At 67.0% G+C, this 57132-nt stretch carries 51 protein-coding genes and 1 pseudogene (1 of these 52 only partly in view); 33 read left to right on the top strand and 19 right to left on the bottom strand.

The features are described 5' to 3' along the window. A protein-coding gene (locus tag ABLE94_RS23885) for an ABC transporter ATP-binding protein (protein ID WP_348810079.1) crosses the window boundary here: on the top strand, positions 1 to 735 show its 3' portion. The gene continues 171 nt to the left of window position 1, outside the view; the window shows 735 of its 906 coding nt (coding positions 172-906); its start codon lies off the left edge, out of view; the stop codon is at positions 733 to 735. Further along, a complete protein-coding gene (locus ABLE94_RS23880; RefSeq protein ID WP_348810078.1) occupies positions 732 to 2390 on the top strand; it encodes an ABC transporter permease in 1659 nt (552 codons plus the stop codon). The genes ABLE94_RS23885 and ABLE94_RS23880 overlap by 4 nt, the downstream gene beginning before the upstream one ends. Before the next feature lie 4 nt (positions 2391 to 2394). On the opposite strand, the gene ABLE94_RS23875 is transcribed toward ABLE94_RS23880, so the two are convergent. Beyond that, positions 2395 to 2619, bottom strand: a complete 225-nt coding sequence (locus tag ABLE94_RS23875; protein WP_348810077.1) for a hypothetical protein — start codon at positions 2617 to 2619, stop codon at positions 2395 to 2397. Positions 2620 to 3139: 520 nt separating this feature from the next. Here ABLE94_RS23875 and ABLE94_RS23870 point away from each other — a divergent pair. The 7 genes from ABLE94_RS23870 (at position 3140) to ABLE94_RS23840 (ending at position 10838) form a co-directional block, all read left to right on the top strand. Then, the gene (locus tag ABLE94_RS23870) at positions 3140 to 3487 is read left to right on the top strand and encodes a hypothetical protein (protein WP_348810076.1); all 348 of its coding nucleotides are present in this window, start codon (positions 3140 to 3142) and stop codon (positions 3485 to 3487) included. A gap of 132 nt (positions 3488 to 3619) precedes the next feature. Continuing rightward, positions 3620 to 4396 (top strand): ATP-binding cassette domain-containing protein, encoded by a 777-nt coding sequence (locus tag ABLE94_RS23865; protein ID WP_425476267.1) that lies wholly within the window; start codon positions 3620 to 3622, stop codon positions 4394 to 4396. Between the two features lie 2 nt (positions 4397 to 4398). Further along, a complete protein-coding gene (locus tag ABLE94_RS23860; RefSeq protein WP_348810075.1) occupies positions 4399 to 6357 on the top strand; it encodes a YhgE/Pip family protein in 1959 nt (652 codons plus the stop codon). A gap of 90 nt (positions 6358 to 6447) precedes the next feature. Continuing rightward, positions 6448 to 7854 carry a glutamate decarboxylase gene (gad, locus tag ABLE94_RS23855; protein WP_348810074.1) on the top strand — a complete coding sequence of 469 codons (1407 nt, stop codon included), beginning with the start codon at positions 6448 to 6450 and terminating at the stop codon, positions 7852 to 7854. Between the two features lie 143 nt (positions 7855 to 7997). After that, complete coding sequence (locus tag ABLE94_RS23850) at positions 7998 to 8708, top strand: hypothetical protein (RefSeq protein ID WP_348810073.1); 711 nt, start codon at positions 7998 to 8000, stop codon at positions 8706 to 8708. 4 nt (positions 8709 to 8712) lie between these two features. Next, positions 8713 to 9744: an AraC family transcriptional regulator gene (locus tag ABLE94_RS23845; protein ID WP_348803165.1), complete on the top strand. Its 1032-nt coding sequence runs from the start codon at positions 8713 to 8715 to the stop codon at positions 9742 to 9744. After that, on the top strand, positions 9744 to 10838 hold the full coding sequence (locus ABLE94_RS23840; protein ID WP_348810072.1) for an AraC family transcriptional regulator: 1095 nt from the start codon (positions 9744 to 9746) through the stop codon (positions 10836 to 10838). Before ABLE94_RS23845 ends, ABLE94_RS23840 begins: the two co-directional genes overlap by 1 nt. 30 nt (positions 10839 to 10868) lie before the next feature. Here the strand turns inward: ABLE94_RS23840 and ABLE94_RS23835 are convergent, their stop codons facing one another. Next, the gene (locus tag ABLE94_RS23835; RefSeq protein ID WP_348803161.1) at positions 10869 to 11996 is read right to left on the bottom strand and encodes a citrate synthase 2; all 1128 of its coding nucleotides are present in this window, start codon (positions 11994 to 11996) and stop codon (positions 10869 to 10871) included. Between the two features lie 419 nt (positions 11997 to 12415). Here ABLE94_RS23835 and pdxH point away from each other — a divergent pair, with 419 nt between their 5' ends. The 3 genes from pdxH to ABLE94_RS23820 all read left to right on the top strand — a co-directional run bounded on the left by pdxH (position 12416) and on the right by ABLE94_RS23820 (position 15653). Beyond that, complete coding sequence (gene pdxH, locus ABLE94_RS23830; RefSeq protein WP_348803225.1) at positions 12416 to 13111, top strand: pyridoxamine 5'-phosphate oxidase; 696 nt, start codon at positions 12416 to 12418, stop codon at positions 13109 to 13111. 92 nt (positions 13112 to 13203) lie between these two features. Next, positions 13204 to 14472 carry an MFS transporter gene (locus ABLE94_RS23825; RefSeq protein WP_348803160.1) on the top strand — a complete coding sequence of 423 codons (1269 nt, stop codon included), beginning with the start codon at positions 13204 to 13206 and terminating at the stop codon, positions 14470 to 14472. 95 nt (positions 14473 to 14567) lie between these two features. Beyond that, a complete protein-coding gene (locus ABLE94_RS23820) occupies positions 14568 to 15653 on the top strand; it encodes an isopenicillin N synthase family dioxygenase (protein ID WP_348810071.1) in 1086 nt (361 codons plus the stop codon). Position 15654: 1 nt separating this feature from the next. Here the strand turns inward: ABLE94_RS23820 and ABLE94_RS23815 are convergent, their stop codons facing one another. Next, on the bottom strand, positions 15655 to 16719 hold the full coding sequence (locus ABLE94_RS23815) for an oxygenase MpaB family protein (protein WP_348803158.1): 1065 nt from the start codon (positions 16717 to 16719) through the stop codon (positions 15655 to 15657). Between the two features lie 176 nt (positions 16720 to 16895). Here ABLE94_RS23815 and ABLE94_RS23810 point away from each other — a divergent pair, with 176 nt between their 5' ends. Beyond that, positions 16896 to 19007, top strand: a complete 2112-nt coding sequence (locus ABLE94_RS23810) for a DUF222 domain-containing protein (RefSeq protein WP_348810070.1) — start codon at positions 16896 to 16898, stop codon at positions 19005 to 19007. Between the two features lie 40 nt (positions 19008 to 19047). On the opposite strand, the gene ABLE94_RS23805 is transcribed toward ABLE94_RS23810, so the two are convergent. Both ABLE94_RS23805 and ABLE94_RS23800 read right to left on the bottom strand, forming a co-directional pair. After that, the gene (locus ABLE94_RS23805; RefSeq protein WP_348803156.1) at positions 19048 to 19923 is read right to left on the bottom strand and encodes a 5-oxoprolinase subunit C family protein; all 876 of its coding nucleotides are present in this window, start codon (positions 19921 to 19923) and stop codon (positions 19048 to 19050) included. Continuing rightward, a complete protein-coding gene (locus tag ABLE94_RS23800) occupies positions 19920 to 20582 on the bottom strand; it encodes a 5-oxoprolinase subunit B family protein (RefSeq protein WP_348803155.1) in 663 nt (220 codons plus the stop codon). Before ABLE94_RS23800 ends, ABLE94_RS23805 begins: the two co-directional genes overlap by 4 nt. An 84-nt stretch (positions 20583 to 20666) precedes the next feature. Between ABLE94_RS23800 and ABLE94_RS23795 the strand changes: the two genes are divergently transcribed. The 4 genes from ABLE94_RS23795 to ABLE94_RS23780 all read left to right on the top strand — a co-directional run bounded on the left by ABLE94_RS23795 (position 20667) and on the right by ABLE94_RS23780 (position 24791). Further along, a complete protein-coding gene (locus ABLE94_RS23795; RefSeq protein WP_348803154.1) occupies positions 20667 to 21608 on the top strand; it encodes a carbohydrate kinase family protein in 942 nt (313 codons plus the stop codon). Between the two features lie 69 nt (positions 21609 to 21677). After that, positions 21678 to 23000 carry a citrate synthase gene (locus tag ABLE94_RS23790; RefSeq protein WP_348803153.1) on the top strand — a complete coding sequence of 441 codons (1323 nt, stop codon included), beginning with the start codon at positions 21678 to 21680 and terminating at the stop codon, positions 22998 to 23000. A 69-nt stretch (positions 23001 to 23069) separates the two neighbouring features. After that, complete coding sequence (locus ABLE94_RS23785; protein ID WP_348803151.1) at positions 23070 to 23438, top strand: FKBP-type peptidyl-prolyl cis-trans isomerase; 369 nt, start codon at positions 23070 to 23072, stop codon at positions 23436 to 23438. 54 nt (positions 23439 to 23492) lie between these two features. Next, complete coding sequence (locus ABLE94_RS23780; RefSeq protein WP_348803223.1) at positions 23493 to 24791, top strand: cryptochrome/photolyase family protein; 1299 nt, start codon at positions 23493 to 23495, stop codon at positions 24789 to 24791. Positions 24792 to 24797: 6 nt separating this feature from the next. Here the strand turns inward: ABLE94_RS23780 and ABLE94_RS23775 are convergent, their stop codons facing one another. Then, on the bottom strand, positions 24798 to 25841 hold the full coding sequence (locus tag ABLE94_RS23775; RefSeq protein WP_348803150.1) for an Lrp/AsnC family transcriptional regulator: 1044 nt from the start codon (positions 25839 to 25841) through the stop codon (positions 24798 to 24800). A gap of 126 nt (positions 25842 to 25967) precedes the next feature. Here ABLE94_RS23775 and ABLE94_RS23770 point away from each other — a divergent pair, with 126 nt between their 5' ends. Beyond that, positions 25968 to 27434, top strand: a complete 1467-nt coding sequence (locus tag ABLE94_RS23770) for an MFS transporter (RefSeq protein ID WP_348803149.1) — start codon at positions 25968 to 25970, stop codon at positions 27432 to 27434. Here the strand turns inward: ABLE94_RS23770 and ABLE94_RS23765 are convergent. The 5 genes from ABLE94_RS23765 to ABLE94_RS23745 form a co-directional block, all read right to left on the bottom strand. Beyond that, a complete protein-coding gene (locus ABLE94_RS23765) occupies positions 27400 to 28641 on the bottom strand; it encodes an ABC transporter permease (protein WP_348803148.1) in 1242 nt (413 codons plus the stop codon). The genes ABLE94_RS23770 and ABLE94_RS23765 overlap by 35 nt on opposite strands. Continuing rightward, positions 28638 to 29534: an ABC transporter ATP-binding protein gene (locus tag ABLE94_RS23760; RefSeq protein WP_348803147.1), complete on the bottom strand. Its 897-nt coding sequence runs from the start codon at positions 29532 to 29534 to the stop codon at positions 28638 to 28640. The genes ABLE94_RS23765 and ABLE94_RS23760 overlap by 4 nt, the downstream gene beginning before the upstream one ends. Further along, the gene (locus tag ABLE94_RS23755) at positions 29531 to 30178 is read right to left on the bottom strand and encodes a hypothetical protein (protein WP_348803145.1); all 648 of its coding nucleotides are present in this window, start codon (positions 30176 to 30178) and stop codon (positions 29531 to 29533) included. Before ABLE94_RS23755 ends, ABLE94_RS23760 begins: the two co-directional genes overlap by 4 nt. Before the next feature lie 32 nt (positions 30179 to 30210). Then, positions 30211 to 30492 (bottom strand): helix-turn-helix transcriptional regulator, encoded by a 282-nt coding sequence (locus tag ABLE94_RS23750; RefSeq protein ID WP_348803144.1) that lies wholly within the window; start codon positions 30490 to 30492, stop codon positions 30211 to 30213. 61 nt (positions 30493 to 30553) lie between these two features. Next, complete coding sequence (locus tag ABLE94_RS23745; RefSeq protein WP_348803143.1) at positions 30554 to 31705, bottom strand: NAD(P)-binding domain-containing protein; 1152 nt, start codon at positions 31703 to 31705, stop codon at positions 30554 to 30556. Between the two features lie 83 nt (positions 31706 to 31788). On the opposite strand from ABLE94_RS23745, the gene ABLE94_RS23740 reads away from it, so the two are divergent. The 3 genes from ABLE94_RS23740 to ABLE94_RS23730 all read left to right on the top strand — a co-directional run bounded on the left by ABLE94_RS23740 (position 31789) and on the right by ABLE94_RS23730 (position 35133). Further along, positions 31789 to 32400: a hypothetical protein gene (locus tag ABLE94_RS23740; RefSeq protein WP_348803142.1), complete on the top strand. Its 612-nt coding sequence runs from the start codon at positions 31789 to 31791 to the stop codon at positions 32398 to 32400. Between the two features lie 40 nt (positions 32401 to 32440). Next, entirely contained in the window at positions 32441 to 33172 is a 732-nt protein-coding gene (locus ABLE94_RS23735) for an enoyl-CoA hydratase (RefSeq protein ID WP_348803140.1), read from the top strand. 203 nt (positions 33173 to 33375) lie between these two features. After that, positions 33376 to 35133 carry a purine-cytosine permease family protein gene (locus tag ABLE94_RS23730; RefSeq protein WP_348803222.1) on the top strand — a complete coding sequence of 586 codons (1758 nt, stop codon included), beginning with the start codon at positions 33376 to 33378 and terminating at the stop codon, positions 35131 to 35133. Here the strand turns inward: ABLE94_RS23730 and ABLE94_RS23725 are convergent. Genes ABLE94_RS23725 through ABLE94_RS23710 form a run of 4 tightly spaced genes read right to left on the bottom strand, consistent with a single transcriptional unit; the run spans position 35086 to position 39408 of the window. Beyond that, complete coding sequence (locus tag ABLE94_RS23725) at positions 35086 to 36168, bottom strand: XdhC family protein (RefSeq protein ID WP_348803139.1); 1083 nt, start codon at positions 36166 to 36168, stop codon at positions 35086 to 35088. The genes ABLE94_RS23730 and ABLE94_RS23725 overlap by 48 nt on opposite strands. A 36-nt stretch (positions 36169 to 36204) precedes the next feature. Beyond that, positions 36205 to 37545 (bottom strand): D-arabinono-1,4-lactone oxidase, encoded by a 1341-nt coding sequence (locus ABLE94_RS23720; protein WP_348803138.1) that lies wholly within the window; start codon positions 37543 to 37545, stop codon positions 36205 to 36207. Beyond that, the gene (locus ABLE94_RS23715; RefSeq protein ID WP_348803137.1) at positions 37542 to 38810 is read right to left on the bottom strand and encodes an alanine racemase; all 1269 of its coding nucleotides are present in this window, start codon (positions 38808 to 38810) and stop codon (positions 37542 to 37544) included. Before ABLE94_RS23715 ends, ABLE94_RS23720 begins: the two co-directional genes overlap by 4 nt. After that, positions 38794 to 39408: a TetR/AcrR family transcriptional regulator gene (locus tag ABLE94_RS23710; protein ID WP_348803220.1), complete on the bottom strand. Its 615-nt coding sequence runs from the start codon at positions 39406 to 39408 to the stop codon at positions 38794 to 38796. Before ABLE94_RS23710 ends, ABLE94_RS23715 begins: the two co-directional genes overlap by 17 nt. 152 nt (positions 39409 to 39560) lie before the next feature. Between ABLE94_RS23710 and ABLE94_RS23705 the strand changes: the two genes are divergently transcribed. The 3 genes from ABLE94_RS23705 to ABLE94_RS23695 are packed head-to-tail and all read left to right on the top strand — an operon-like array spanning position 39561 to position 43517. Beyond that, complete coding sequence (locus tag ABLE94_RS23705; RefSeq protein WP_348803136.1) at positions 39561 to 40745, top strand: MBL fold metallo-hydrolase; 1185 nt, start codon at positions 39561 to 39563, stop codon at positions 40743 to 40745. Positions 40746 to 40747: 2 nt separating this feature from the next. Then, entirely contained in the window at positions 40748 to 43288 is a 2541-nt protein-coding gene (locus ABLE94_RS23700) for an HAD-IC family P-type ATPase (RefSeq protein ID WP_425476266.1), read from the top strand. Between the two features lie 4 nt (positions 43289 to 43292). Further along, positions 43293 to 43517, top strand: a complete 225-nt coding sequence (locus ABLE94_RS23695) for an antitoxin (protein ID WP_348810068.1) — start codon at positions 43293 to 43295, stop codon at positions 43515 to 43517. 2 nt (positions 43518 to 43519) lie between these two features. Here ABLE94_RS23695 and ABLE94_RS23690 read toward each other — a convergent pair whose 3' ends face one another. After that, the gene (locus ABLE94_RS23690) at positions 43520 to 44164 is read right to left on the bottom strand and encodes a DNA-3-methyladenine glycosylase (protein ID WP_348810067.1); all 645 of its coding nucleotides are present in this window, start codon (positions 44162 to 44164) and stop codon (positions 43520 to 43522) included. On the opposite strand from ABLE94_RS23690, the gene ABLE94_RS23685 reads away from it, so the two are divergent. The 5 genes from ABLE94_RS23685 to ABLE94_RS23665 all read left to right on the top strand — a co-directional run bounded on the left by ABLE94_RS23685 (position 44142) and on the right by ABLE94_RS23665 (position 49522). Then, positions 44142 to 44579 carry a type II toxin-antitoxin system Rv0910 family toxin gene (locus tag ABLE94_RS23685; protein WP_348810066.1) on the top strand — a complete coding sequence of 146 codons (438 nt, stop codon included), beginning with the start codon at positions 44142 to 44144 and terminating at the stop codon, positions 44577 to 44579. The genes ABLE94_RS23690 and ABLE94_RS23685 overlap by 23 nt on opposite strands. 53 nt (positions 44580 to 44632) lie before the next feature. Further along, a complete protein-coding gene (locus tag ABLE94_RS23680) occupies positions 44633 to 46402 on the top strand; it encodes a VWA domain-containing protein (protein ID WP_348803129.1) in 1770 nt (589 codons plus the stop codon). A gap of 99 nt (positions 46403 to 46501) precedes the next feature. Continuing rightward, complete coding sequence (locus tag ABLE94_RS23675; protein WP_348810065.1) at positions 46502 to 47014, top strand: FMN-binding protein; 513 nt, start codon at positions 46502 to 46504, stop codon at positions 47012 to 47014. Continuing rightward, positions 46977 to 47960 (top strand): FAD:protein FMN transferase, encoded by a 984-nt coding sequence (locus ABLE94_RS23670; protein WP_348803127.1) that lies wholly within the window; start codon positions 46977 to 46979, stop codon positions 47958 to 47960. The genes ABLE94_RS23675 and ABLE94_RS23670 overlap by 38 nt, the downstream gene beginning before the upstream one ends. A gap of 26 nt (positions 47961 to 47986) precedes the next feature. Next, on the top strand, positions 47987 to 49522 hold the full coding sequence (locus ABLE94_RS23665; RefSeq protein ID WP_348810082.1) for an FAD-dependent oxidoreductase: 1536 nt from the start codon (positions 47987 to 47989) through the stop codon (positions 49520 to 49522). Between the two features lie 29 nt (positions 49523 to 49551). On the opposite strand, the gene ABLE94_RS23660 is transcribed toward ABLE94_RS23665, so the two are convergent. Then, positions 49552 to 50442, bottom strand: a complete 891-nt coding sequence (locus ABLE94_RS23660; RefSeq protein WP_348803126.1) for a LysR family transcriptional regulator — start codon at positions 50440 to 50442, stop codon at positions 49552 to 49554. Between the two features lie 94 nt (positions 50443 to 50536). Here ABLE94_RS23660 and ABLE94_RS23655 point away from each other — a divergent pair, with 94 nt between their 5' ends. The 4 genes from ABLE94_RS23655 to ABLE94_RS23640 are packed head-to-tail and all read left to right on the top strand — an operon-like array spanning position 50537 to position 54073. Then, on the top strand, positions 50537 to 51760 hold the full coding sequence (locus ABLE94_RS23655) for an acetyl-CoA C-acetyltransferase (protein WP_348803124.1): 1224 nt from the start codon (positions 50537 to 50539) through the stop codon (positions 51758 to 51760). After that, positions 51757 to 52533, top strand: a complete 777-nt coding sequence (gene pcaD / locus ABLE94_RS23650) for a 3-oxoadipate enol-lactonase (protein WP_348803123.1) — start codon at positions 51757 to 51759, stop codon at positions 52531 to 52533. Before ABLE94_RS23655 ends, pcaD begins: the two co-directional genes overlap by 4 nt. Beyond that, positions 52530 to 53318: a CoA transferase subunit A gene (locus ABLE94_RS23645; RefSeq protein WP_348803121.1), complete on the top strand. Its 789-nt coding sequence runs from the start codon at positions 52530 to 52532 to the stop codon at positions 53316 to 53318. The genes pcaD and ABLE94_RS23645 overlap by 4 nt, the downstream gene beginning before the upstream one ends. A 50-nt stretch (positions 53319 to 53368) precedes the next feature. Then, entirely contained in the window at positions 53369 to 54073 is a 705-nt protein-coding gene (locus ABLE94_RS23640; RefSeq protein ID WP_348803119.1) for a CoA transferase subunit B, read from the top strand. Here ABLE94_RS23640 and ABLE94_RS23635 read toward each other — a convergent pair. After that, complete coding sequence (locus ABLE94_RS23635) at positions 54019 to 56541, bottom strand: helix-turn-helix transcriptional regulator (protein WP_348810063.1); 2523 nt, start codon at positions 56539 to 56541, stop codon at positions 54019 to 54021. The genes ABLE94_RS23640 and ABLE94_RS23635 overlap by 55 nt on opposite strands. 403 nt (positions 56542 to 56944) lie before the next feature. Next, positions 56945 to 57132 (bottom strand): annotated as a pseudogene (locus ABLE94_RS23630) (HNH endonuclease); the annotation flags it as partial.

Below are 57132 nucleotides of genomic sequence, written 5' to 3'. Positions count from 1 at the left end.
TACCGCCACGACGGTGGAACCGTGCGCGTCTTCGGCCTCGACCCGCACGCTGATGCGGTCGCCATCCATCGTCGCCTGGCGTATGTGCCCGGCGACGTCAACCTCTGGCCGCAGCTGACCGGTGGTGAGTGCATCGACGTGCTGCTCTCGTTGCGTGGTGTCCGCGTCGACAGTGGGATGCGGAAGAAGGATCTGATCGAGCGGTTCGAACTCGATCCGACGAAGAAGGCGTCCACCTACTCCAAGGGAAACCGGCAGAAGGTCGCGCTGATCGCCGCCTTGTCCGCCGACGCCGAGCTGCTCATCCTCGACGAGCCGACCTCCGGGCTCGATCCCCTGATGACCCATCAGTTCACCGAATGCGTGCGGGAATGCGCCGCCGCCGGGTCGGCCGTGCTGATGTCGAGCCACATCCTCGCCGAGGTCGAGCAACTGTGCGACACGGTGACCATCATCCGCGACGGCGCGACCGTGCAGGCGGGCACCCTGACCGAACTGCGGCATCTGCGCCGTTCCCGCGTCACCGCGGTGATCGACGGCGCCGCAACGGATCTCGCGGACGTCGCCGGTGTGCACGACTTCGCATCACGGGACGGCGAGGTCACCTTCACCGTCGACGACACCGGCCTGGCCGCGGTGACGCGGGCGCTCGCGTCGCACGACGTGCGGTCGCTGTCGGTCGCCCCACCGAGCCTGGAGGAACTGTTCCTCCACGCCTACGATGAGGAGGTGTGACGCCGATTTCCACCGCCACCTCGTCGGACGCACGCCTCCCCAACCCCCGAATCTCGTTCACCGCAAGGTATTTCAGCGGCTACCGACTGCTGCTGCGGCTCGCCGTCCGGCGTGAGCGCATCATCGCCCCGGTCACCGTGATCATCTTCGTGATCCTGGATCTCGCGACCGCGGCCTCGATCGCATCGATGTACCCGACGGCGGAGAAACGCCGCGAACTCGCCGCCGGCCCCGGCGCCAACTCCGCCTTCCGCTTCCTGCTCGGTGACACGATCCACATCGACTCGACGGCGTCGGCGGTGGTGTGGCGCGCCGGGCTGTTCATGATCGCCGCGGTCGGGGTGTGCGCCGTGTTGATGGTCGTGCGCGGCACCCGGAAGGAGGAGGAGCTCGGGCGCGTCGAGCTCATCCGCGCCGGCGTCGTCGGTCCGCTGGCGCCGCTTGCCGCCGCGGCGACGGTCGCCGCTGCGTTCAGTGTTGTTGTGGGACTGGCGATGTCGCTGGTGCTCATCCCGTTCGGCGGGGGTGGCGTGGCGGTGCTGGTGGTTTTCGCGCAGTACGCCGGCACCGGTCTGGCCGCGGTCGGGCTGGGAATGCTCACCGCGCAGGTGGCGGCGACGAGTCACATCGCCAATCTCGTCGGATCGGCGATAGTGGTCCTCGGCTACCTGCTGCGCGGTGTCCCCGACGCGACGGGAGGCTGGGCCTGGCTGCGGTGGGTGTCGCCGGTGGGCTGGGCCGAGCTGGCCGATCCCTTCGGCGCGGACAACCTCGTGCCGTTCATGGCGTCGCTGGGTCTGCTCGTTCTCGGTGCCGGATCGGCGGCCTGGGTGTCGATGCGCCGTGACCTCGGCGGCGGAATCATCGCGCCACGGGCCGGGCCCGAGGGCACCGCACGGATTCCGACGGTGGAGGCGCTCGCCGCGCGCCTCTCCGCCCCGCTCCTGCGGTCATGGGCGGCCGGTCTGGCGACCTACGCACTCGTCGTCGGGTTCATGCAGCCGTCGGTGGAACAGCTCGCCGAGGGAAATGACGTCTTCCAGCAGGTCCTCACGGCACAACCCGGTGACATCGGGCTCGGCACCGTCTTCGCGGTCACGATGTTGTCGGTGCTGGGCGTCGTCGCGAGTGCCTGGGTGGTCAATCTCGCCGAACGTCTCCGCGCCGAGGAAGCCGGCTCCCGCACCGAGGTGATCCTCGCGACGCCGACGTCACGAGGCCGGTACTTCCTGGCCTCCGCCGCGGTCGCCGCGCTGGGGCTCGTCGTCGTGATCGCCGTCGCCGCCGCGGGCATGGTGATCGGCAACGGCATCGCCGGGGGCGGCTGGGTGACACCCACCGTGCACATCGCGCAGACCGCGGCGGTGCTGCTGCCCGCGGCACTCGTCATCGGTGCGCTGGTCCTCGCCCTGTACGCGTTCCGGCCTGTGCTGGTGCACCTGGGGTGGCCGATCGTGGTCGCCGCGCTGTTCCTCGGCCCGCTGTCGGGAATGTTCGAGCTGCCCCAGTGGGTGTGCGACATCTCGCCGTTCACCCACGTGCCGCTCGTGCCGGTGGAACCGATGCGATGGCTGCCGATCGTGGTGATGGCGCTCGTATCGGCAGCCATCGTGGCCGGTGGATGGTCTCGGTTCCGGTGGCGCGACGTGGGGTGAAGCGTCAGCCGACGAGGCTGTCCTTGACCTCGAGCGCCTTGTCCTTGGCCTCGATACCCAGCCGTGCAACCACGGCGGCCCGGGCAGCCGGGTCGAGTTCGTCGATGGTGTCGGCGATCTTGTCGGTTGCCGCGTCGACGATGGTCTTCTCGCGCTTCAAGAAGACCGCCACCGCGATCACGAGGCCCAAACCGAGGACGATGAGGGCGATCTTGACGTTCTTCGACATGAGTGAAGGTCCTTCCAATCGGGGGGGGGGGGGGGTCACGGCCATCGTGTCCTGAGTTCAGCATGCCCTATCCGGCGGCGGGAGAGGTGGAGGTGCGATCTCGTGACACGCGCCGACCATTTCGGGGACGTGTTGGCATACCGGTCACTCTCCGCTGTCGGGTTGTTGCCGGCCGCATCGTCAAGATCGGGACCGGATGCCGACGAGTTTGTGACATCCGAACAATCGGGGCGTGCAGTCATGATCCACTCATAGAGGTTCGATGTATTGGTCGACAGGACCGGGAATCCTGAATTCCCGATGATTCCTGCCGCACCACGATCGAACCTTTTCTCGTGCTCACAAGGAGTGCGAGTACGGGAGAAATCCCAGGATAACTGGTCCTGGGCAATGTCGTCATCGTGGCAGTTCGATGACCCGTATTGCCGCATCATGTCTCAATTTGAGATGAGTCCGGGTATAGGGACAAAGGTCCCGAGTAAATAGACAATTTTGTGACACCGCGTCTATCATTTGGACCATGGGAGATTCGATGCCGGCCGATGCTCGGACGGTTATCCGCAACGTCAAGGTATTCGATGACATTCGTGATGGTCTCGTCGAGAATGCCGATGTCATCGTCGACGGTTCACATATCGGCGCGGTGTCGACCTCACCCGTCGGGGACGCTCCCGGTCACGGCACCGTAGAGATCGACGGAGGGGGCCGATTCCTCAATCCGGGCATGACCGATGCCCACGTCCATCTCATGGGCGATGCGAGCAACTATCTCGACTTCATCATGGGCGCAACGGGTTTGCTGTTCGTCGACGGTGCCCGATCAGTGATCTCTCCGTCTTCACCGACGCGGACAAGAACATTCCGCTGATCTTGAAAGACGTTGTCGCCGTCAAGAACTCGCTCTGAATCGACGCCACATCCCAGCAGTAGTACATCTCAGAAAATCAGCGAGCAGCGCCCGGCGCGGCCGCCATGCCGAAATGGAGACACTGACGTGACGATCTCCGAAGGGGACGATGCGGTCACCGGGCCGATCGATACCCGATCACTCGGGACCGACGTCCCCACACCCGCGGGTCAGGATGAACCCATCATCGTGGCCGAGGGCATCGGGGTGAAGGCCTCGTGGGGCCACATCTACGGCCCCGTCGACGTCACCGTCCGACCGGGAGGTGTCACCCTGCTGGTCGGTTCCGGTGGTCGTGGCCGGACCGCGTTGTTGCTCACCCTGGCCGGACGGATGAAGCCGACGTCGGGGCGCCTCACCGCGTTCGGTCGTACCAACAAGGCGCACCATCTGTTCTCGCAGGCGGCCGTCGCCGACATCGACGAGGTCGACGAGATCGAGCAGACGATTCGCGTCCACGATGTGGTGACCGAGCAGATCCGGTGGGCCGCACCGTGGTACAAGTGGGTGCCGCAATCCCGGCAGGATGATCTCGAGCGGATCTGCCGCCCGATCTTCGGGGACTACTCACTGCCGTCGATGGACGCCTACGTGGAGGAACTTCCGGAGCTGACCGCTGCACTGTTCCGGATCGCGGTGGCCAACATCCGGCGGCCACCGCTGTTGGTGGTGGGCGGGGTCGATCGACTGACCCGCGTCGACAGTGCCCACAAATTATTGCAGCGACTCGTCGAAGTGGGTCGCGACCAGACCGTGATCACCGCCGACGTCAACGGCGGATTCGCCGACCTACCACTGCGTGACGTGATCACCGTCGACAACCTCACCGACGACGAATTCGTCCGTATCGACCCCGCAGAACGGATCTGACCATGCTTGCCGCATTTTCGCCGGGCAGCGATTTCAAACGGTACTACCGGGGCCGTATGCCCCGACTCGCCCTCCTCGTCATCATCCTCATGCCCCTGATGTACGGCGCGCTGTACCTGTGGGCGTTCTGGAATCCCTTTGACGCGGTGAACAAGTTGCCGGTCGCACTGGTCAACTCCGATCAGGGTGCCACCGTCGAGGGGCAACCGCTCAAGGCGGGCGATCAGGTGGTCTCGGGGCTGATCGACTCCAAACAGCTCGATCTGCACGTCGTCTCCGAGGAGGAGGCCGCCCAGGGCGTCGCCGACGGCAAGTACTACTTCTCGATCACACTGCCGGAGAACTTCAGCTCGTCGCTCGCATCGCCGACGAGTGGGGATGCGCATTCCGCGCAGCTGATCTTCACCTACAACGATGCGACCAACTATCTGGCGACGGTGATGGGTCAGGACGCCGCACTGCAGGTCGTCGAACAGGTCGGCGCGCAGGTGGGGCAGCAGACCTTCGACATCGTCCTCAACGACGTCACCAAATTGCTGCCCAAACTCCACCAGGTGCAGAGCGGCGTCAACCAACTCAACATCGGTATGAAGCAGGCCAACACCGGCGCCCATGAGCTCGCGACCAATCTGGTGACGGCGAAGAACGGTGCCGCCGAACTCGCCGGCGGCCTCGACGAACTCAACACGGCCGTCGATTCGGCGACCACCCCGTTGCTCAATGCCCTCAACGGACAGGGTGGGCTCAGTCCCGCCGAACTGGGTGCGCTCACCAACCGGCTGGCATCCAACACCTCTGCGGCAACCGATGCCCTCAACAGTGCGGCCTCGACCCAGTCGCAGGCCTCGACCGCGCTCACCTCGGTGATCAACCAGTTGCGCCAGAGCGGCGACCCCAACGCGGCGGCCCTGGCGAATGCGCTGGCACCCGTGCAGAGCTTCGTCAGTACCCAGGGGCTCGGACCCGACGCGACGACACAACTGTCGCAGGTGCGGACCGACGCCAACACGCTCAACGCGCAGTTGTCCAACCCGCAGAGCACGCTGCGTACCGCACTCGATCTGTTCCAGAGCGGTCAGTTGCGCAGTGACGTGCAGGCGGCTCAGGCCGCTGCCGGGGAACTCAGTTCCGGTGCAAACCAACTCAGCACCGGACTGGTGGAGCTGAGCGACGGTGCCAACCAACTCGCCGACGGCACCACGCAATTGGCCGCCGGTACACAACAACTCGCGACCGGTGTCGACGAGGGGGTCAAGGCGGTGCCGTCCTGGTCGCAGGAGCAGAAGGATGCTCTGGCGAAGACCCTGGGACAACCGGTGGCGCTCAAGGAGGTCACCCTCAACGAGGCCAAGACCTTCGGCACCGGGTTCACGCCGTTCTTCTTCGGCCTGGCCCTGTTCGTCGGATCGATCATCGTGTGGATGCTGTTCAAGCCACTGCAACCGCGCCCGATCGCCCAGGGACTCAACTCGTTCCGAGTGGTGCTGGCCTCCTACGCGCCGGCCTTCTTCGTCGGATTCCTGCAGGCGAGCATCCTTTACCTGGTCGTCGTGTTCGCCATCGGTCTGCGGCCGACCCACCCGATAGCGACGTTCGGGTTCATGTTGCTGATGGTCGCGATGTTCCAGGCGATGATCCAGATGTTCAACGCCGTCTTCGACGTCGCGGTGGGACGTGTGGTGACGCTTGCTTTCCTGATGATCATGTTGACCTCGGCGGGTGGAATCTATCCGGTGCCCACCACCACCAAACCGTTCCAATACATCCACTGGGTGGATCCGATGACCTACACCGTGACCGGTTTGAGACAGCTGACGGTGGGTGGGGTCGATGACAGATTCTGGTGGGCGCTGCTCGTCGTGATCTCGATGACCGTCGTCTTCCTCGCGATCTCCACGCTGGCCGCGCGAAGAAACAGGCAATACAACATGGATCGCCTCTATCCGCCGGTCGAGGTGTAGGAGGTTCGCGACGACACGACCGATCATTGTCCGACATCCGATCATCGACCCGCTCGACACGTCTGATCCCATCTCTGGAAGGAAAGAGCAATGACCGCACAGCACACCAATGCGCGGACCACCACCAACGAGACCGAATCCCTGACCCTGAATCCGGTGTTCGTTCGTCCGGGTGAGTCGACGGAATACCCGAAGTTCACCATTCCGGACGGAATGAGTCTGCCGGAGACGGCGTATCAGATCGTTCATGACGAGGCGATGCTCGACGGCAACGCGCGGCTGAATCTGGCGACGTTCGTGTCGACGTGGATGGACCCCGAGGCGCGTCAGCTGTACTCGGAAACCTACGACAAGAACATGATCGACAAGGACGAGTACCCCCAGACCGCCGCCATCGAGGATCGGTGCTGGAAGATCATCGCCGACCTCTGGCATGTGCCGGATGTGGACAACTCCATCGGCACGTCGACGATCGGGTCGTCGGAGGCGGCAATGCTGGGTGGGCTTGCGCTCAAGCGGCATTGGCAGGCGCGCCGCAAGGCCGAGGGCAAGCCGATCGACAAGCCGAACCTGGTGCTCTCCACCGCCGTCCAGGTGTGCTGGGAGAAGTTCCTCAACTACTTCGAGGTCGAACCCCGCTGGGTACCGGTGTCGGAGGATCATTTCGTGTTCGACGGACACGAACTCGAGAAGTATGTGGACGAGAACACCATTGGTGTTGTCGCCATCCTCGGTGTCACCTTCAACGGCCTGTACGAGCCGGTGAAGCAGATCGCCGAGAAGCTCGACGAGATCCAGGAGAAGACCGGACTCGACGTCAAGATCCACGTCGACGGGGCGTCGGGCGCGATGGTGGCACCGTTCTGCCAGCCCGACCTGGAATGGGATTTCCGGGTCGATCGGGTCGTGTCGATCAACACCTCCGGACACAAGTACGGCCTCGTCTATCCCGGCCTGGGATGGATCGTGTGGCGCAACACCGACGCGCTGCCGGAGAGCATGGTGTTCCACTGCAGCTACCTGGGTGGCAACATGCCGACCCTGGCGTTGAACTTCTCGCGCCCCGGTGCGCAGGTGCTGTTGCAGTACTACAACTTCCTGCGGTTGGGACGTGACGGATACCGGGCGATCCAGCAGGGGTCGATCGACGTGGCGACGTTCCTGTCGTCGGAGATCGCCAAGCTCGGGCCGTTCGAACTGGTCAGCCACGGCGACACGATCCCAGTGTTCGCCTGGAAGCTGAAGGACGGCTACACCGACAAGTGGAATCTGTACGACCTGTCGGATCGCTTGCGGCTCAAGGGCTGGCTGGTGCCGGCGTATCCGATGGCCGACGGTCTGGCCGACTGGACCCTGCAGCGCATCGTCGTGCGTGCAGGCCTCAGCCACGATCTGGCCGTCGCGTTGCTGCGCGACCTGGAGGGTGAGGTCGCCTTCCTCGACAAGCTCGAGTCGCCGATGCCGCGCGAGGGCACCGGGTCGCACTTCCACCACTGAGTTCGGTACCCCGGAGTTCTCCATCACGGAGCTCTCCACCACGGAGTTCTCCACCACGGAGTTCCCGCCGGTTCCCCGGACACTTGTCCGGGGGACCGGCACCGAAACGGCACAAGCACCAACACGAAGGAGTGCGGGGCGACATGACCACGACGACGGAGATTGCCCGCTGGCGGCGAGCCGTCCTGGTGCCGACACTGACCAAGCAGTGTTGGGGATTCATGATCGGGTCCAGCCTGTTCGCGCTCGGATCGGCGCCGTGGATCGGTCTGTGGATGGGCGCGGCCAACGCGAACATCTGCTTCTTCATCGGCGCATGGTTCTTCACCACCGCCGGTCTCATCCAGTTGTTGCTCAGCGGTGCGGTGACGGTTCCGGTCTCCTACGCGCCGGGCACCATGGTCCGGGCCGAGTGGTTGGCCGCATCCACCCAATTCTTCGGAACCCTGATGTTCAACGTGAGTACCTCCGCCGCGCTCACCGCACACACCCTCGCCTCCCAGAAGCACCTCGTGTGGTCCCCGGACGCCGGCGGGTCGGTGGCCTTCCTCATCAGCGGAGTGTTCGCCATCGTGGCCTACACCCGGGTCAACACCTTCTGGAATCCGTCCGATGTCGGATGGTGGTCGTCGCAGATCAACTTCATCGGTTGCGTGGCCTTCGGTGTGTCGGCGGTCGGTGCCTACATCACCCCGGGCGGCGCCACCGTCGACACCGTGCTCGCCAACTGGGGAACCTTCATCGGCGCGGTGTGCTTCCTGGTCGCATCCCTGATCGTGTTGCCGCAGTGGTCTTCTGGCGACGGACGCGGTGCGGGTCCGGCCCAGGGCCTCGTCTCATCGAGTGGGAAGTGACACCATGTCTGCCGGTGATGACCACCCCGGATTGACCGCCGACTTCGTCCGGTCGTGGCAGTCGCGCATCGGTGCCTTCGATCCGCTCGGGAACAACCCGACCCGGCACATCTACCGGGCCGGACGCGATGGTCTCGCCAATTACATTCCGGCCCTGGAGATCACGCCGATCGGAGATCCGGACGACTTCGAGGAGATCGCCTACTGGCGTCCACTCTCGCAGATCCTGGTCTTCGTGATCCTGACGACTCCGCGAACCACCGCACGCACTGCCGCGACCAACCGGGACTTCCCATCGCCGTATGTCATGGCGGGAACCCAGACCCTGCCGGGCACCGGTGTGGTCCGGCAGGGGGGTCACACCTACACCTATGACGACCCGCAGGGCCTGGTCATGGTGAACAACGAGGACATCTACGCCCACACCTGCCTGGACGTCGCCGACATCGTCGGCGTCTGGATTCCGGTGGAGTTGCTGTACCCGGATCGTGGTCCGACCGTGCAGATGCCGATCATCTCCGCGACGCCTCTCGCTCGTGCGACGGCCCAATTCCTGCGGACCTTCGCCTATGATGTGGCGGTGCGTGGCGCCGACGTCGACCTCAAGGCCGAGATGGCCGCCGTCGACCTGGTGCGTTCCACCATGCTCGATCAGAGTTGCAGCGGCGGCGACGAGGTCGACCGCACCGAGCAGGTGCTGGCGAGCGCTCGCGAGATCGTCGACCGGCATTACCGCGACCCCGCGTTCTCCACCGAGACCCTGGCCAATCTCCTCCATCTGAGTCGTCGTCACCTGTATCGCTACTTCGCCGACACCGACGAATCGCCGTCGGATCTGATCGTGGAACGACGGCTGGCCAGGGCACGTGAACTCCTCGAACGCACCGAGGGGCTCGGTCTGGCCAGCGTTGCGGCCTCGTCGGGGTTCACCTCGGTGGCCACGCTGCGCAACAGGTTTCGGACCACCTACGGCGTCACCCCGGATGAGTATCGGCGAGCGAAGACGGGTCACTCCTCCGCCGATCAGACCTCGTGATGGGCGGACCCCTCCGCGGGGTCGACGGTGTCGGGCGGGAGGGCGAGAAGACGGCCCTGAACGGGCTTGCGCTGCGCAGCGGTGGGCGGGGGTTCACATTGCGCGGGCGGCAGGGACTGGCGGCCTTCCTGCCCGACCTCCGGGTCACCGCGGAGCCGGCCGATCAGTGGGCCGCGGTCATGCACTACCGCAGGTTGAGCGCCCTCGACACGTTCTCGGCGTCGTTCACGCCAAATGTGACCTCACGAACCGATGCGATGATCCGCGACTCCGCTGATCGGCGACTGCTGTTCGCGGTGTGCTCGACGGGGCCCATGGAGTTCACGATCGACGGTCTGGTGACCACCTTCATGCCGGGACAGTTGATCTCGCTCAGCGGGTCGACGCCGTTCCACTGCGAGGTGCGGGCGCGCACGGATCCGGCGGGCCTACTCATCCCGAGTCAGACCATCGGCTCGTCGTTCGATCACATCCGTCAGCCGCTCGTCCCACCCGATCGGCATCAACTGCTGACCCGTGCGACCGCGCAGTTCATCCGTCGCTTCGCCATCGACTTGTCCACCGGATCGCGGACGGTCGACCCACGCACCGAGTGGGCGGTGATCGATCTGGTCCGGTCGATGCTGGATGAGTGTGGCGGCTCCGGCCGCACGCTTGCCGATGATGCCATCCTGGTCCGGGAGGCGACGTGTCAGCTCGTCGAACGGCACTTCGCCGACCCGGAGTTCACCTCGGATGTGATCGCTGCCGACCTCTACATGAGTCGCCGACAGCTGTACCGCCATTTCGACGGCGCCGAGGCGACGCCCGCCGCGTTGATCGCCGCCCGACGCCTGCAGGAGGCGCGGCGGCTCCTGTCGGGTCCCGGGCCGATCAGTATCGACGACGTCGTGGTCCGCTGCGGCTTCACCTCGGCGGCGACGCTCCGCAACCGGTTCCGAGCCGAATTCGGTTTGACGCCAAGCGCTTTCCATGCGGCGCAGAATGCCGGGGACGCGTCCGCCGACAACCCGTCGACGCGGCGGATCGATCGCCCGGGCCGCCCGGTACTCGACGCCCACGACGAGCCGCGGAACCCCTTCGAGCGTGGCTGAGCGTTCGGCACGAATCGCGTCGTGCGGCGGTCACAATCCCGGCTTGACCAGGTCGCCCCACCCTGCCACGTCCTCGGGCCGTCGAGGCGCTGCACCGGTGTAGAGCGCGGCCGGGCGCACCAGCTTGCCGAGTCGCTTCTGTTCCAGGATGTGGGCACACCATCCGGCGGTGCGGCCGCAGGTGAACATGGCGGGCATCATGTGGGTGGGCACCTCGGCGTAGTCGAGGATGACCGCCGCCCAGAATTCGACGTTGGTCTCGATCGCCCGGTCCGGTCGCCGTTCCCGCAACTCGGTGAGCGCGGCCTGCTCGAGGGCCGCGGCGACCTCATATCGTGGAACTCCGAGATCGGCTGCGGTGCGGCGTAATACACGGGCCCGCGGGTCCTCGGCCCGATACACCCGATGGCCGAATCCCATCAACTTCTCCTTGCGATCGAGGATGCCCTTCACCAATGCCCGCGCATCCCCGGTCCGCTCCACCTCCTCGATCATCGGGAGGACGCGCGCCGGAGCGCCGCCGTGCAACGGACCCGACATCGCGCCGATGGCACCGGACAGGGCCGCCGCGACATCCGCACCGGTGGACGCGATGACGCGGGCGGTGAACGTCGACGCATTCAGGCCGTGCTCGGCCGCACCGACCCAATAGGCGTCGATGGCCGCGATGTGTTTGGGATCCGGATCGCCCTTCCATCGCGTCATGAAACGTGCTGTCACGGTGTCACATTCGTCTATGACACGTTGGGACACCGCGGGCTGGTGGATACCCCGGGCCGACTGCGCCACATAGGACAGCGCCATCACCGAGGCGCGGGCGAGATTCGCGCGGGCGGTGGCGTCGTCGATGTCGAGCAGTGGGCGGTAACCCCAGATCGGGGCGAGCATCGCCAGGGCCGCCTGCACGTCCACCCGGACGTCGCCGGTGTGGATCGGCAACGGGAACGGTTCGGCGGGCGGCAGTCCGTCGCCGAATTGTCCGTCGACGAGCAATGCCCACACGTCGGCGAAGGTGACCTTGTTCTCCACCAGGTCCTCGATGTCGACGCCGCGGTAGCGCAGGTTGCCGCCGTTCTTGTCGGGTTCGGCGATCTCGGTGGTGAAGGCCACCACGCCCTCGAGGCCGGGGACGAAGTCATCCGGAACGGTGTTGGCCATGCTGCGCGCACCTTTCTGGCACTGTCGCTGTGCCGAATCGTGCGATGCCGGGCTGGGGCATCGGTCATTCAGGCCATCGGTCATTCAGGCCATCGGTCATTCAAGCCGTCGGTCATTCAAGCCGTCGGTCATTCAGCACTGTAGGACAGCCCATCGGCCGCGGCATACCGGGGAGCGGCGGGGGTCACCGACCGCCGCTCATGCCCGGTGACGAACTCGTCCCGGGCGTCCGCTGGACCCGGCGGTGGTCACAGACGGAGGAACTCGGCGCATCGTCGCCGTGATCCTGGAGTAGCGTTCTCCGCGTGAGCGACGCTGACGGTTTTTCGGCTGAGGGTTTTCCGGCGGAAGGTTTTCCGACGGCGAGTGTTCCGACGGGGGGTATCGGGGCCGGTCGGGCGCCGATCGACCTACCCAACATGCGTGTGGGCTACGGCGGCGGAATCCCGCCCAATGTCGGCGACGGCGATCGTGCCGCCGGTGCCGACGGCGTCCGGGAGAATCTCGATCCGAGTTGGCTGCGCGGCGACCCGCCCTGGCTGGATCTGTTCCACGTCTGGCTCACCGAGGCCGTCGACGCCCGGATTCCGGAGCCGAATGCGATGGTCGTGGGCACCGTCGACGCCGAGGGTCGGCCCGCCACCCGGACAGTGCTGTGCAAGGGGGCCGACGCGGCAGGCGTGGTCTTCTTCACCGGTTACGACTCCGACAAGGGTCGCGACCTGGAGGCCAATCCCTTTGCGTCGGTGACCTTTCCGTGGATCGCACTGGAACGTCAGGTGCATTTCCGTGGTCCGGTGGTCAAGGTGTCGCAACAGGAGACCGAGGCCTACTGGCGGATGCGGCCGCGGGGCTCGCAACTGTCGGGGCTGGCCTCGGCGCAGTCCCGGCCGATCGGCAGCCGGCATGAGTTGGAGGCGCACGCCGCGCAGGTGGCCGCGGAGTTCGGCGGTGCCGACGGGAATGTGGCGGTGCCGGTGCCGCCCGCGTGGGGCGGGTACCGCGTCGAGCCGGTCAGCGTGGAGTTCTGGCAGGGCCGCGCGAACCGGCTGCACAACAGGGTTCGGCTGGATCTGATCGACGGGGTCTGGGAGGCGTCGCGGCTCCAGCCGTGACCGGGTTGCGCGTCGAGATCGCCGATTCCGTCATATCGGACGACCGGCCGTCGGCGACCGAACCCGATCGTGAGCCCGGCTAAAATACCTCGGTGCGTAGCCTTCTCGCCGACACCACCTCGCTGCAGAACCCGTATTTCCGGCGGCTGTGGCTGGCCAACATCGTCACCGTCATCGGTGCCCAACTCACCATCGTCGCGGTGCCCGCACAGATCTACCAGATCACCGGCAGCTCCTGGTATGTCGGTCTGACCGGTGTGTTCGGGCTCGTCCCGCTGGTGGTCTTCGGCCTGTGGGGTGGTGCCCTCGCCGACGTCCTGGACCGTCGTCTGATCCTGGTGTGCACCACGGTGGGTCTCATCGCGTGCTCCGCGCTGTTCTGGCTGCAGGCCGCCCTCGGCGTCGAGAACGTGTGGATCATCCTGGTGCTCTTCGCAGTTCAGCAGGGGTTCTTCGCTGTCAATCAGCCGACGCGCACCGCGGTGCTGCCGCGTCTGCTGCCCAGCGGGCAACTGCCCGCGGCACTCTCGCTGAACATGACGGTGATGCAGGCCGGTGCCATCGCCGGACCGCTCGTCGGCGGGGCGCTGATCCCGGTGCTCGGATACCCGGTCCTCTATCTGCTCGACACCCTCTTCCTGATCCCGACGCTGTGGGCGGTGATCCGGCTGCCGAAACTGCCGCCGGAGAGCGACCAGGCGCCCAAGGTCGCCGGTCTGCGGTCGGTCCTCGAGGGCCTGCGCTACCTGGCCGGACACCGCGTGCTGATGGCCTCGTTCCTCGTCGACCTGATCGCGATGATCTTCGGCATGCCACGCGCACTGTTCCCGCAGATGGCCCACGAGAACTTCGGCGGACCGTCCGGCGGCGGATGGGCGTTCGCGTTGCTGTTCATCGCGATCTCCGCGGGCGCCGTGGTCGGCGGTGTCTTCTCCGGGTGGGTGAGTCGGGTGCAGCGGCAAGGCCTGGCAGTGATCGTCTGCATCCTCATCTGGGGTGCGGCGATCGCAGCGGCCGGCGTGGCGGTCGGCTTCGCGGGCGGTGCGGCGCTGCCGATGCTGCCGATCGTGCTGGTGCTGCTGATGGTCGGCGGCGCCGCCGACATGGCCTCGGCCGCCTTCCGTCAATCGATCCTGCTCGCCGCCGCCAACGACGAGGTCCGCGGCCGGCTGCAGGGTGTCTTCATCGTCGTCGTCGCCGGCGGCCCCCGGATCGCCGACGTGCTGCACGGTGCGGCCGCGGCCACCGCGGGTGTGGCATTGACGACCGCGCTCGGCGGCGTCGGCGTGATCATCGCGACGCTGATCGCCGCGATCGCGATCCCGTCCTTCGTCCGCTATCGCGTCGGCCAGCACGCCTGAGGCTCTCAGACCGCACTGACAGCGCTCTCACCCTCACTGACAGCGCTCAACACACCGTTCACGGCGCTCAGCGAGGCCCTCGGTTCGGTGCGACCATGGGAGCCATGACTGCGACCGTCGAGTCCTCGGTGGATTCCTTCCATGTGCCCGTCATCGACATCACGGCGTACACGGCCAATGGTGATCCGGCCGATCGTGCGGTGGTGGCCGCGCAGATCGACGACGCGGCCAGTTCGGTGGGCTTCATGCAGATCGTCGGCCACCAGGTCCCGGCGGTGGTGCTCGACGAGTTCACCGCGGTGATGGACGATTTCTTCGCGCTGCCGCTCGAGGAGAAGAAGGCCTACCGGACACCGCCGGAGATCAACCGTGGCTATGCCCCGCCCAAGTCGGAGTCACTGTCGTTGAGTCTCGGAGTGGAGTCCGCGGGACGGATGAACGACTTCTTCGAGGCATTCAACGTCGGGGTGGAGGCCCGCGAGTACCCCGCCCTGGCACTGCCCGATGATCACTACGCCGACAACACCTGGCCGTCGGTCGATCATTTTCAGGCGGCGGTGTCCGCGTACTTCGCCGAGGCGCGACGGGTCGCGCGCACCCTGACGCGCATCTTCGCCGATGCCCTGGACCTGCCGCCGGAGTTCTTCGACGCCTACACCGACCACTCACTCGACGTGCTGCGGATGAACAACTACGCACTGCCACCCGGCGAGGTGGACATCGACGGAGAGCTCACCGGCATGGGGGAGCACACCGACTACGGGATCGCCACCGTGCTGTGGGCCGATCAGGTCAAGGGGCTGCAGGTCCTTGATCACCACGGAAACTGGCACGACGTGGCACCGGCCGACGGCGCGCTCCTGATCAATCTCGGCGATCTCATGGCGCGCTGGACCAACGAGCGGTGGATGTCCACGCTGCATCGGGTGAAGCCGCCGATCGTCGACGGCACCATCGAACGGCGACGGTCGGCCGCGTACTTCCACGACGGCAACATCGACGCCACCATCTCGACGCTGCCGAGTTGTGTCGGCGCCGGCAGTCGATACTCACCGATCACCGTCGGTGAGCACATCGGCGCCAAACTTGCCGGATCTCGTGCCGGACAATCCAATCCGTATGCGCAACGTGACGCCGCCCGAGTGCGACAGGCGATGGTGCGCGGCCGCGGGCAACAGTAGGTCAGTCGCCGGTGACCATACCCGGGTACGTTGCCCGACGTGCGGCGTGCACCGGGCAATAGTGAATCGGGTTGTCGCGCTCGGATTCTGAAGGAAGATTGCGCGCCGGGGTCTGCACGAGTGGTGCGTCCTTCGGGACGCGGCCGTTGACACGGTCCCACGCATCGCGTGGACGCGGGTGGCGCAGATACCGTTTCGGGGTGAGCCGGTTCATGACGAGGTTGATCGCCCTGCCCAGCAACCGGAACAGCTTCTCGTCACGTTCGGTCCACGGCAGATTCATCATCTCGCGGATCGGCTCGTCGTAGAACCCGGTGGTCAGCCAGAGGAACGCCTTCGCGTTCCGCGGCGCGATGTGCCGGTGCCAGAGCCCTTTCGGGATGAACGACAAGAACGGCGGCGGGGGCAGCGTGGAGATGTCGAGGACCGTCCGGACCGACTCGTGATCGCGAAGAACATTGCGGCACATGTGGTCCCAGTACTCGAGGAAGTCCTCGTAGGTGTCCGGTACCGGACGCATCGAGACGCCGTACTGTGCGTACCACGCCTTGGATTCCTCGAACAGTTGCCGCTTGTCATCCTCGGTCAGCCACGGCCCGAAACGTTCACACAGACGGACATTGCCGTACCAGAAGGTGGCATGCGCCCAGTAGAAGACGTCCGGGTCGAGTGCGTGGTAGCGCGACCCGTCGGGCATGGTGCCCTTGATCGTGCGGTGATAGTCGCGGACCTCGTGGCCGGTCTCCGCGACGCCGTCGGTGGCGACGGGATCGAAGATGACACCGCTGATCGGATACAACGAGCGCATCAGACGTTCCCAGCGTTCACCGAAGAAATCCGAGTGATCCCAGACGGCCTGGCCGAGTTTCGGATGCATGTTCTGCATCGATCCCGCCCACAGCCCCTGGAACATGCCGGTCCAGGTTCCCCAGGTCTCCCACGTCTTGGATCCCGGTCCCAGCGGGGCGTACTCGTCGCGCGCGGCGTCGGAGGCGGTGGCGTCGGCGACCTCCGAGGCGGTGGTGTCACTCGCGTCGGTGGCGGGGGCGGGCGAAACCTGAGTCATGAGACGAAAGTTTAGAAGCGTCTCATTGGGGTGTCAATGTGGGCGCGCACCGCCCACGGGTGTCCACAGATTCCGGGGTGGGCGTCCTCGTCAGAAGTTTTTGTCGGTGGCCGTCTCTACAATGATGGTCAGATCGAAGAGAGCTTCGACGGTCATCTTGTTCGAGGGGGCGAGGAGTGAGCACCATTCCGTGGAGCGCGCGGATTCGTGGGGATGTGCGTGATGCGTTGCTGAAGCAGGGCCCGTCGCCGTGGCCGGGGTTGCCGCCGGAGTTTCTGTTCGGGGTGGATCCGGATCGGCTGGATCAGCATTCGATCAACGAGGTGCTGGTCGCGATGACCGAACTGGACCGGTGCCGCTCCTATATGGCGTGGCTGGACTCGTACTTCACCGCCTATGTGGTGAGGTGTCTGACCGACCGGCCGTTGGATGAGTCGGCGGAGTACGCGCAGATCGCGGCCGAACACATGTCCCGGACTCGGAATCTCGCGATGGTGACCACCCGGCGGATGCTGGATGAGGCGATCGTGATGGCCACCCGCCTGCCGAAGACCGGGCGGGCATTACGTGAGGGGCGGATCAGTCACAGTCAGTTCCGCACCTTGATCGACCGCACCAACCTGCTCGATCCGGGACCGGCCTTGCATCCGAACACCGCCCTGGTGGATGCGGCGATCGCGGAGCGGTTGTTCAGCAGGCAGGGGCAGTGGCCGGCGACGAGTTTGCGGGACATGGTCGACAAGATCGTCTTCCAGCACGCACCGGACGCGGTGCGGGAACCGCGGAAGCGGAACCTGGACAAGCGGGGTGTGTTCACTCATTTCGAGGGGGATGGGACCGGGGAGATCACCGGCACCATGTCCGCGGAGAACATCACGATCGCGGAGAAGACGATCGCGGCCCTGGCCGACTGCGCCTGCCGGAAGGATCCGCGGACGCGGCGGCAACGTCAGGCCGATGCCATGTACTCGTTGTTGTCGGGGACGCAGTTCGCGTGTGAGTGCGGGCGTGAGGACTGTCCGTCGGTGATCCCGGAGCCGGGGTGTATTCCGGATGTGCAGATCGTGTTGCACGTCATTGCCGATGAGACCACCGCCGCGGCGATCGAGGAACGCCAACGACAACAAGAACAGCAGGAACAGGAGCAGCGGGAGCAGCAGGCGCAGGAACAGCGGAGTTCTGCCGCCGACCGCGAATCCGGAGGTGGTGCAGCCGAATCGGTGGTGCAGGTCCGGCGGCCGGAACCGAAGCCAGAACCGGCTCTTGAGCCCGAGTCGACTGCGGATGCCGCCACCGATGCGGGTGTGGCGCAGATGTCCTTGCTCGAGGAGAGCGGCTCTGACGCGGAGAATGGAACTGCCGAAACGGAACTCGCACGCGGACCCGACACTGAGCGGGAGCCGCCCGCGGATACCCGCGCGGGTGTGGCGCGGATGTCGATGCCCAAGGAGAGCGCTGCTGCCGATGACCGGTGTCCTGATGCGGCGACCGACACCGACCAATCCGACACCGCGCCAACCGGCAGCGAATCATCCTCTGCCGACACCGAATCGGCCGCCGAGACGCCGATCGACGGCAACCTCGGCTACCTCGTCGGGCAGGGCGCGGTCATCCCCGAACAGATCCTCGACCTGATCAGCCGATACCCCACCACGATCCGACGGCTGGTGCCCAGGGGTGTGAGTCCCGAGGACGTCGAACTCCCGTCGGCGTTGCCGTCGGATCCGTACCGGTTGTCGACGGCGTTGGATGAGTTCATCCGGATGCGTCACGGTGAGTGCGTGATCCCAGCGTGCCGAGGTAGTGCGTTCGACGGGGATTGCGATCACGTGCACGAGTACGACCACGAGCATCCCGACCTCGGTGGGCAGACCACTCCCGACGGGCTGAACGCGAAGTGCCGTGGACATCACCTGCAGAAAACGCACTCTCGCTGGCTCGATGATCAGTACCGGGATGAGAACGGCCGACTGGTCACGATTTTCACCACCCCGGAAGGGCTGAACATTCCGGGACCGGCGGAAACCCTCGAAGATTTCTTCGGCGGGCTACGGCGCTACCGGTTCGCCGACCCACCCGCCGCACCACCGACACCACGGGAACCGGGCGTCATCTCGACCAGTAAGCGGGATCGGCTCGCCGCCAAATATGAACGGCGACGCCGCGAACGGGAACGCAACCGCGCCCGCATCGCCGACGGCGTCGACCCGTTGAACCCGCCACGCCCACGACGACGCAAGAAGCGATACCCCGTCGTGCCCGATGACGGCGCGCCACCACCCTTCTGAGGTGTCGGCGTTGACGGTGTCAGCGTTGACGCCCGCGGTATCAGCGCGCCCGGAAACGAAGGAGGTCTCCGGCCACAAGCTGGGCTGCCTGCGACAGCGCCGCCGCCGTCAGCACGGCGACGACCGGATAGCCGCCGGTGACGGGATGGTCGGCGAGAAAGATCACCGGCCGCCCTCCGGGCGGGATCTGGATCGAGCCGTGCGCAACGCCTTCCGACAGCAGTTCCGGCAGTTCGGTTCGATGCTCCAGAAGTGGTGCGGCACTGGACTCCGGCCGAACCAATCGCACCCCGACGCGGTCGGCCTCGGCGCTCGCCTCCCACACCCCGGTGAAGAGGATCTCGTGGCTCACCACATGCGCATGCCGTGGCCCGGTGACCGCATCGAGTTCCACCACCTGGTGATGATGGTCGGTGCGGACCGGCGCGAAGGTGGCCGCCGGCCACGCCGACGCGGCGTTCCCGACGGGCAGGGTGTCACCGGCGGCGATGGCGGGTGGGCCCAGTCCGGACAACGTGTCGGTCGACCGGGACCCGAGGACCGCCGGTACATCGATTCCGCCCCGCACCGCGAGATAGTTCCGGCATCCCCAGGTCGGTGCAGAAATACTCAGTATCGCACCGGGTTTCACGGTGGCCATCACGCCGAGGCCGATGGGAGCATCATCGATCATGACCCGTGTGGCGGCGCCGGTGACCGCGATGATCGTCTCCCGGTCGGCCCGAATCCGCAACCCGCCCAGCGTTGTCTCGATGACCGCGGCCGACTCATGGTTTCCCACAAGGCGATTGGACAGACGTAGTGACACCAGGTCGGCGGCGCCGGACACGGGGACCCCGAGATGGGCGTACCCCGAGCGCCCGAGATCCTGGATCGTGGCCAGCGGACCGGGGGTGATGACCTCGAGTGTGCTCATCGCCGGATCTCGTCCGCCTCGAACCGGACCAGCGTGCCCGGCGCGAGGAGCGACGGTGGTGTCGCGCTCTCGTCCCACACGGTGATACCGGTGTGCCCCAGCAGGTTCCAGCCGCCCGGACTCGACCGCGGATACACCGCGCTGTAACCGGCCGCGATGGCGACGGCCCCGGAGGGGACCCGGGTGCGTGGCTCGCTGCGGCGGCGCACCCGGGTGAGGGGATTGTCGGCATCGTCGTCGGGAACCAGATAGGCGAAACCCGGGGCGAATCCCATGAACTGCACCCGCCAACGGGTGCGCGTGTGCAATGCGATCACCCCGGCAACCGTCGTGCCCACCTGTTGCGCCACGTCGTCGAGGTCGGCGCCGTCATAGCGGACCACGATCCGTACCTCGTCGACCGGATCGCCGGAGCCCACCTCATCGCGGCCCGCGCCCCGTAGTACGCGGGCGATGCCCAGCGAATCCGCGCCGGAACCCCCCTCGAACTGCACCAGGACGGTCGTCGCACTGGGCACGATCTCGGTGAGGGTCGACAGGGCTCCGGCCGAATGTGCTTGCCGGAGAACGCTCTCGGCGTGCCGTACCGCGAGGGTGGGGTCATCGTCGGCGGAGAAGTCGAGCAGCACCGCATCGGGACCCGCGGGCAACTCGTTCATGTCAGCCGAATCTAGCACCCCGGGATGGCACACTGGGTCTGCAGTGAACGGGATGGCGGGCGAGGTGAACGCGGGAGTGGCTGGATGAGAGAGATCGTCGTCTGCGGCGAGGCGCTCGTCGATGTGGTCGCCACCGGCGCCCCGGCACCGAGTGGTAGGCTGCCCGCGCTGCAACCCGCGCTCGGCGGCGGCCCGTTCAACGTCGCCGTCACGCTCGGCCGCCTCGGGAGCGCGGTGTCGTTCTGCTCGGCGGTGTCCACCGACGACTACGGCGAGGCGATCGTCTCGGCGTTGGGACGCAGCGGTGTCGGCACCACCCTCGTGCAGCGTCGCGCCGAGCCGACGTCGCTCGCGCTGGCGACGATCGGCACCGACGGGGCGGCGCACTACTCCTTCTACGTCGACGGCACCGCCGACCGCCTCGTCGCCGACCCCGGCCCGTTCGCGCCGACGGTGTCGGCGGTCTGCTTCGGCACCCTCTCGCTGGTCCTCGAGCCCGGTGCGTCCGTCTACGAGCAGGTGATGCGACGCAGCCGCGGCGAGGGTCGTCTCGTCGTGCTCGATCCGAACATCCGTGCCGCGGTCATCGACGATCCGGACGCCTATCGGCGTCGGTTCGCGTCGTGGGTGGAGGCCGTCGACATCCTCAAACTCTCCGACGAGGATGCGCGGTGGCTGGCGCAGGGTCCGCACGGCACCGGTCCGCAGGATTGGTTTCGCGCGGGGGTGAGCGTGGTCTTCGTGACGGCGGGTTCGGCGGGCATCGACGTCGTCACCGCCGCCGGGCAGTCGCGCGTCCCGGCCCGGGCGGTGACCGTCGTCGACACCATCGGTGCAGGTGACAGCATCATGGGTGCGGTATTGCATCAACTCGACCGGTGGGGTGCGTTGGCGCCGACGGCGGTCGCCGAACTCTCGCCGCAGCAGTGGGAGGACGTCGCGCGGTTCGCCGTGGAGGTGGCGGGAATCACGGTGTCGAGGCCGGGGGCAGACCCTCCGTGGGCGAGCGAGCTGCGAAGCGACTAGGTTAGGTTACCGAGAGTCCTGAAATGGACGAGTTCTAGAGATCTCGCATCTGAGCGAAGGGGTCCACGAGTGTCCGCTGAAACAGTCCCGGCCGATAAGCAAAGCGAATCGGACTCGGCAACATTCACCTATCCCGGTGGGCAACTTGAGCTCCCGATCCTGAAAGCCACCGAGGGCAGTGACTCGGTGGCATTGGGCAAGTTCCTCTCCGAGACCGGTCTGACCACCTTCGACGGTGGTTTCGTCAACACCGCGTCGACGAAGTCGGCCATCACCTACATCGACGGCGATGCGGGCATCCTGCGCTACCGCGGCATCCCGATCGATCAGCTGGCCGAGAAGTCCACCTTCATCGAGGTGAGCTACCTGCTCATCTACGGTGAGCTGCCGACCCCGTCGCAGCTCGAGGAGTTCACCACCAAGATCCAGCGGCACACCCTGCTGCACGAGGATCTCAAGCGGTTCTTCGACGGCTTCCCGCGGAACGCACACCCGATGCCGGTGCTCTCCAGCGCCGTCAACGCATTGAGCGCCTACTACCAGGATTCGCTGGATCCGAAGGACCCCGAGCAGGTCGAACTGTCGACGATCCGCCTGCTGGCCAAGCTGCCGACGATCGCGGCCTACGCCTACAAGAAGTCGGCCGGTCAGCCGTTCCTGTACCCGGACAACTCGCTGAGTCTCGTCGAGAACTTCCTCCGGATGACCTTCGGCTTCCCGGCCGAGCCCTACGAGGTCAATCCCGAGGTCACCAAGGCCCTCGACATGCTGTTCATCCTGCATGCCGATCACGAGCAGAACTGCTCCACCTCGACGGTGCGTCTCGTCGGATCGTCGCAGGCCAACCTGTTCACCTCGATCTCCGGTGGCATCAACGCGCTGTGGGGTCCGCTGCACGGTGGCGCCAACCAGGCGGTGCTCGAGATGCTCGAGGACATCAAGAACTCCGGCGGCGACACCAAGGAGTTCATGACCAAGGTCAAGAACAAGGAAGCCGGCGTGAAGCTGATGGGCTTCGGACACCGCGTCTACAAGAACTACGATCCGCGCGCGGCGATCGTGAAGAAGACCGCCGACCAGATCCTCACCGATCTCGGTGTGCACGACGATCTGCTCGACATCGCCAAGGGCCTCGAAGAGGTGGCGCTGTCCGACGACTACTTCATCGAGCGCAAGCTGTACCCGAACGTCGACTTCTACACCGGCGTCATCTACCGGGCGATGGGCTTCCCGACGCGCATGTTCACCGTGCTGTTCGCGCTCGGCCGTCTGCCGGGCTGGATCGCGCACTGGCGTGAGATGAACTCCGACCCGAGCGGCAAGATCGGCCGTCCGCGTCAGCTCTACACCGGCTACACCGAACGCGATTACGTCGGCCTCTCCGATCGCTGAACGATCTCCGATCGCGTAACGATCTCTCTGACCGACACCCACCAGACCGACGACTCAAAGGAGAGTCCCGTGACCAGTGCCGAGAAGCCCGAAGTCGAATTCCCCGAGGGTGAGGCCCCGGCCGAACTCGAGGTCGTCGATCTGATCGTCGGAGACGGTGCGCAGGCGGGGCGCGGCGACGTCGTCGACGTGCACTACGTGGGTGTCGATTTCGAGTCCGGTGAGGAGTTCGACTCGTCGTGGGATCGTGGGCAGTCGGCGCGATTCCCGCTCGAACGGCTCATTCCGGGCTGGCAGGAAGGGATTCCGGGGATGGCGGTCGGCGGTCGTCGTCGCCTGACGGTGCCCCCGAACCTCGCCTACGGACCGGCCGGGGCGGGCCACCGGTTGTCGGGGCGCACCCTGGTGTTCGTCATCGACCTGCTGGGCGTGGGATAGATCGCGACGCACACGCGGAATCGCGGCGGGTCGGAGACGGCCACGTCGGCGATTCTGTGGCTTCGACGAGATCTCCGTCTGAACGACCTTCCCCCGCTCGGCGCCGCCTTCGACGGTGCCGAGCGGGTTCTCGTCTGTTTCGTCCTCGATCCGCGGCTGGAAAGCTCGTCCGGGCAACGGCGATTGGCGTTCCTCTACGACTCGCTCCGCGAGATCGATGACAAACTCGACGGCCGGCTGTTGGTGGTGCGTGGACGGTCCGACGAGCAGATCCCCCGGCTGGCCGACGCGATCGGTGCCTCGTCTGTACATGTGAGCGAGGACTTTTCGCCGTTCGGGCGGCGCCGCGACCGCTCCGTCGAGACGGCCCTCGGTGGCATCGGCGACGGCGTCTCGTTCGAACCCCTCGGCTCCCCGTACCTGGTGTCACCGGGCCGGGTCACCAAGTCCGACGGGTCTGCCTACAAGGTCTTCACCCCGTTCTTCAAGCAGTGGCGCGATCACGGGTGGCGCAAGCCCGCCGCCACGTCGGTGCAGCACTCCCGGCTCATCGATCCCGCCGACATCACCAAGTCCGGACGAATCCGAATCCCCAAGCCGCCCACCGAGATCGATCTCCCCGCCGGAGAGGATGCGGCGCGAGAACGGTGGCAGGACTTCGTCGACGACGACCTGGCGGGTTACGACTCCGACCGCGACCGACCCGACCTCGACGTGACGAGCCGGATGTCGGCCTACCTCAAGTTCGGCAACATCCATCCCCGGACCCTGGCGGCCGACCTGGACGGCCGCAGTACCGGCGCCCGGGCGTACCTGCGCGAGTTGGCTTTTCGTGACTTCTACGCCGATGTGCTGTTCGGATGGCCGGATTCGGCGTGGCACAACTGGAATCGGCAGTTCGACGACATCGACCTGGACACCGACGCGGATGCGGAGCGTCGATTCGAGGCGTGGACGAAGGGCGAGACCGGCTTCCCGATCGTCGACGCGGGGATGCGTCAGCTGGCGCAGACCGGCTTCATGCACAACCGGGTCCGGATGGTCACCGCGTCGTTTCTGGTGAAAGACCTGCACCTGCCGTGGTGGTGGGGCGCGCGATGGTTCCTCGATCAGCTCCTCGACGGTGACATGGCGTCGAATCAGCATGGCTGGCAGTGGGCCGCGGGCACGGGAACCGATGCGGCCCCGTACTTCCGGGTGTTCAACCCGGAGGCGCAGGCCAAGAAGTTCGATCCCGACGGCCGCTACGTCGCGGCCTGGGTGCCCGAGTTCGGCACCGACGACTACCCCGACCCGATCGTCGACCACAAGGCCGAACGCGAGGAGGCGCTGCGCCGATACGGCGAGATCTGAGCGCTGTCAACGGTGACGTTTCACCGATGCCGCCGGCGGCGCGAGGCGGTCTCCGCTGACCAGCGCCCCGGCGTGCTTCACCCTGCGCAGCAGCGGTACCAGTTCATATCCGGTGATGCCGTCGATGTCCGAAAGTGTCTCGGTGACAAAGGAATAGAGATCGTCGGCATCCGATCCGATGATGTTGGCGGTCAGGTTGGCGCGTCCGGTGACCGCCGCCGCGAAGGGGATGCGGGGATCGTTGCCCAGGGCCTTGCCGACGGCGGCCAGATCGCGGGGCGCCACGGTCAGCCACAGCGCGGTACTGCGTAGCCCGATGGCCGCCGTCGCCAGATCCACGTGGAAGTAGGCGACGCCCGTCGCGATGAGGTGCTCGACGCGGCGGGTCACCTTTCCGTGGGTGCTGCCGATCGTCCGGGCCAACGAGGAATACGGCGTCCGGCCGTCGCGGCTGAGTTCGTCGATCAGGACGCGATCGGTGCGATCCGGTATCCGCGGTGACGCGGCCGAACCATCGGATCGGATCGACGTCGTCAGCAAGGCCTCGCTCTGCTCCGCGGTGAGGACGTCGCTCCACGTGTCCTGATGCTCACCCGCGCCACCGATGAAGGTGTGCAGGATCTCCGCCGACATCACGTCGAGCACCGGCGCGGTCTTGGGCAGTGTCCGGGTCAGCAGTTCGTGGGCGTGCGCGTCGGGGTCGGTCCGCAGGTTGAACGCGACCTCCCAGCCGGCGCCGTAGATCGATACCCAGGACACGTCGTCCCGTTCGGCGACGGCGTGCGCGATGGTGTCGGCACCCTCGGGGCGGCATCGCACGCGGACCAGCCACATCGGACCGGCATGTCCGCCCAGTGAGGCATTCAGTGTGACGCGCAGCAACCCGTCGCGGCGCATCCGCCGATATCGTCGCGCCACCGTCTGCTCGGCCACCCCGAGGATCTCCCCGAGTTCGCGGAACGAGACACGCGGAGAGATCTGCAGCGAACGAGCGATCTTCGCGTCGAGGTCGTCCAGGGTGGAGGAATTCAGCGCCACGCGAGAGCTCATGATCAACAATCTACATCGCGAACCTCTCGCCGTGACCGCGGGCGAACTCCTGCAGGACACTGAATCCAGCAGGCCCGCATGGCTTTTGACGTCAGGAACGGGCAATCGACGCGAAAGGTGCATTTCATGCAGAGAAAATGGTGGACGCTGGTCGTCGTCTGCGCCGCGACATTCATGTTGCTGCTCGACGTGACCATCGTCGTCGTCGCGCTTCCCGACATCCAACGCGCCCTCGGTGCGAGCTTCAGTCAATTGCAGTGGGTCACCGACGCCTATGCGCTGGCCCTCGCATCGCTGCTGCTCACGTCCGGGTCGATCTCCGACAAGTTCGGCCGACGCCGGATCTTCTCGATCGGGCTGGTGATCTTCACGATGGGTTCGCTGCTGTGCGGCGTGGCGCAGGACCCGACGATGCTGATCGTCTCCCGGGCCCTGCAGGGGATCGGCGGTGCGATGCTGTTCTCCACCTCGCTCGCCCTGCTCGCGGCGACCTTCCACGGTCGGGAGCGCGGCGTCGCGTTCGGCGCGTGGGGGGCGGTCACCGGGGTGTCGACCGCGCTCGGTCCGATCCTCGGCGGTGTCCTCACCACCGGACTCACCTGGCGGGCCATCTTTCTGGTGAACCTGCCGATCGGGATCATCGCGCTGCTGATCACCCTGCGCATGGTCGACGAGTCACGTTCGCCGCATGCGCGTCGCATCGACCGGGCGGGCGTGCTCACCTTCACCGCCGGGCTCGTCGCCCTGATCTACGGCCTCACCGAGGCCGGGCAGCGGTCGTGGACCGATGGCCTCGTCGTCGGCTGCTTCATCGTGGCCGCGCTCCTGCTGGTGGCGTTCGTCGTCGTCGAGATGCGGGTGGCCCAACCTATGTTCGATCTCTCGCTGGTGCGGACCCCCACCTTCACCGGGGGACTCATCGCGGCCTTCACGATGAACGGGTCGCTGTTCGCGATGCTGCTCTACATCGTGCTGTATCTGCAGAATTCGTTGGGCTACTCCGCTTTCCAGACCGGCCTCCGTCTGCTGGTGATGTCGGGGTGCACGATGGTCGTGGCCACCATCGCCGGTCGTGCCTCCGACGCCGTGCCGGTGCGCTGGCTGATCGGTCCGGGATTGCTGATCGTCGGGGTGGGACTGTTCGTGATGGCCGGCCTCGACGCCGACTCCTCGTGGACGCATCTGATCCCCGGCTTGATCGTCGCCGGCATCGGCAGCGGTCTGGTGAATCCGCCGCTGGCCGCGACGGCGGTCGGCGTGGTGGGAGTGCACCAGTCCGGCATGGCCTCCGGTATCAACACGACCTTCCGGCAGATCGGGATCGCCGTCGGTATCGCGGTCTACGGATCGATCTTCAGTACCCGGATCGCCTCGTCCCTGCACGACAACCCCGCGGGCGGTGTTCACGCCGCATATGCCAGTGGCCTCGACCTGCTGTTCCTCGTCAGCGGGGCCGTCGCCGTCGTCGGTGGGGTGTGTGCGCTCATCCTGATCCGGGGCAGGGATTTCGTTCCCCACGGGCCGTCGGCACCCGCCGCCGCGGGTGCCGACGCGGCCGTCACCGGGTCATCGACAGCATCTCCGACCACGTGACCCGGCTGCCGGTGCGCAGGATGGATCGTTGATAGATGCGCGCCGCACCCCAGGTGGCGATCGCGCACGCGGCCACCATCAGCAGCAACGACACGATGATCTGGACGGTGTCGGTGTCGCCGGTGGCGATCCGGATCGGGATCAGCACCGCGGAGAAGGGCGGAATCCAGGTGAGCACACTGATGAAGGTGGAGTCGAGCGCCTGGATGCCGAAGATCCCCGCGTACATCACCGCCAGCGACAGCACCGTGAGCGGCATGATGGTGGAGCCGAGTTCCTCCTGCCGCGACACCAGCGCACCGGCCGCGGCGTACAGCGTGGCGAAGAACATGAATCCGAGGACGAACCAGATCAGTGTCGCCGCGAACATCCCGATCGCGGTTCCGGCGATGGTCAGCATGCCGGTGGCGATCCCGGCGATGAGCGCGGTGGCCCCGAGGATGACCACCTGACCGAGTGCGACGATCCCGATGCCCAGGATCTTGCCCCACATGAGGTGCAGCGGTTTGACGGTCGCGAGCAGCAACTCGACGATGCGGGAGGTCTTCTCCTCGACGACGCCGACCGCGATCATGTTGCCGCCCAACATGATCGCCATGATGAGCAGCATCGAACCGACCAGTGCCACGACGATGCGTTGCGCGGTGTCGGGTGTCTGGGGTTCGGTGTCGACGGTCTGGATCACCGCGCGTGGCAGATCCGCGGCGTCGACGCCGCGCTGCGCCAGCCCGTCGGCGAGGGTGGCCTGCTCGATCGAGGACCGGAGCACGCTCGAGAGGTCTTCGGACAGACCGGTTTTGCTGATCAGCGTGTAGGAGTTGTACGGGCCGACGACGACGGCGGCGTCGACGTCCCCGGCCGCCACCTGATCACGGGCCTGCGCATCGGAATCGAGTGTCACCACCGACATCGGGGTGCCGACGGCCTCGCCGATCTCGGTGACGGTCACCGACAGTGAGCGATCCGCGCCCACCATGCCGATGCGTTCGCTGTCCTCGCCGCCGCCGCTGAACGCCTTCCAGACGATCAGCCCGACGACGATCACGAGCATCAGGGCCACCGTGCTCAGCACGAAGGACTTCGTGCGGGCGCGGGTGGAGATCTCGCGCTGGGCGATCAGCCAGACCGACGTCATGGCGCCGGCACCGGCACCGGCGCCGGCGTCTGCGGACGTGGGCGTGGGACGCGTGGGTGTGGGGGTGTTCATGCCGATACCACCTCTCGGAACATGTCGGTCAATGATGGTGTGGACGTGGCGAATCGGTGCACCGGTCCGGTGCGCAACGCGGCGGCCAGGACGGCCTGGTCGTCGATCGTCGCGGGATCGACGCGCAGCAGCGTGGTCTGTCCGTAGGCCGCCTCGAGCACCCCCGGAATCCCGTCCGCCCAGGGCGTGTCGATACCGGGTCCGGCGACCTCGAGGGTCATCCCGCCCCGTGCGCGCAGATCGTCGACGGTGCCCAGGGCACGCATCTCGCCGCTCGCCACGATGCCGACCCGATCACACAGGCGTTGCACCAGGTCGAGCTGATGGGAGGAGAAGATCACCGGGATGCCCTCGGCTGCTTTCTCTTTCAGGACGTCACTCATCACGTCGACGGCCACCGGGTCGAGACCGGAGAACGGTTCGTCGAGAACCAGGACCGCCGGATCGGCGATGAGCGCGGCGGCGAGCTGTACGCGCTGCTGATTGCCGAGCGACAGGTCGGACACGTTGTCGTCGAATCGTGCGGCCACACCGAGACGTTCGGTCCAACGTCGGGCCGAGTCCGCGGCGTCGGCCGCGGTCAATCCGTGCAGCCGGGCGAGGAATCGGAGCTGCTCGCCGACCTTCATCTTCGGGTACAGGCCGCGTTCCTCGGGCATGTAGCCGATGCGGCGCCGGGTCGCCAGGTCGATCGGACGATCACCGAGTGTGACGGTTCCGGAATCGGCGGCGAGCACACCGAGGATGATGCGCATCGTGGTGGATTTTCCCGCACCGTTGCTGCCGACGAATCCGAAGATCTCGCCGGGCCGGACGGTGAAGGTCATGTCGCGCAACGCGATCACGTCGCCGTAGCGTTTGTGTAGGCCATCGATGATCAATGAGTCGGTCATCGCAGCCCTCCCTCCTGGTTGATGGTGGACGAACCGTGCGTGGACGAATTCGGTGTGGGTGGTTCGGCGGTGGGTGGTTCGGCGTAGTCCTCGGGATCGGGGTCGGCCATCCACCAGGCGGTCAGCATCGACGGCAGGACCGCGGCGGCCAGCATCAGCGAGATCAGCAGTATCGCAACGCCATAGATCGCCTGCGGGTCGACGTTGTCGAGATTGGACAGGCCGATGAGGACGAAGTAGGGGATGAACATCAGGCTGAACAGGACGATGAAGGCGATCGAGCGGGCCGAATTGCGTTGGGCCAGCTGGATCTCGTCGAGTGCGGTGATCGGGGCGTCGCCGATCGACCCGGTGATGATGCGCAGGATGCGCTGACATGCCAGGGTCGTCGCCGCGCCGATGAAGAACGGGATGAGGAACCAGTCCGAGCTGAAGAACGCGATGACGGATCCGACGATCATCACGACCACCGCCGCCGCCTGGGCCGCGACGACCCGGCGATAGCTCTTCCGGTTACGCCAGCGGGGCAGTTGGTGGGCGGTGCGGGCGGCGAAGCGACGGTGCCGCCGGCCGCGCCACGCGTCGTAGCGCCGCCACACCGCGGGTTTCGCCGTTTCGGGAATCGCCGAATTCGGGTCGTACATCGTGCACCTCCGGGGTCGGTGGTAGCTCGTGTTCAGCGGATCGGGTCGGTCGACCGCCGTGCGTAGAGTTCGGCCGACATCGCGCCGAACTCGGTGCGGCTGAACACGGCCTCGACCGGGAGATCGAAGACGTCGCAGATGCGAAACGCCAGGTCGAGGCTGGGGTAGTGGTCGCCGCGTTCGAGTGCGCCGACCGTCTGGACGTTGATGTCGACCAGTTCGGCCAGCTGAGCCCGCGACATCCGCCGCTCGGCGCGGAGCACGCCGATGCGGTTGAAGATCGGGAGCTTGTCACCCCGTCGAACCGGACTCATAGAACCAAGTGTTGGGAAAACCCAACAGAATGTCAACCCTGTATTCCGGATCGTTGCCGAGTCAGCCGCGTCCGAGAATCTCGACGACGTTGCGCGCGGCCTCGCGGCCGGCCCGATTGGCGCCGATCGTCGACGCCGACGGTCCGTATCCGAGCAACTGGATACGAGGATCGGCGGCCACCGTGGTGGCCAGCCGTCCGGTCATGGTGATGCCGCCACCGGGCGCACGCAGATGCAGGGGTGCGAGGTGGTCCAGGGCGCTGCGGAATCCGGTGTTCCAGAAGATGACGTCGACGTCGAGATGCTCACCGGCCGGCTTGGTGGGTGAGGCAGTGGTGGCCGAGCCGCAGTCCCAGCACACCCCCGTCTCGGTGATCCGGGTGAACATCGGACGCCACGCCAGGATGCCGTCGGCTCGGGCCGCCTCAATCGCCGGGGTCGACGACAACCCGGTCACCGACACCACCGAGGTGGGTGGCAGCCCGGCGCGCACCCGGCGTTCGACGCGGGCGACGGCCTCCCGTCCCTCGTCGGCGGTGAACGGTCCCGGACGAAACCGTGGTTCGGTGCGCGAACACCAGAAGGTCTGTGCGCCAGGGGCATTGCGGGCGATCTCGATGAGTAGCTGGATGGCGGAGATCCCGGCGCCGACGACGAGTACGCGTTTCCCGGCGAACTCGTCCGGTCCGGTGTAGTCGTGGGTGTGCAGTTGCCGCCCCGCGAAGTCGGCGATCCCCGGGATGAACGGGATGAACGGCCGATCCCAGGTGCCGGTGGCATTGATCAGCGTCCGCGAATGAACCGCGCGCCCGTCGCCCAGCGTGGACACGAAGCCATCGTCGTCGCGCCCGACGCTTTGGACGTGGACGGGACGCCGAACCCGAAGGTCAAACTTCTCCTCGTAGCGGCCGAAGTACTCCGGTACCGCAGTCGCCGCCGGGTACTCGTCGCAGTCGACGCCGAGCGCCTCGGTCAGACCGTATCCGGGCAGGTCGTGGACGTGATTGGCGCCGGCCAGGGTCAACGTCGGCCACCGGAACTGCCACGCTCCGCCGGGGCCGGGTGCGTGGTCGAGGACCACATATCGCCCCGACAGACCGAAGCGTTCCAGGAAGTACGCGGCGGACAACCCGGCCTGGCCGCCACCGATGATGACAACGTCGACGTCCAGGCTGTTACGGCCGGTATCCGGGGCCAGGTCTGTCACAGGCACGACGTCATTCTGCGCCTGTCGGCATTGTTAGGATGCGGGGCGTGCTGAGAACGCATTCCCGCTGGTACGCGACAGCTGTGATCATGGCAGTTCTCGCCGTCGCCGGATGCGGGCTCTTCGATGATGGCATCGAAGATGTCTCTGATGTGTCGTTGCCGCGGCCACCCGCGGGTTTTGCGCTCACGCCACCGGGAGCAACGCTCACGTTGGGCGAGACGGCTCACGTCGCCACAAAGCAGGTCGCATCAGAACTGTTCAACAAGACCGGACCCACCACGTACTGGGCAATCGTCACGCGCCGTCCGAAGGTGGTGGACCCGTCCTTGGTGAGCTCCGGTGACGATGTCGCCCGCCAGGCCACCAAGATTGTCTGTTTCGTCTACGACGTGACTTTCTTGGGGTCCGGTGACGACGGGCCCGGCGACGGGGTCGTCATTGTTCCGCATCTGTACCCGGTAGGTGACGACGGCGGTCTCGCCAATTCGGCGGTGGTGTCGAACAATGTGTGCGATGTCGCGATCGACGATGAGGCGTCCTCGGATCTCGGCCGGCTCGAGGTCGGGAAAACCTATCCGGATGCGTGCATCGGTTTCATCGGCAAGCCGGGCCACGAGGGCGTCGAACCGACGGGGGTCGCGTTCCGCTACGGCGGCTTTGCCGGTCTCTCGAACAAGCCGGTGTGGTGGCAGTCGTAGCAGGCGGCTGTCGGGTCTCGGTTGGGTAGGCTCTGGGGTCATGATTGCAACCAGTGCAGACGGTGCGGTGACCACCATCGAGCTCGATCGGCCCGACAAGCGCAACGCGCTCAACGACGACCTTCTCGATGCGCTCGCCTCGGCGTTCGAGGCGGCGGTGGACTCCGGAGCCCGCGCCATCGTGCTCACCGGTCGTGGCAGTGTGTTCTCCGCCGGCGCGGACCTCTCGGGCCCGGTCTACGATCCGGGCTTCCTCGATCATCTGGTGGCCACCCTGCAGAAGATCGAATCGACGCCGGTGCCGGTCATCGCCGCGGTCAACGGGCCCGCCCTCGGCGGGGGGCTGCAGCTGGCGATGGCCGCCGACCTTCGGGTGATGGCGCCGGACGCCATCGCCGGGATCCCGGCGGCGAAAATCGGTGTGGCGGTGGACGAGTGGACCATCCGTCGACTGGTGTCGCTGGTCGGTGCCGGGCAGGCGGGCGGGATGCTGATCGGCTGCGATCCGCTCTCAGCCGACCGCGCCCACGCCCTCGGATTCGCCAACCGCATCGGTGATCTCACCGACGCGCAGCACTGGGCGGCGATGATCGCCGAACTCGCGCCACTGACGCTGCAGCACTACAAGCTCGTGCTCAACGGCGACGGTGCGCGTGCGGCCGCACCCGCCGAACGCCACGAGGCGATGCTACGGGCCTGGAACAGTGCCGACATGGCCGAGGGGCGCGCGGCCCGATCCGAGAAGCGCAAGCCGATCTTCACCGGAAAGTAATTCGGACACAGAGGTATTCGGGTTTCCCCACGACCGGGCGCGTGTAACGTGACCGATACCTGAGTGATCGCTGGGAGAAACACGGCCACCCTACGTTGGCGGAATCCATGTCCGATTGGGAGTCCGTCCACCAAGGAGTCAGTGTGTCCCCAGAACCCCACCATCACCACGGCGTCGAGGAGTTCACCGCCGAGATCGGTGAGATCGAGAATGCCGAGCACGGCATCATCGCCACCGGTGCCGCCGCCGCGGCCGCTCGCGAGTCCCTCGAGGACTACACGCTGCGTTTCGCGCCCCGCAGCTACCGCAAGTGGGGTCCGGGCGTGGTCGCGATCTCCGCACTCGGCGGCATCGCCTACCTCGCCGACTTCGCCATCGGCGCCAACATCGGTATCGCCAACGGCACCGGAAATGCGTTGTGGGGCATCCTGTTCTTCGCCGTGGTGATCGTGCTCACCGGCTATCCGCTGGCCTACTACGCCGCGCGCTACAACATCGATCTCGACCTGATCACGCGCGGCAGCGGCTTCGGCTACTACGGTTCGGTCCTGACCAACGTGATCTTCGCGTCGTTCACGTTCATCTTCTTCGCGCTCGAGGGTTCGATCATGGCCCAGGGCCTCAAGCTCGGCCTGCACATCCCGTTGTGGCTGGGCTATCTCGCCTCCTCGGTGCTGATCATCCCGCTGGTCATCTACGGCATGAACACCCTGGCCAAGCTGCAGGTGTGGACCACCCCACTGTGGCTGATCATGATGGTCGCGCCGTTCCTGTACCTGGTGATCAGCCACCCCGAGGCCATCGGGCAGTTCCTGGCCTTCAGCGGTGGTACCGATGCGAACAATCAAGCCGGACACGGTGTCTCGTTCGCCGGCACCATGCTGGCCGCCGGTGTGTGTCTGTCGCTGATCGCGCAGATCGCCGAGCAGATCGACTACCTGCGATTCATGCCGCCGAAGACCCCGGAGAACAAGCGCAAGTGGTGGACCGCGGTGCTGACCGCCGGCCCGGGTTGGGTGTTCTTCGGTGCCATCAAGCAGGTCGTGGGTCTGTTCCTGGCCGTCTACATCATCATGCATTTCGCCGAGCAGGCCGGCGTCGCCAACGAGCCGGTGCATCAGTTCCTGGCGATCTACGACGACTTCATGCCCTACTGGCTGGCACTGACCCTGGCCGTCATCCTGGTGGTCATCAGTCAGGTCAAGATCAACGTGACCAACGCCTACTCCGGCTCGCTGGCCTGGACCAACAGCTTCACCCGTGTCACCAAGACCTACCCGGGCCGCCTGGTCTTCCTGATCTTCAACGTCGCCATCGCGATCGTGCTGATGGAGGCCGACATGTTCAGCTTCCTCAACGAGCTGCTGAACTTCTACGCCAACTGCGGTATCGCCTGGATCGTGGCCGTCGCCTCCGACATCGCCATCAACAAGTACCTGCTGAAGATCTCGCCGAAGGAGCCGGAGTTCCGCCGCGGCATGCTCTACAACATCAACCCGGTCGGTTTCGTGTCGGTCATCGTGGCGGCCGGAGCGTCGATCCTGGTGTACTTCCACGCCTTCGGTGACAGCATCCAGCCGTACTCACCGCTGGTCGCGTTGATCCTCGCGCTGGTGCTCCCGCCGATCCTGGCGGTGGCCACCAAGGGCAAGTACTACCTGCGCCGCACCGACGACGGCATCGACATCCCGATGTATGACGAGCACGGCAACCCGACCGACGAGCGACTCCTGTGCTGCGTCACCGGAATCGAATTCGAGCGTCCCGACATGATCGCATCCGCGGTTCCGGGGCCGAACGGGGAGAAGCAGTACATCTCCTCGCTGGCACTGTCGTGCGACAAGAGCGGCAAACACGTTCTGCCGGCCCAGGATTCGTCGACGATGACCTCCGACATCCCCGTCGACACCGATTCATCGTCGGTGGATGGGTCCACGACGGCGGACAAGAGCGACGCCTGAGGCGTCATGCCGTGCGGCGATGAGTTGCGCGGCGATCGAGACGGCGACCTCGGTGGGCGTGTGCCCGCCGAGGTCGAGTCCGAGTGGGGACCGTAAGCGTCCCAACTGTTCTGCCGTCACACCCGCCTGCCGCAGGCGGGTGGTGCGGTCGGCGACGGTGCGGCGGGAGCCGAGCGCACCGACGAACCCGATGGTCGAACCCAGCGCCACGCGCAGCGTGGGAACGTCGAACTTCGCCTCGTGGGTCATCACGCACACGACGGTGCTCTCATCGACGCCGCCGTCGGCGATCTGAGCCGACAGATACCGGTCCGGCCACTCGATCACCACCTCGTGGGCCGCGGGAAACCGTGCGGCGGTGGCGAAGACGGCGCGCGCGTCGACGACCGTCACGCGGTAGCCGAGATCGGCACCCAACGCACTGAGTGCACGGACGAAATCGTTGGCGCCCACCAGGATCAGCCGCGCCGGCGGAGCGAAGGTCTGCACGAAGGTGCGTGGCCGGGAACCGGCCTGGCCCGGGTCATCGCAGTCGTCGACGCCGATGATGCCGCTGCGCCCGGTGGCCAACAGGTCGTCGACGTCGCGATCCAGGCGCAGCCATGGGCCCTGTCCCGGGCGAGACGCCAGATGCCAACGGGGCGTGGCGGTCAGGGTGGTGGCCCAGGCCAGTGGGGTCCCGGCGTCGGCGGCGGCACGGATCCGGCGCAGGTCGTCGAGGCGATCACCATCGAGTCGTTCGATGAACACCTCGACCTCACCACCGCAGGTCAGGCCGACGGCGATGCCGTCGGGGTCGGCGTATCCGAATCGTTCGACGACCGCACATCCGGTGCTCAGCACGTCCGCCGCCGATTCGATGACCGCGGATTCCACACACCCTCCCGACAGCGATCCGATGACCTCGCCCTCGGCGGTGACGACCATGGCCGTGCCGGCCAGGCGGGGCGCCGAACCGGTGGTCGCCACCACCCGTGCCAGCGCGACCGGCGAGTGCTCGAGGCGCTCGATCAACGGGGTCAGGACATCACGCATCCCCCCAGTGTGGGCGCCTCCGGTGGGACCCGCCAGTCAGCCGCCCAGAACCCGCTCGAGATACGGATTGGCGAACACCCGATGCGGATCGAATCGCTCTCGCACAGCGATGAATTCATCGAATCGCGGATACACCGACCGCAGGTACTCCGCGTCGCGGATATGCATCTTGCCCCAGTGCGGTCGGCCGCCGTGGGCGACCATGATGGCCTCGACGTCGGCGAAGTACGCCGCGGAGTCGGCGGCGTCGTCGCCGTGATAGCGGTGCACCGCGATGTAGCCGCTCGCCCGACCCGACGCCGTGGACAGCATCAGGTCATCGGCGGCGGCCGCGCGCACCTCGATGGGGAAGCTGACCCGATATCCGGTGCGCTCGATCATCGTCCGCACCTCCCGCAGCGCTTCCGGGACCGCCTCGAGAGGCAGGGCGTACTCCATCTCGCGGAACCGGACGGTGCGTGAGGAGATGAACACCTTGTCGCTCCGGTCGGTGAAGGTGCGCGCCGACAGCACCCGACCGGACACCTGGCTCAGGGTCGGTACCACCGCGGGCACCCGCGCACCCATCGCGCACATCACCCGAAATGCCCCATTGGACAACAGTTCGTCGTCGATGTACCGGCGCACCGACCCGGCGCCGGATCGTTCGACCCGACCGTCGAGTCGGGTGTTGCTCTTGGCCAGCGTGCAGCGGGTGTGCGGAAACCAGTAGAACTCGTGATGATCCTGGGAGGCGACGCGATCGAGGAAACCGTCGATCGCGTCGTCGACATCGAGGGGATATTCCTGCGCGCGGATGGAGAAGGCGGGGACGCACTGCAGGGTGAGTTCGACGACGATGCCCAGCGCGCCCAGGCCGAGGGCGACGGCGCCCAGATCGGGATCGCCGGCATCGACCGTGATCACCTCACCGGTTCCGGAAACCAGTGTGGCGGAGGTGATCTGAGTGCTGATGCCGCCGAAGCGGCCGCCCGTTCCGTGGGTACCGGTGGAGGTCGCCCCGGATATGGTCTGGCGGTCCACGTCGCCGAGGTTGGTCATCGCCAGTCCGCGATCGGCGAGGAGCCCGTGGAGCTCGTGCAGATGTGTTCCGGCCCGCAGGGTCACCCGGCGGGTCTCGGCGTCGACGGCGACGAGCCCACGCATCCCCGACATGTCCAGCTGCATCCCGGGGGCGAGCGCCACCGGCGAGAAACTGTGCCCGGCGCCAACGGCTTTCACCGTCGAACCCTCATCGGCGGCGCGGGCGACGAGGGCGGCGACCTCCTCGACGCCGGTCGGTCGCTGCACCGACGACGGCACGCACTCCACGGTGCCGCCCCCGTTGCGCCAGGTGGCGGGAGCGTGTGCAGACCCGCGCGTATCCGACCTCGTCACAGAAAACACTTCCCTTCTCCGCGGTAGGTGGGGACCACGGCGTCGACGGTGGCGGTGCCCGATGCGTCTCGGGTGATCATCGCGACGCGGGCCGATCGTTCGCAGATCTCGCCGGACTTGGTGTGCCGGAACCAGACCCGATCACCGATGGTCAGCGCCGAGGTGCCTGGCCCGTGCAGCGGGGTCTGCACCTCGCCGGCCGCCTCGGTGCCCACGTACTCCAGCCCGGGGGGCCACACCGGCCGGGGCAGACGATCCGGACCGGGCGGGCCCGACGCGATCCAGCCACCCCCGGCGCACGTCACGAAGCCCGGGGCGGGGACCCGCACGACGTCGAGGCCGAAGGTCATCGCCGGCGCCGGATGAAAATGCCGGTAGGTGTCGAACAGATGCCCGCCGAACACCCCACTGCCGGCGGCGATGTCGGTGATCGACTGATCGCGTGCGGTGGCCTCCAACGATCCGGTGCCGCCGGCATTGATGATCGCCAGGTCGGCGACGTCGCGCAGCGCGGCGACGACCCGGCCACGGCGACGCCGGATCTCGGCCATCGACGCCCGCTGCATCGCCTGGACGATCCGATTGGTGAGGGGTTTGCCGTCGACCGCATTGCCGACACCGGCGACCTGCGCCTCGTACGACATCACCCCGACCAGATCGAAGCCGGGCCGCTCGGCGATGTGACGGCCGAGGGCCAGTGCCTCGTCGAGGTCGTGAACAGGGGAGCGGCGCACCCCGATGTGGATGCGCCGGCCCAGCCGCAGCGAGGCGTCGAGGTCGACGGCCACCCGCACCGACGGCCGGGTGCCGGGTGCGGCGACGGCGTCGATCGCGTCGAGGTGTGACACCGAGTCGACCAGGACGGTGACCCGGGTGGTGGCGACGTCATCGGCGAGAAACTCCGCGAGGGCTCCGCGGCGCAGCGTCGGATATCCCATCAGGACGTCATCGATTCCGGATTCGGTTGCCAGCCACCGTGCTTCGTCGATGTCGTAGGCGAGGACGCCGGCGAATCCGGGGCGACCGACGATGTCGGCGATGACCGACCGGACCCGCAGCGACTTGCTCGCCAACCGGATCGGGACGCCACCGGCGCGGCGCAGCAGATCGGCCACATTGTGTTCGAGGGCCGCGACGTCGACCGCGATCACCGGGCTGTCGAGGCCGGCGGCGTCGACGGCGTCGGAGAAACCCTCCCAGTAGGCGGCCGGATCACGCCGCCACAACCCGGGCCGCTCCGGACCCATCTCAGTCGGCGACGGCATAGGCCATGGTCTGTCGCACCAGGTAGTCCATCAGGGTGCCGACGACGGCGTCGTCGGCCGTGCTCAGGTAGATCAGGGTGATCGAGATGAGCGACCCGACCATCACCGGCGCGATCTCACTGGTGGGATGGGACCAGCGGATTCCCGCCTGCCGCGCGGAATGGGCGAGTCCCTCGGCGGCGACCGCGTACAGGGTTTCGTACATCCGTTTGCCGTCGCGTTGCAGTTCGGGGTGATTGTGCGCGTAGATCCCCAGCGAGATGGTCGCCTGCAGGCGACCCGGATCGGCCTTGAGCATCGAGTAGAACGCGTCGAGCTGGGTGCGCATGGTGGTTTCCATCAACGCGAGCGTCGACCCGCTGCCGACGTCACCGGTGGCCTGGATGATCCGCAACATCTGGCCGATGTCGGTGGGGACGGCGGTCTCCATCACCGCGCACAGCAGCGCGGTGCGCGACTCGAAGGCGTAGTGGAAACTCGCCAACGGCATGTCGGCGTGGGCGCAGATCCGGCGGGTCGTCGCACCCTCGACGCCGTGGTCGGCGATCACCCGATAGGCGGCCTCGACGAGCGCTGCGCGGCGCTCGGTCACCGACATCCGTGCCAACGTGGTGTTCGCTTCCTTGCTCGCATGCGCACCGGCGGGATCGTCGGTGAGTGCAGGCGAGAATATTAGCAAGCGGAAGCCTGGGGCGCGTCGGTGTGTCGTCATGAGGGGACGACGCGAGGAGATGTCCTACGCTAGTTCTCGTGACGACGCCCATCGAATGGACTCCGGCGGACGCGCTCGGACGAGCGATGAGTTCCGCGGGTGCCCTCGGTGTCCGCGCGGTCGGTGCCGCCGTCGGCGGGCTCGCGTCGGCCGGGCTCGCCTCGGCCCGCGCCATCGGCGCCGATCCCGACAGCATCCGGCCCCTCGTGGTCGCCTCACCCAACTTCAACGGGGTCGCCTTCACCAACCTCGAGCCGCCTACCGCGGGCGTGGCCCCGGACTGGAAGACGATGGTCGACATGGCCCGCCGCCCGGGTCGCCCCGGAGCCGGGATCCGGGTCGAGCGACCGGTGTTCGCCGACGACCCGCGGGCGTTGGCCGCCACCTGGCTCGGACACGCCTCGGTCCTCGTCGAGGTCGACGGCATGCGCGTCCTCACCGACCCGGTGTTCTCCAAGCGGTGCTCGCCGAGTCAGACGGTCGGTCCGGCCCGCATGCATCCGTCCCCGGTCACCGTGGCGGATCTGCCCGCGCTCGACGTCGTCCTGATCAGTCACGACCACTACGACCATCTCGACATGGCCACCGTCGTCGGGATCGCCGCCGCGCAGCCCGACGCGGTGTTCGTCGCGCCGCTCGGGGTGGCAGCGCACCTGCACGCCTGGGGCATCTCCCACGGCCGCATCCGGCAGGCCGATCTGTGGGGCGCCGTCACGCTGACCGGCCGCACCGGAACCACCGTGCGTTTCGTCTGCGGACCGGCCCGGCATTTCTCCGGACGCATGTTCACCCGCGACCTCACCCAATGGGCGAGTTGGGCGATCGTCGGACCCACCCACCGCGTCTTCTTCTCTGGCGACACCGGCTACACCGAGCGGTTCGCCGACCTCGGCGACCGGCTCGGTCCCTTCGATCTCACCCTGATCGCCGTCGGCGCCTACGATCCGCTGTGGCCGGACGTGCACGTCGACCCCGAGGAGGCCGTCGCCATCCACCGGATGGTGTCCGGGTCCGCCGGCACCGACGCGGTGATGTTGCCGATCCACTGGGGAACCTTCTCGCTGGCCCGGCATGCGTGGGCCGACCCGATCGTGCGGCTGCTGCCCGCCGCCGGCCGCAACGCGACGACGGTGATGGTGCCGCAGCCGGGTGGCTCGATCGATCTGACCCACCGCCAGGGCACCGGGCTCACCGACCCGCAGTGGTGGGAGCGCTCCGCGTGAAGCTGACGAAAACCGCGCCCGGCGACCGGGCGCACATCGGTGGGCTGTCCGCCGACGAGGTCGCCCAGCGCGTCGCGGCCGGTCAGGTCAACACCATGCCGGACCGATCCGGCCGCAGCGTCGGCGACATCGTCCGCGCCAACGTGTTCACCCGCATCAACGCGATCCTCGGGGTGCTGTTCGCCCTCGTCGCGGCCACCGGCTCGTTCATCAACGGACTGTTCGGGCTGCTCATCGTCGCCAACAGCGGAATCGGCATCATCCAGGAGATCCGCGCCAAACGCACCCTCGATCGTCTCGCCATCGTCGGGCAGACCCACCCGAAGGTGCGCCGCGACGGGGTCGTCGCCGAACTCGTCCCCGGTGAGGTGGTGCTCGACGACATCATCGAGGTCGGCGCGGGTGATCAGATCGTCGTCGACGGTGAGGTCGTCGAATCCCTCGCCCTCGATGTCGACGAATCCCTGCTCACAGGTGAGGCCGACGCGATCGACAAATCGCCCGGCGACAAGATCCTCTCCGGCAGTTTCGTCGTCTCCGGGTCCGGTGCCTACCGGGCCACCAAGGTGGGCGCCGACGCGTATGCCTCGCAACTCGCCGCCGAGGCGTCGAAGTTCACCCTGGTGTCCTCCGAACTGCGCTCCGGCATCGACCAGATCCTCAAGGTGATCACCTGGCTGCTGATCCCGGCCGGCATCCTGACCATCATCAACCAGGTGTTCATCAGCCAGAACGGATGGCGCGCCTCGCTTCTGGGCATGGTCGCCGCGCTCGTCCCGATGGTGCCCGAGGGGCTGGTGCTGATGACCTCGATCGCCTTCGCGGTCGGCGTGGTGCGACTGGGCCGACGCCAATGCCTGGTCAACGAACTGCCCGCGATCGAAGGGCTCGCCCGCGTCAACGTGGTCTGCGCGGACAAGACCGGCACCCTCACCGAGAACGGGATGCGGCTGTCGGAGGTACGGGGCCTGCCGGATGACACCGCCGCCGACGCCGGCTCGGGCTGGGACACCTCCCGCGCCGAGCAGGTGCTCGCGGCGCTGGCCGCCACCGACCGCAGCCCCAACGCCAGCGTGGCGGCGCTCGCCGAGGCCTACCCGAGTGCACCCGACTGGCAGCTGAGTGCGATCGAACCGTTCACCTCCGCCAAGAAGTGGAGCGGGATGTCGTTCGTCGACGCCACCGGCGCCGATCGGGGCAACTGGATTCTCGGTGCCCCCGATGTACTGCTCGATCCCGACAGTGCCCCGGCCCGGCAGGCCTCCGAGATCGGTGAGTCGGGACTGCGGGTGCTGCTGCTCGGCCACACCGACGTCCCCGTCGACACCACCCCCGCCGACGGCGCGAACGTCCCGGGCACCCTGGTCCCCACGGCGCTGGTGGTCCTCGAACAGCGGGTGCGCGACGACGCCCGCGCCACCCTCGACTACTTCGCCTCCCAGCACGTCGACGTCAAGGTCATCTCCGGCGACAATGCCCGTTCGGTGGGCGCCGTCGCGCAGTCCCTCGGCCTCGGATCACCGGACGCCGCCGTCGACGCCCGGACCCTGCCCACCGACATCGACGACCTCGCCGACGTCGTCGAGAACGGGGTGATCTTCGGGCGGGTGCGCCCCGACCAGAAGCGGGCGATGGTGGCCGCGCTGCAGTCGCGCGACGACACCGTGGCGATGACCGGTGACGGCGTCAACGACGTCCTCGCGCTCAAGGACGCCGACATCGGGGTGGCGATGGGATCGGGCAGTTCGGCGGCCCGGTCGGTGGCACAGATCGTGTTGCTGGACAACAAGTTCGCCACCCTGCCCTATGTGGTCGGTGAGGGTCGCCGGGTGATCGGCAACATCGAGCGGGTCTCCAACCTGTTCCTCACCAAGACGGTGTACGCGGTGCTGCTCGCCTTGTTCGTCGGCGTCGCCGGACTGGCCGGCAAGATCTTCGGCTTCGACTCGCTCAGCTACCCGTTCCAGCCCATCCACGTCACCATCTCGGCGTGGTTCACCATCGGCATCCCCGCGTTCATCCTCTCGCTCGCCCCCAACAACGAGCGGGCCCGCACCGGTTTCGTCAAACGTGTTCTGCGGCAAGCGGTTCCGAACGGCATCATCGTCGGGCTGTGTGCCTTCATCACCTACGTGATCGTCAATCCCGGCGGTAAGGGAGTGGCGCTGGGCGGTGACGGCGTCGATCTCCCGCCGGCGCAGACCCAGGCCGCCACCGCGACGTTGATCTGCCTCATCGCGGTCGCGCTCTACGTGCTGGCCGTCGTCGCGCGTCCCTACACCTGGTGGAAGCTGGTGCTGCTGGCGGTATCGGTGGGCGCCTACGTGATCATCTTCGCCTGGCCGTGGACCCAGACCATGTTCAAACTCGACTCCTCGAACTGGCAGATGAACAGTGTGGCGTTCGTCGCCGCGGCGATCGGCATCGTCTGCGTGGAGATCGTGTCGCGGGTCATGCCCCGAATCATTGTTTCCGATGGCGGCGCACACCATCACGACCTACACTCGGTGGCCGCCGTGCACGACTCGACGATCAAGGAGTGATCTGATGGATCTCAAGGGACTGGTGGACAAGGCGAAGGCCGCACTCAAGGGAAACCCGAGCCTGATCGACAAGGGTGGCGACGCCGTCGACAAGGCGACCGGCGGAAAGTACGCGTCGCAGGTCGACAAGGCACAGGACGCCGCGCGCAAGGCCGTCGGCGCCGATACACCGGCGCCCGCCGAGCCCAAGCCGGCCGATCCGGGCCCCTCGGGCGAGCAGCCGAAGTAGCCTCACTGCGCCTGCGGGTGCCGGCGATAGGCCGACACCGTCGGATCGTCGCCGATCCAGAATCGCCACGCGACATCGGCGGCACGGCGGACCCCCACACGAGGCCCGCTGTGCAACCGCGCCGCGGAGATCGGCTGCACGGGTAACCGCAGTGCGACCGGCTCCGGGCCACCCAGATCGGTACCGAGATCGGCGGCGGTGATACCCAGTGCGCGGGCCAGATTGCCCGGCCCGCGGGCCAGGGCGGCGTCGGCGAGGGCGCCCCGACGTTTCCGCGCCACGTCGATCCCGGCGATCACCTCGCCCGCGCGCACGAGCACGGCCGACGCCTCACCGTCGGGGCCGGTCACCACATTCGCGCAGTGATGACCGTGGATGCGGTAGACATACAGCCGTCCGGCCGGCCCGTACATGATCTCCGATCGGGGAGTCCGCACGAATGCGTGCGACGCCGGATCCCGTGGTCCCGCATACGCCTCGACCTCGGTGATCCGGACGGTGACGCCGTGACCGATCAGCAGCGCATCCAGCAAGGACACCGCGACGAGGTCGACCGACGCCGTGGTGAGGACGTCCGGGTGCACGTGATCGCCTCCGACTGACTCTCCAGTAGGCTTGCGCACCATGGCCAAAACGAGTGACTCCATCGAGGTCGAGCTGTCACCGGAGGATACCTGGATCGCCGCGTCGGATCTGTCCCGGTTCGACGAGTGGCTGATCCTGCACGACGGCTGGCGCAGCGCCCTGCCCGCCCCGCACGAACTGCGCAAGGGCACCACGGTGACCTCCGTCGTCAAGGTCAAGGGCACCCGGGTGCGTTTCGACTGGGTGGTCGACCGGTTCGTCGAGGGCAAGGAGGTGCGGCTCAAGGGTTCCGGCAAGGGCGGGGTGAAGTCCACCCTCGACCTCGCGATCGCCTCGACTGCGACGGGGTCGACCATCACCTTCACCGTCGAACTCGGTGGGCTGCCGTTGCTGGGCCCGATAGGCAAGGCCACCGCGATGGCGGTGTCCGGTGATCTGCACAAGTCACTGGACCGATTCCGCGAGGTGTTCGCCTGAGCGTCCCGCTACACTCAGCGGGCGATTTCCACATCCTCAGGGGGATATGACGTATGGGCCGGCACAGTTCGGAATCCGCTGACTCCGATTCGGGTGAGAACTCGACCGGTCCTCGCCGGCGGGTCGATCCGCCTCCCGTCACCGGGCCGACCCCTGCGGCGAAGCCGGGCGACTCGTTCGGCTTCGACCATCGTGAGGTGAAGTCCTCCCATCGGGGCGCATGGCTGTGGGGGCTGGGTGCGCTCGTGGTGATCGCGGCGCTGGTGGCGGGTGTGATCATCTGGCGCACCGTCGGCTCGTCGGAATGCGATGACCGGCAACGTGTCACGGTCGCCGCGGATCCGACGATCGCCGCCTCGCTGCGGGAAGCCGCCGCCACGGTCTCGGCGCAGGGCTGCTACGACTACACCGTTAACGCGGTGTCCGGTGCCGACGCCCCGGGCGTGCTGACCAGTGGCGATCAACGCCCCGACCTGTGGGTGCCGGATTCGCAGACCCAGGCCCGCCGGGTGTCCACGCAGGTGCGCCAGGATCTGAACCTGACTTCCGAGTCGCTGGTGTCCACCCCGACGGTCGTCGTCGGCAAGAAACTCCCGGAACTGACCGGCTGGCAGCAGGTGATGACGCTGCCGGATCTGCGCACCGGCAGCCCGATCGTCACCAGCACGGGTGACGCGCCGATCGTCGGGGCCCTCGCCGAAGTGGATGCCGGCAAGCTGACCCAACCGGAACTGGTCAACGCCATGACCACATTGGCGGTGCAGCAGAACAATTTTCGCACGGTCAACGACAGCGAGGGTATGCGACTGAACCTCGCGAACACCTCCGACGTGCCGGTGGTGACCACCGAACAGCAGTACATTCTGTTCATGCGGACGCATCAGGGGTCGGACCTGAAGTTCGCGATCCCGGCCGACGGCACCGTCCTCCTCGACTACCCGCTGGTCAACACCGCCCCCACCGCGCGCGGTGCCGCGGCCGACGCCGCGGGCAAGGAGTTGGCGTCGGCGATCGCCGGAAACGCCGGGGAACCGTTGGCTCAGGCCGGTTTCCGTGAGCCGGGCGGGCGGGCTGCGCCCGGGGAACACCCGTACGGCACCGGTCAGCCGGTGACTGTGCTGACGCTGCGTGACCCGGCCGCCGTCGACAAGGCGCTGCGGCAATGGCAGGTGCTCGGCGTGCCGATCCGGACACTCGTCGTCCAGGACGTGTCCGGCTCGATGGAGGAATCGGCCGGATCCGGTTCCTCGACGCGAGCCGAGTTGCTCACCGAGGCGTCGCTGACCGGACTCACCCTCTTCCCGAACAACGCCATGATCGGTGGGTGGGCGTTCTCGGTCGACCGTGGACCCGACGGCCAGGACTGGGAACAGCTCGCGGCCATCAAGCGGCTCGACGCCCCCGCCGACAACGGACGCACGCACCGTGACGTGCTCGCCGCCGCGGTGAAGGCGGGTCTGGCGCCGGACAACCTCGGCGGCGGCACCGGCCTGTACGACACCACGCTCGCCGCGTTCAAGCAGGTCCAGGACACCTACGACCCGAACTACTCCAACAGCGTCATCATCATGACCGACGGACAGAACGACGACCGCGACAGCATCAGCCTCGACGACTTGCTCTCGCAGCTCAAGGAGCTCGAGGACCCGGCCCGGCCGGTGCTGATCCTGACCATCGCCATCAGCGACGACGCCGACACCGACGCGCTCAAGCAGATCGCCGACGCCACCGGGGGTACCACCTATGTGGCGACCACCGCGGACGACATCAGGTCGGTCTTCGTCAACGCCATCGCCGCGCGGGTGGAGGCGGCCGGACGGTGAGGCCGGGCCGGGGAGATTGCTGCGAGCTTTCTTAGGACCAGCTAAAAATATCTCCTCGGGGGAGGCGAAGCGGGTCCGTTTTCTCCAGAATGGGGAGCCATGACCCCAGCAATCCGGACCATGGTCCGCAAAGATGAGATCCTCACCATGACCCGCGCGGCGGGCGTGGTGGCCGCGGTCGCCGCCGTCGGACTGGCGACGGCCGCCTGCGGCAGTGACGACAGCTCCGCCTCCGACACCACCACCACCGGCGCGGCGGCCTCGGAGGCGGCGGGCGCATCGGGCACCGCATCGGACCCGGGCGCCACAACGGGGGAGTATCGCAACGGCACCTACACCGCCACCGGTCACTACACCACTCCCGGTGGTGAGCAGCAGATCGGCGTGACGGTCACCCTCGACGATTCCACGATCACCGCCGTCGAGCTCGATCGCAGTCAGACCCGGGGTACCTCCGCGGAATTCCAGCAGAAGTTCGCCAGCGGGATCGACGCCGAGGTGGTCGGCAAGAACATCGACGACCTCGACGTCAGCAAGGTTTCCGGATCGTCGCTCACCTCGGGTGGCTTCAACGATGCCATCGCCCAGATCAAGACCCAAGCCGCCGGCTGAGTGCGAGTGGGCGTTCGAGGCGCTCGGAACCCGGTGGGAGATCACCACCGATGTTCCCCTCGACGCCCACCGCCGCGACCTCGTCGTCGCCGAACTCGACCGCATCGACCGGTACTGGTCACGGTTCCGCGCCGACTCCACCGTTGCCGAGATGGCGCGCACATCCGGCCGATACACCGTCGCCGCCGAGGACCGGGCGCTGCTGGACTTCTACCGCGAGCTCTACACGGTCACCGAGGGCTCGGTGACCCCGCTGGTCCGGCAGATCCTCGACGACGCCGGATACGACGCGCAGTACTCCCTCACCCCGGCGGCGGCGATGGCCGCGGCTCCGGATTGGGATGACGTGATCGGTTGGGATGGAACATATCTCGACGTTCGAACTCCCGCTGTGGTGGATGTCGGCGCGGCCGGCAAGGGATTCGCGGTGGACCGGGTGGCGGCCATCATCGCCGACGGCCTCGATCGCTACATCGTCGACGCCGGCGGCGACATGGTGATCTCGCCGCGCGACGAACCGGTGCGCATCGCCCTCGAACATCCCCTCGACCCGACCAAGGCGATCGGTGTGGTCGCATTGGCCGGTGGTGCGCTGTGTGGTTCGGCGTCGAATCGGCGGACGTGGGCGGACTGGCACCACATCGTCGATCCCCGTACCGCCCGGCCCACCGACGATGTGCTCGCCACCTGGGTCTACGCGCCGGATGCGATGACCGCCGACGGACTGGCCACGGCGCTGTTCTTCACCGCGGCACGCCGATTGGCGGGTTGTGGCGAGCCGGCCATCCCCGGTCCGGCCGCTGCCACGCTCAGTGTGGGCAGCGATATCGCGGGATTCCGGTTGGAGCGCAATGACATCCCCACCCGCATCCCGAAGCACGTGACCATTCGCAGCAATGGAACGGTCGACCACACCAGGATTCCCGGATTGGAGCTCTACCTGTGACCCGCCTGACGCCCCGATGGCTCACGATGCACCGTGCGGTGCTGCTGGCATTGCTCGCCTTGGCCGTCGCGGCATTCGTCGTCGGAGCCGTCGACGACGACTTCGCCTATACGCCACCAGAACTGGCCTCGACGCTGGTGATCTCACTGGTGGTCAGCGGGGTGGTGACCTACCTGTGTGCGGCGATCGTACGCGTGCCGCCGAACGCGGATTCGTGGGCGATCACCGGGCTCATCCTGTTCCTCCTGATGCCCGGGGTCACCGACACCGCGTCCGCGGTGTCGGTGGTGATCGCCGCGGCGGCGGCCGCGATCAGCAAGTACGTCCTCGTCTGGCGACGGCGACTGATCATCAACCCGGCGGTCGCCGGGGCCGTGGTGTCCTACGCCGTCGCCTACGCGGGCGCGAGTCTCGGTGGGGTGCCGCTGAGTTCACCGTTCTGGTGGATCGCCGCCGAACCGCTGTTCTGGCCGATGGTGATCATCGGAGCGGTGCTGGTGACCGTGCTCCGCGAATGGTGGCTCGTCGGGGTTTTCCTGGTGGCGACGCTGGCCACCGTCGGTGTACTGGAGGCGACGCAGGGTGGTCAGGATCTGCAGTTCGTATTCGTGTCCGCGCCGACCCTGTTCCTCGCCGCGATCATGTTGCCCGAGCCGCTCACCGCGCCGACCACCCGCATCCATCGTGCGGTGTACGCGATCATCGTTGCGGTGCTGATGAATTGGCAGCAGACCTTCGAGATCACCGATTCCTACACCCTGGAGTTCGTACCGCAGATCGCGCTCGCGGTGGGGTGCCTGTACGCCTTCGCGGTGCGGCTGCTCGCCCAGCGTGGCGCCGGGCGGGTGCGCTTGGACACCACCGTCGAGCCGATCGCAGCGAACACCTACCGGATACGCGCACAGGCGTCGTCGCCGTTGGCGTTCCGGCCCGGCCAGTGGGCGATGCTCAGTGCCCCGCGCTGGTCGGCGCCACTGTGGCACCGGACGCGCCGGGTGTTCTCCTACGCCTCGGCGCCGGGAGAGAACCCTGGCGAGTTCGCCTTCACGGTGGCCTCCACGTCGATGTCGTCGTTCAAGTCGGAGTTGGTCACTGCCGGCGGCGGCCGCCTCCACCTCGACGCCACCGGCGGTGACTTCGTACTTCCACGCCGGCTCGGCACCCACCCGATGGTGCTGCTGGCCTCCGGTATCGGCATCACACCGTATCGGGCGATGCTGCGGAGTCTGACCGCGGGTGAGGCCCGGGATCTGTCGTGGCTGACCGTCATCCACGTCGTCAGCGTTACCGAACGGTCCGTCTACGACGACGACCTCGCCGTCATCCGCGCGGCCAGTGCCCGGGTGGAGGTCTCACCCGCGGTCGAGCTGACGTCGGGGATCACCGATCCGGGGCGTCTGACCGATCTCGTCGGTCCGGCGTTGTCGTCGCGCGATGCGCACTATCTCCTGTCGGGCAATCCCCAGTTCGTCGACCGCACCGCGGCGACCATCCGGCGCGCCGACCCGTCGACCCGGTGGAAGTTCTGGCGCGTCCACACCGATGCGTTCCTTGGGTACTGAGTTTCCGGGTGCGAGAACGGCGATGCGATTCACTCTGGTTGCGGCGCAATGCGATGCAGCACCGTGAGTACCTGATCGACGATCGGGGAGTCGGCATCGGCCGGCCGGGCTGCCACCAGATCGATGGCGGCATGCGGGACGAGGTCGGCGTAGCGGACCCCGGCGATGTCGAGAGCGGCCGTGGGTGCCGGCACGATGGCCACGCCCAGCCCGGCGGCGACCAGGGTGACCAGCGTGGAGGTCTCGGCCACCTCGTGCCGGATGCGTGGCACGATGCCGGCGTCGGCGAAGAGCCCTGCGATCACCGAGTTCATCACCGACCGGCCATGCCCGGCATGTGCGATGAGGTCATCGTCGGTGAGGTCGGCGAGGGTGAGCGCGTCCCGGTCGGCGAGCGGGTGGCTGTCGGGCAGTGCGACGATCAGGTGATCGGAGCGGATCGGCTCGATCACCATGTCCGGCTCGGTGATCGGCGGGCGGAGCAGCGCGAGGTCGATGCGTGCATCGCGCAACGCGCTCAGCAGATCCGGGGCCAACATCTCGCCGCGCACGCTGACCTCGACGCCGGGGAGTTCGTCGCGCAGTGCACGGACGAGACGTGGGAGCAGCGAGTACGTCGCCGATCCCACGCAGCCGATGGTCAGGTGACCTTCGAGGCCGTCGGCGACGCGCCGGGCTTGATCGCCGGCCGCGTCGACGGCCTCGAGAATCGCGACCACCCGGGGCAGGTAGGCCGCGCCGGCCGGGGTGAGTTCCACCCGTCGGGTGGAGCGGATGAGCAGGTTCACCCCGAGTTCGTCCTCGAGTTGGCGGATCTGCTGCGACAGTGGGGGTTGTGCGATGTGCAGCCGTGCGGCGGCGCGCCCGAAGTGCAGCTCCTCCGCGACGGCGCGGAAGTAGCGCAGGTGACGAAGCTCCATGAGCTGCAAGAATACGCCTATTGAGACTCAGAGCATATCAATGTAAGCGAAATGGATACTTCCCAATATGAGATGCGGGTCATAACGTCGAGGTATGAGTTCAGGCACCGATGTCGTCATCTGTTCGCCGCTGCGTACCCCGGTGGGTCGCATGGGCGGTTCGCTGGCCGCGCTGACGGTCACCGACCTTGCCACCACCCTGCTGCGTGAACTGGTCGGACGCACCGGCCTCGGCGAGGGCGACGTCGACGACGTCATCCTCGGCCAGGGATACTCGAACGGTGAAGCCCCGGCCATCGGGCGGATCGCCGCCCTCGACGCCGGCCTCGGCATCGGGGTCCCGGGAATGCAGGTCGACCGACGCTGCGGATCAGGTCTGCAGGCCATACTCAACGGCGCATCGCAGATCGCCTCGGGTGGCGCGGATCTCGTCATCGCCGGTGGTGCCGAATCGATGTCGAACGTCGAACACTATGCACTCGGCCTGCGCACCGGGGTGCGCCAGGGCGGGGTGGAACTGATGGATCGCCTCGACCGTGGCCGGCTCACCGCCGGCGGCACCTCCCACCCGATCGCGGGTGGCATGATCGAGACCGCCGAGAACCTGCGTCGGAAGTACTCGATCAGCCGGGCCGAACAGGATGAACTCGCGGTGCAGTCGCATCAGCGTGCCGTCGCCGCCCAGCAGGCAGGACGTTTCGACGACGAGATCGTGCCCGTCACCATCCCCGGTCGGCGCGGCAAGCCCGACACCGTCGTGGACCGCGACGAGCATCCCCGCGCCGACGCGAGCATCGAATCGATGACCAAGCTCCGACCCATCCGGGGGAAGCTCGACCCCGAGTCCACCGTCACTGCCGGCAATGCGTCCGGACAGAACGACGGCGCCGCCATGTGTGTCGTCGCCACTCGATCCGCGGCCGAGAAGTCCGGTCTGACACCACTTCTCGCACTCAAGTCGTGGGCGGTCACCGGCTGCGCACCCGAGGAGATGGGCATCGGCCCGGTCGGCGCCACCGCCGCCGCCCTGGGTCGCGCCGGGCTGACCCTCGACGAGATCGACCTCATCGAACTCAACGAGGCCTTCGCCGCACAGGTGCTCGCCGTGCTCGCCGAGTGGAAGGTCGATCCCACCGACGAACGCCTCAACCCCAACGGATCCGGCATCTCGCTCGGTCACCCGATCGGCGCCACCGGCGGCCGCATCCTGGCCACCGCCGCCTACGAGGCGCAGCGCCGCGACGCCCGCCACGTCCTCGAGACCATGTGCATCGGCGGCGGACAGGGACTGGCCGCAGTATTCGAGGTGATCCGATGAGCGCCGTCGAGGTCGCCGCCTACGTCAGCGGTCGCGACGACGCCCCCGTGGTGGTGCTCTCGAATTCGCTGGGGTCCGACCACCGGATGTGGGATGCGCAGCTTCCCGAGTTGGAGAAGCACTTTCGGGTCGTTCGCTACGACACCCGCGGACACGGCGCCTCGCCGGTGCCGGCCGGACCCTACTCGATCGACGACCTCGCCGACGACGTGATCGCCCTGCTCGATCGCCTCGGTGTCGCCTCCGCTCACGTGGTCGGGCTGTCGCTCGGCGGGATGACCGCCATGCGACTGGCCGTACGCAACCCGGACCGGGTCAACCGGATCGGATTGCTTTGCACCGCAGCGTATCTGCCGCCGGCGACGGGGTGGACCGACCGCGCCGCCACCGTTCGCGCCGGCGGTTCCGGCGCGGTGGCCGACGCCGTGCTGACCCGCTGGTTCAGCCCCGGATTCCTTGCCGACGACGCGAACTCGGATCGGTTGGATCATTTCCGGGAGATGATCGCCGCAACACCGAGTGAAGGCTACGCCGGATGCTGCGAGGCGATCGCCACGATGGATCAGCGGGCCGACATCTCCGCCATCACCGCGGCGACCCTGGCCATCGCCGGTGCCGACGACCCGGCCACCCCGCCGGAGATGCTGGCCGCCATCGCCGATTCCGTTCCGGACGCGAAGCTGCTCGTCGTCGACGACGCCGCCCACCTGGCCAATGCCGAACAGCCCGACACCATCACCCCCGCCCTCATCGAACACCTGGAGAACTCATGAGCCTCGACAAAGTAGCCGCATCGGCCGCCGACGCGGTCGCCGACATCCCCGCCGGCGCAAGCATCGCCGTCGGCGGATTCGGATTGTCGGGTATCCCGAAGTTCCTCATCGACGCACTGCTCGCGCAGGGTGCCGGAGAGCTCACCATCGTCTCCAACAACTGCGGCGTCGACGGTGCCGGACTCGGACTTCTGTTGGAGGCCCGGCGAATCGACAAGGTGATCGCCTCCTACATCGGGGAGAACAAGGAGTTCGGCCGGCAGTTCCTCGCCGGTGAGGTGACCGTCGAACTCACCCCGCAGGGCACGCTCGCCGAGCGGATGCGCGCCGGCGGCAGCGGCATCGGCGCGTTCTTCACGCCGACCGGAGTCGGAACCCTGGTCGCCGAGGGTGGGCTGCCGTGGCGGTATCACGCCGACGGTTCCGTCGCGCTCGCATCGCCGCCCAAGGAGGTGCGGACCTTCCACGGCCAGGAGATGGTGCTCGAGGAGTCCATCGTCACCGACTTCGCGTTGGTGCGTGCCGCCGTCGTCGACAAGGCCGGCAACTGCTGTTTCCATGCCGCCGCCCGCAACTTCAACCCGCCGGCCGCGATGTCGGGACGGGTCACCATCGTCGAGGCGGAGAAGGTCGTCGAGGTCGGTGAACTGGGTCCCGATCAGATCCACCTGCCCGGGATCTTCGTCAAGCGGATCGTCGAGCTCACCCCGGAGCAGGCCTCCGACAAGGGGATCGAGCACCGCACCATCCGGCAGCGGCCGGACGAGGCCGCCGCGCTCGTCTGAGTGCGCCGCCGATTCACCCACGATCCATCACCACGTTCGAGGAGAACATCATGACCTGGACCCGCAACGAGATGGCCGCCCGCGCATCGCGCGAACTGCGGCCCGGCGACTACGTCAACCTGGGTATCGGTCTGCCGACGCTCATTCCCGATCACATGCCCGACGATTCCGACATCGTGCTGCACGCCGAGAACGGCATCCTCGGTGTGGGTCCGTTCCCTTACGACGATCAGGTCGATCCGGACCTCATCAACGCCGGCAAGCAGACGGTGTCGGTGCTCCCCGGCGCGTCGTACTTCGATTCGGCCACCAGCTTTTCCATGATCCGTGGCGGTCACGTCGACGTCGCCGTCCTGGGCGGGATGCAGGTGTCGGCGGGTGGCGACCTGGCGAACTGGATGGTGCCCGGCGCGATGGTCAAGGGTATCGGCGGCGCGATGGATCTGGTCAACGGTGCCGGTCAGGTGATCGTGCTGATGGAGCATGTGAGCAAGAAGGGTGATCCCAAGCTGGTCGCCGAGTGCTCGTTGCCGCTGACCGGGCGGTCGGTGGTCAGTCGTGTGATCACCGACCTCGGCGTGTTCGACGTCACCGGAACGGGATTCGACGTCGTCGAACTCGCCCCGGGTGTGGACTTCGCCACGGTGGAATCGAAAACCGGTGCGCCGGTGGTTGATCGGACCGCCGAGGGTCTGAGCGGTCAGGACCGTGAGGCGGCCAGCTCGGCGCGGGATCGCAGTCCGAGCTTGGCGTAGATCCGGGTGAGGTGGTACTGCACCGTCTTCGGGGAGATGTAGAGTTCGGCGGCCACCTCCCGGTTCGACAGTCCGCGGGCGACCAGCGCGGTGACCGCCTCCTCCTGCGGGGTGAGATCGGTCGCGTCGGCGTCGGTTCGGGTGGTGGCGCTGCGGGTGGTGCTGAGGCCGCCGGCCTTGAGCTCGCGATCACACCTGTCGACATACGTTGTGGCGCACAGGGATTGGAAGATTTCGCGGGCGTTGCCCATCACGGTGTCGGCGGCGCGCCGTTTGCCGGCGCGTCGTAGCGTCTGTCCGTAGGCGAAGTTGACCCGGGCGAGGTCGTATCGGAGTGGGAGTCCGTCGAGTAGTTCGAGCGACTCGTCGAAGGCGCGCCGCGCGGCATGGATGTCGCCGGTGGCGCCGAGGTATCGCCCACGCGCATAGCCGATTCGAGCGGCCGCGGACCGGTGTTTGCGTTTCGCGGTGAGTTCCTCGAATGGGTGCAGGAGCGCGTCGGCGGCGTCGAGTTGCCCGTCGATGACCAGGGCGTTGGCCAGCACATCCACCCATGGCCACCAGCCGGGCTGCACCAGTGCCGGTGTCGTGTGCGCCATCTGCCGAAGCGGTTCGAGGATGCGAATCACCCGGCCGTAGTCGGCGTCGGACTCGGCGACGTGGGCTCGGGCCAACAGGAGGGGGATACGCATGATCTCGTAGTCACCGGCGGGCAATGTTGCTGCGGTGATGTGGAATTCGGCGCGTTCCCGATCGCCTCGCATCGCGTGGATGTGTGCCGCGGTCCAGTTGAGCAGTGGTGTGGCGAGTTCGATGCCGCCCTTGCGGGCGAGATCGCGTCCTTGGTCGACGGTGATGAGTGCCGAATCCCAGTCGCCGGTGAGGAGTTGGACTCGGGCGAGCCATCCGAGCGCCCAGAGGGAAATGCGATTGGAACCGCCGAGTTGGGCCATGGAGACCGCGGTTTCGAGGTCGCTCCGCGCTCCGCCGACCTCATCGATGCCCAGTTCCAGCCACCCGCGCCCCATGGTGACGCGTTGCGCCTGCGGGCCGAATCGCACCCGCTCGGCCAGTTCGGTGTAGGAGGTGAGTGCGGCGTCCGGATCACCCGACCATGCCTGGCCGAGACCGCGGATGGCTGCCGCCTCGATACCCGCCGACGAGGTGTCGCCGGCCATCCCGATCGCGCGGTCGGCCCAGTCGACGAGCTCGTCGCCACGGCAACGCACCAGGTTGTGCAGGACGTAGCGCTGCGCGATGAGCGCTGCAACCTCTGGTTCGCGTTCGAAGTTGACGATGCCCCAGGCACGTTCGAGTCGGAGGGCGGCCTCGGCGGAACGACCGCGCAGGATCGCGAGGTAGGCCAGGGTGGCGTTGCGCAGCGCGGTTTCGCGGAGACTTTCCACGGTCGGGACGAGGGCGGCCGCGCCGACGCAGTCGCCGGCAGCGAGCAACGCGTCCACCGACAGTGTGGTCCGTAGTTCACTCTGCAGTCGGTCGGAGGTGAGGCGGCCGGCCTGTCGGTACAGGTCGGCCGCCGCTGCCCATTCACCATCGGCGGCACGGGTTCTGGCAAGGGCGTCGAGTTGATCGGCGAGTTCCGCGTCGGGGACAGGGGTTGCCGCCACCCGGTGTCCGAGACTGCGGACCGGGTCCTCGATGAGGTCGGCTGCGCGACTGTGCATCTCGCCGACTCGTCGAATGCCCATGACCTGCAGCACCGCCGTCCGGATGAGTGGATTGGTCGGCCGGGGGCGGACGTCGGCGGGTGTCAGTGCGGCGGTGGTCTGAATGAGGCCGCTGTTCAGCGCATCGTCGAGAGCGGCCATGGCATCGTCGATGTGCGCCAATTCGATTGCTGTTCCCAGGGAATCGCCGTCATCCAGGATGCAGATCGCCTGAATGAGTTCGCCGGCAGCAGGTGTCGCCTGCTGCAGCCGGGTCCGGACGTCGTCGACGATATGGCGTGGGGCAGGCAATGTCAGATCTGCGCGCGACCACGCATTGTCGGGTAGCTCTCCGAACAGGGCGATGACGTCTCGCGCGTTGCCGGCCGTGTGGGCGGCGAGCCGTTCGAGCACCGTGGGGTGGATGACGATACCTCGTGATGCGGCGAGTTCTGCGATGGCGTGACGGGGCAGCCCGTCGAGAGCGATCGTATCGGCGAGCAGTGCCATCGTGGCCGGGGTGTGGGTGGTCACCGCGATCACGACAAGCAGTGGATTCCCGGCGGTATCGGTTCCGAGTTCGCGTATCGAATCGGAGTCGATCCCGTCGGCGTCGTCGAGAACACGTAGGGGGAGATGCTCGGATTCGGCACGTGCGGCGACGCGACGGAGCACGGTGCTCTTGCCGACGCCCGGCGGCCCGGTGATCACCAGAAACGCCGGATCGGTGAGGCCATCGGTGCGTTGCAGGATCTCGCCGATCTCGTCATCGCGACCGATGCAGCTGGCCTCGATGATCATCGCTCCATGGTAGGCGTTCGAGAGGAATGTGGGGTTCGGATCCGATTGCCGCAGCACCTCCATCTTTGCTGCTCATCGTCGGCTCGAGAACCCCATGGCCGTTGTCACTGTGGAATTGTCAAGGTACCGATGCGGTCCCGGCAGGCCGGGTGCGGGTTGGTTGGTCTGTTATCTATCGGTGAGGCAGGGCTGCTGGGTCACGTCGCTGGTTGCTACCCCGCAACCGGCGATGGGGACGCGTCCCCGCTGGCCGAGCCCCTTTGCCCGTTGGTCGAGCCCTTACTCCAGTGGTCGAGCCACCTTGCCCGCTGGTTGAGCCAGACGGAGCGCTAGCGGAGTCCGTGTCGTTTCGACGGAGCTCAACGCAAGGAGACCTCGCAAGGTAAGGCTGGAACTCGAATCCTCATGCCGCACCCGGCAATCCATCCAAGGTCATGGTCCTGCGGTGATAGGACCGCAACCACCTGAGTTGTGGGTCAACACTTTCCGGTGGGATCAACCACGGGTGGTGGTCGGCTCCCATGACGACGTCCCATCCGTTATGGTGGACATCGTCATGACAGGCTGTGCAGAGCAAAGCGCCGTTCTCCA

The sequence above is a fragment of the Gordonia sp. VNK1 genome (assembly GCF_040049135.1).
Lineage (GTDB): Bacteria > Actinomycetota > Actinomycetes > Mycobacteriales > Mycobacteriaceae > Gordonia > Gordonia oleivorans.
This window is presented reverse-complemented; position numbering and strand designations above follow the sequence as displayed.

Excerpts from the sequence above, each read along its gene's own strand:
- ABLE94_RS23850 (WP_348810073.1), top strand. The coding sequence starts at position 7,998 with ATGACCACGACGACGGAGATTGCCCGCTGGCGGCGAGCCGTCCTGGTG.
- ABLE94_RS23775 (WP_348803150.1), bottom strand. The coding sequence starts at position 25,841 with ATGAGCTCTCGCGTGGCGCTGAATTCCTCCACCCTGGACGACCTCGAC.
- ABLE94_RS23870 (WP_348810076.1), top strand. The coding sequence starts at position 3,140 with ATGGGAGATTCGATGCCGGCCGATGCTCGGACGGTTATCCGCAACGTC.
- ABLE94_RS23710 (WP_348803220.1), bottom strand. The coding sequence starts at position 39,408 with ATGTCGGTGACCGAGCGCCGCGCAGCGCTCGTCGAGGCCGCCTATCGG.
- pcaD (WP_348803123.1), top strand. The coding sequence starts at position 51,757 with ATGAGCGCCGTCGAGGTCGCCGCCTACGTCAGCGGTCGCGACGACGCC.
- ABLE94_RS23670 (WP_348803127.1), top strand. The coding sequence starts at position 46,977 with ATGCCATCGCCCAGATCAAGACCCAAGCCGCCGGCTGAGTGCGAGTGG.
- ABLE94_RS23675 (WP_348810065.1), top strand. The coding sequence starts at position 46,502 with ATGACCCCAGCAATCCGGACCATGGTCCGCAAAGATGAGATCCTCACC.
- ABLE94_RS23640 (WP_348803119.1), top strand. The coding sequence starts at position 53,369 with ATGACCTGGACCCGCAACGAGATGGCCGCCCGCGCATCGCGCGAACTG.
- ABLE94_RS23750 (WP_348803144.1), bottom strand. The coding sequence starts at position 30,492 with ATGAGTCCGGTTCGACGGGGTGACAAGCTCCCGATCTTCAACCGCATC.
- ABLE94_RS23845 (WP_348803165.1), top strand. The coding sequence starts at position 8,713 with ATGTCTGCCGGTGATGACCACCCCGGATTGACCGCCGACTTCGTCCGG.
- ABLE94_RS23645 (WP_348803121.1), top strand. The coding sequence starts at position 52,530 with ATGAGCCTCGACAAAGTAGCCGCATCGGCCGCCGACGCGGTCGCCGAC.
- ABLE94_RS23795 (WP_348803154.1), top strand. The coding sequence starts at position 20,667 with ATGAGAGAGATCGTCGTCTGCGGCGAGGCGCTCGTCGATGTGGTCGCC.
- ABLE94_RS23665 (WP_348810082.1), top strand. The coding sequence starts at position 47,987 with ATGCACCGTGCGGTGCTGCTGGCATTGCTCGCCTTGGCCGTCGCGGCA.
- ABLE94_RS23805 (WP_348803156.1), bottom strand. The coding sequence starts at position 19,923 with ATGAGCACACTCGAGGTCATCACCCCCGGTCCGCTGGCCACGATCCAG.
- ABLE94_RS23635 (WP_348810063.1), bottom strand. The coding sequence starts at position 56,541 with ATGATCATCGAGGCCAGCTGCATCGGTCGCGATGACGAGATCGGCGAG.
- ABLE94_RS23695 (WP_348810068.1), top strand. The coding sequence starts at position 43,293 with ATGGATCTCAAGGGACTGGTGGACAAGGCGAAGGCCGCACTCAAGGGA.
- ABLE94_RS23680 (WP_348803129.1), top strand. The coding sequence starts at position 44,633 with ATGGGCCGGCACAGTTCGGAATCCGCTGACTCCGATTCGGGTGAGAAC.
- ABLE94_RS23740 (WP_348803142.1), top strand. The coding sequence starts at position 31,789 with ATGGCAGTTCTCGCCGTCGCCGGATGCGGGCTCTTCGATGATGGCATC.
- ABLE94_RS23685 (WP_348810066.1), top strand. The coding sequence starts at position 44,142 with ATGGCCAAAACGAGTGACTCCATCGAGGTCGAGCTGTCACCGGAGGAT.
- ABLE94_RS23725 (WP_348803139.1), bottom strand. The coding sequence starts at position 36,168 with ATGCGTGATGTCCTGACCCCGTTGATCGAGCGCCTCGAGCACTCGCCG.
- ABLE94_RS23875 (WP_348810077.1), bottom strand. The coding sequence starts at position 2,619 with ATGTCGAAGAACGTCAAGATCGCCCTCATCGTCCTCGGTTTGGGCCTC.
- ABLE94_RS23660 (WP_348803126.1), bottom strand. The coding sequence starts at position 50,442 with ATGGAGCTTCGTCACCTGCGCTACTTCCGCGCCGTCGCGGAGGAGCTG.
- ABLE94_RS23840 (WP_348810072.1), top strand. The coding sequence starts at position 9,744 with ATGGGCGGACCCCTCCGCGGGGTCGACGGTGTCGGGCGGGAGGGCGAG.
- ABLE94_RS23765 (WP_348803148.1), bottom strand. The coding sequence starts at position 28,641 with ATGAACACCCCCACACCCACGCGTCCCACGCCCACGTCCGCAGACGCC.
- ABLE94_RS23860 (WP_348810075.1), top strand. The coding sequence starts at position 4,399 with ATGCTTGCCGCATTTTCGCCGGGCAGCGATTTCAAACGGTACTACCGG.
- ABLE94_RS23770 (WP_348803149.1), top strand. The coding sequence starts at position 25,968 with ATGCAGAGAAAATGGTGGACGCTGGTCGTCGTCTGCGCCGCGACATTC.
- gad (WP_348810074.1), top strand. The coding sequence starts at position 6,448 with ATGACCGCACAGCACACCAATGCGCGGACCACCACCAACGAGACCGAA.
- ABLE94_RS23655 (WP_348803124.1), top strand. The coding sequence starts at position 50,537 with ATGAGTTCAGGCACCGATGTCGTCATCTGTTCGCCGCTGCGTACCCCG.
- ABLE94_RS23735 (WP_348803140.1), top strand. The coding sequence starts at position 32,441 with ATGATTGCAACCAGTGCAGACGGTGCGGTGACCACCATCGAGCTCGAT.
- ABLE94_RS23715 (WP_348803137.1), bottom strand. The coding sequence starts at position 38,810 with ATGCCGTCGCCGACTGAGATGGGTCCGGAGCGGCCCGGGTTGTGGCGG.
- ABLE94_RS23760 (WP_348803147.1), bottom strand. The coding sequence starts at position 29,534 with ATGACCGACTCATTGATCATCGATGGCCTACACAAACGCTACGGCGAC.
- pdxH (WP_348803225.1), top strand. The coding sequence starts at position 12,416 with ATGCGTGTGGGCTACGGCGGCGGAATCCCGCCCAATGTCGGCGACGGC.
- ABLE94_RS23820 (WP_348810071.1), top strand. The coding sequence starts at position 14,568 with ATGGGAGCCATGACTGCGACCGTCGAGTCCTCGGTGGATTCCTTCCAT.
- ABLE94_RS23815 (WP_348803158.1), bottom strand. The coding sequence starts at position 16,719 with ATGACTCAGGTTTCGCCCGCCCCCGCCACCGACGCGAGTGACACCACC.
- ABLE94_RS23690 (WP_348810067.1), bottom strand. The coding sequence starts at position 44,164 with ATGGAGTCACTCGTTTTGGCCATGGTGCGCAAGCCTACTGGAGAGTCA.
- ABLE94_RS23755 (WP_348803145.1), bottom strand. The coding sequence starts at position 30,178 with ATGTACGACCCGAATTCGGCGATTCCCGAAACGGCGAAACCCGCGGTG.
- ABLE94_RS23835 (WP_348803161.1), bottom strand. The coding sequence starts at position 11,996 with ATGGCCAACACCGTTCCGGATGACTTCGTCCCCGGCCTCGAGGGCGTG.
- ABLE94_RS23800 (WP_348803155.1), bottom strand. The coding sequence starts at position 20,582 with ATGAACGAGTTGCCCGCGGGTCCCGATGCGGTGCTGCTCGACTTCTCC.